Origin of the sequence: Nostoc sp. ChiQUE01b (genome assembly GCF_034531255.1) — a bacterium.
Classification (GTDB): Bacteria; Cyanobacteriota; Cyanobacteriia; order Cyanobacteriales; family Nostocaceae; genus Nostoc.
Genome location: NZ_JAVRBM010000001.1, coordinates 215484 through 273154 on the forward strand (window position 1 = coordinate 215484; position 57671 = coordinate 273154).

A 57671-nucleotide genomic window follows, 5' to 3' on the forward strand; every position below is an offset into this window, starting at 1 on the left:
GATTGTTTCGACTGACAATACGATTGTTTCGACTGACAATACGATTGTTTCGACTAACAATACGATTGTTTCGACTAACAATGCCATTGTTTCGACTGACAATACGATTGTTTCGACTAACAATGCCATTGTTTCGACTAACAATCACAGGATTTCTAAAATTGGTAGGGTCAATTACAGTTTTCCAGTAAATACTCGTTCAGCCGGGCCTGTCATGTAAACCCGTTGGTCTACTTCTGACCATTCAATTTGCAAAGGGCCACCAGGTAATTCTACAGTCGCAGTGCGATCGCAATTTCCAGTTAGCACACCAGCTACCAAGGCAGCACAAGCACCAGTACCGCAAGCTAAGGTAATCCCAGCACCCCGTTCCCATACTCGCATTTTCAAATAGTCACGACGTACCACTTGAATAAATTCAGTATTTATGCGTTGAGGAAAAGCTGAGTGATGCTCAAATTTAGGGCCTATGCTTTCTAGCTCAATTGCGGCGACATCTTCCACAAAAGTAATGCAGTGGGGATTTCCCATATTTACACAGGTGACATCCCAAGTTTGCCCCGCCACCTCTAACGGCTGATTAATTACTTTTTCTTCATTGGGTGTCAGGTTAGTCGGGATTTCGCCAGCGAGTAACCTGGGTAAACCCATATCTACTTTCACTTGACCATCAAATAAAAGCTGGGGAGTCATCACACCACCGAGAGTATGAATGCGATATAAGTCTTTATTCCGGGATTCACCCTCTAAGTCTGCCAAAAAGCCAGCTAAACAGCGAATGCCATTGCCACACATCTCTGGTTCTGAACCATCAGAATTGAAAATCCGCATAGTGTAGTCAGTGCCATCTTCTCCAGGTAAGGCAAAAATAACACCATCAGCACCGATACCAAAATGGCGATCGCACAACTTGATGGCTTGCTCTGGAGTCACTACAGTCACAGATGATGAGCGATTGTCAATCAGAATAAAGTCGTTGCCTAGACCGTGATACTTAGTAAATTCGATTGCCATTTCTTCAAGGATGAATTATCAAGGATTAGTTACTCTTTATTTTGCCTTGTAGGTTCATCTTTACTAAAAATGCTTACTGAATTTGACACCACTTTACCCAGTATTAGACAAGTCCAAAACCTGATTAAACAAACAACGCCAGTAGAGTTAAAGCTGCTGACTGGCGATGTACTCACAGGAAAGGTTTTATGGCAAGATCCACAGTGTATCTGTATTGCGGATGAAAGCACTCAGCAAATCACCGTTTGGAAACAAGCGATCGCCTACATCAAGCCAAAAGTAAGTTAGGAGTGAGGCAGAAAAATCACAACTGATCGCTTCATCACTTGCTTCACTCGAATTAAAAATTAAAAATTCAAGCTCACGGCTTAAGCCGTGGGTTTTGAATAAAGATGCCTTGCGCCTCGCATCTTGGAGCAATTCTTTATTTATTGTGGGATACAAACCCACAACTAAAGTTGTCTATTTTTAATTTTATATTTTTAACAAAGTTTGGGGGTTTAAGTCCCCTGTCTCTATAGACACTTTTGTTTTGTGTCGGGGTTAAATCCCCGTTATAAAACGTAATTGCGAATTGCTCTCTTCTCTACGAGACGCTTTGCGAACGCAGCGTTAGCGAGTCCGCGTTCGCGCAGCGTCTCGTAGAGAGCGTCATTGCGAATTGCGAATTGGTTTAATTGTTTTATCACTGGACTTAGAATTTTGCAGCACAAACCCACCTATTGCGTCCTTGTTCTTTAGCTTTATACAAAGCTTTGTCGGCTGCGTTAATTAAGTTTTGAGATGAACTTTTATCTGTTGGTCTTTGAATTGCAACACCTAAACTGACGGTCAGAAAATATTGAAAGTTATTCTTCTTCTTATGGGGAATCTTTAATTCTTGAATAGATTTTTGAATCAACTTAGTTACTTTAATTGCACCTGATTCGTTCGTATTTGGCAAAATGACAATAAATTCTTCACCACCATAACGAGCTAGTAGATCGGTAGGACGCTTTAATACAGATTGTGCTGCATGAGCAACTTGTATTAAGCATTCATCCCCAGCTAGATGTCCATAAGAATCGTTATAATCCTTGAAATAGTCAATATCAAATATAATTAAAGATAAATAATTTTCACTTAGTTTTAGTCGATTCCATTCCTCCTCTAAAAATTGATCGAAACAATGACGGTTGGCGATTTGGGTTAGAGCATCTAGCTTACTAAGTTTTTCCAACTGACAATTTGCTAGTTCTAAAGCATGGTTTGCTTGAGCAAGTTGATTAGCTTGAGAGCGGAACTGCTCTAATAATTGAGAATGTTCTAAAGCTACATTAAACTGAGCGGCTAACTGTTGGATAAATTGAATTTCTGACTTTTTCCACTCGCGTGAACAATGGCACTGATGAACACATAGTAATCCCCATAAAGTTTTTCCTTTCATTAGAGGTGCAACAATTTGTGCCTTGATTTGAAATTGCTCTAACAGTTGAATGTGGCAATCCTTTAGCCCAGCTTGATAAATATCTGATACTATCTGTATACGCCCTTGGTGATAAGCAACTGTATATTGTTCAGCAAAACAATCATCCTTTACCTTGATGGCGATCGTAGAATCGTAGTCAGGCAATACATTCTCAGAGACAAATTTCCCAGAGGTATAGTTCGATTCCGGGTCAAATTGAAAAATACTGACGCGATCGCTACGGAGAGCCTTACGAATTTCTCGTACAGTAGTTTTAAACAAGGTGTCTAGATTCAGAGATTCACGAATTTCAGCAACTAAATTAAATAGAATATCCTGCTGCTGATTCGCTTTATACAGTTCTGCTGCTTTTTGTTCTGCTTGAGCTAAAAATTCTGCTTGTTTAACTGCAAATCCTAGCTGCGTTGCAATTTGAGACAAAAACTGAATTTCTAATTTTTTCCATTCATGTGGCTGTGAGTGCTGATAAGCAGCAAGCACTCCCCACAGTTTTTTTCCAACAAAAATTGATGCAGTTGCATAAGCTCGAATATGGAACTGTTCTAAAATTTCTAAATGGCATTGAGACAAGCTTGCTGCGTAGACATCTGAAACAACTAAAGTTTCATTATTACGATACCGTCCACCTTGATGTTCTTGTAGATAAGAGTCATTCCAAACTGTATTTTTTCCTAATGTCTCTAGATCATCCCATCCGGTCTCTGCAAACTCAAAGTCGCTGACAAATTCTCCACCCCAGTTTTCATGGAAACGATAAACGGCAATCCGCTCGACGCGGAGTAACTTACAAGTTTCCTTAGTGGTTGTACGAAAAATTGTTTCTAACTCAAGAGAAGCTCGAATTTTGCTAATAACTCGGTAAAGCGCCCTTTCTTGCTTTTCTAGCTGCTGAATTTGAACTTGTTGATCGTGGAGTTGAGTTTCTAAATTACTAACACTAGGCTGTCCTAAAAGCTTACAGAGTAGATTAGCAGATAATTTCGTAATAATACGTAAACTTGTGTACAACATTATATAGCAAGGGACTGGGGACTGGGGATGGTGGGGCCCCCTTTGGGGATAAGGGGTAATGGGGACTGGGTGAAAAGTCTTTGTCTTGAAAAGTTCAGATCGGCGGAAGCCGCCGCTCCGACTTTTCGCTTTGTGTCTAGGTTTCATCATCTGTTAATGTCCTAACCACGTTGGCTGTTGCTATAAGTATAATTTCAGTAATATTTAAAGATGAAAATAAACAGTTACAATGCCTAGAAAAACGTAATTTTTTGTAGTTTATAAGTATTATCGCGTCAGGAGGTTTCGTGGTCGCTTCTCTCCATCTGACTTTTGCCGCTAAGTCTTAAAAAGCTTGCTCATATTACAAAGGATTTTCGATAAAGTACAGTATTATACTGTACAGTAATTCTCATTATCACCAAAGTATCTGATAACTTAAAATAGGAGATGAAAAAGTATTGTAAAGACAGAATAAATTTGTAAAAAGTCAAGCTCAATTCTTAGATAAATTCAATTATTAAACAAGATAATCAAATTCAGTAGACCGAAAATTTCTGCGGTTGTTAAAGCGAAAAAATTGCCAGTCCCCAATCTTGATTTGTCGCCTTATCCCACAACCACTTTTCAAACATCCTCTTAAGCTCTTACGGATGAACTGTTACCGAAACTGATCTGAAATTATTCAATCCATGATGATATCCGCATCATAGAGAACATCTTGGATCTGGGTATTATCAAAAGTGATATTTTTCCAAAGGCGCGATCGCTATATTGAGTCACTTACCTTGCAAAGTCTTAAAGTTTAACAAAGTTTGGGGATTTAAGTCCCCTGTCTCTATAGACACTTTTGTTTTGTGTCGGGGTTAAATCCCCGTTACAAAACGTAATTGCGAATTGCGAATTGCGAATTGGTTTAATCACTCACACTATCGGCAGGTAAAAACTCTTTAAGTGCTTCTGCCTCACCAGCTTTCGCCATTGGGATAGACAGGGGTACTGAACTAGGAATCGCAAATAACTGTTGTAGTTGACTCAAACCTGTCAAGCCACCACATAATAATACTTGGTCGCCGATTCGCAAGTCCATGCCGCCATCAGGATAGCGAATAAATTTACCATCGCGCCGGATCGCCTGTACCTGTACTCCATACTGTTTACCGATATTTAAATCTTTAAGGGTTTTACCTAGCGTTGGCGCATCTGCATTGACTGTAACCCACTGACAAGCACTATTTTCTCCAGGAACAACAGCTTGTCCTTTAGCTAATTCTGCTAAAGCCGCTAGTTCTTCATCTGCTCCCACTACCAGCAAGCGATCGCCTTCTGCCAATTTAGTTTGATTATTGGGATAATCAATTTCATCGCCGTTAGCGCGGCGAATCGCCATCAAACTCACTCCTGTTAAATAGCGCATATCCGCCTCTTCTATACTCATGCCAATTAAGGGCGATTTAGATGGTAAAGGATACCAGCGCTGATTTAAATCGCGAGTGGCTTGGCGCAAATCACGAGCCACTTCAGTAGCAGAACGCTCTGGCCGCAAATCTAAATAATGATCGTTGCGGATTTGCTGCATTTCTCGTTGGACAACAGTTGATGACAACAAGCCTAAGCCAGTTAATAAATAGGTTGCCATTTCTAAACTGGCTTCAAACTCTGGTTGCACAACTTCCCTTGCTCCCAATTGATACAGCACCTCAATATTTTTATCCTGGGTAGCACGGACAACCAAATCTAATTCTGGGCGCAATTCCAAAGCGCGTTTCAAGCAAAGACGAGTACTTATGGGATCTGGGAGTGCGATCGCCATTCCTTTGGCATGATTCACCCCGGCAGTTTCCAGAACGTGTAAACTGACGCAATTACCATAGACATAAGACACCCCAGCCTCACGTAACTGCTGAATTCTCCTCTCCGATTGGTCGATTACCACCACAGGTAGGTCGTGTTGCTGCAACAACTTCACCAAATTCTTGCCGACTCGCCCATAGCCACAAACTACTACATGGTCTTTGAAGGGCAAATCTTCCGACACATCCCGCGCCTGATCTTCTTCTAAATAGGGTTTTAACCAAGGCATTGATTCGGCAAAGTTAAATAAAAATGGCACTAACCGCAGTACAAAAGGAGTCAGCATGAGAGTGACTGCAGTAGTTCCCAAAATTAACAAGTATATTTGTCGAGACACCAGCCCCAAAGACTGTCCTTCACTAGCGAGAACAAAGGAAAATTCCCCAATTTGCGCCAGTCCCAAACCGGCAATTATAGCTGTTTTCAAAGGATAGTGGAACAGTTTCACTAAGGGCGTGATAATCAAAAATTTACCTACGAAAACTATTGCCACCAACCCCAAAATTAATTCCAGGTTGTTCCATAAAAACACTGGGTCAATTAACATCCCAATAGCGGCAAAAAATAAACTGGCAAAGATATCTCGCAGTGGTTCGACATAAGTCAGGGTTTGGTCGGCATACTCCACCTCAGAAATCATCAAACCCGCGACAAATGCCCCCATCTCAATCGACAGTCCCAAATGCTCTGTCAATAGGGCAATGCCTAAACACAGGGCTACAACCCCTAATAAAAATAGTTCTTTACTTTCAGTACGGGCTAGCAGTTGCAACAAAGGCGGTATCAGCCAAATCCCCGCAGCTACTGCCCCAGCGGCAAATAAACCAATCGAACCTAGCGCTGTCAGGACGGTGATGCCAATAGTTTCTGCTGGTTGGTTGAGGGCTGGTAAGACTGCTAACATCAGTCCCAGTGCCAAGTCTTGGACTACCAAAATCCCTAGCATCACTTGCCCGTGGGGCGTTTCTGTTTCGTTGCGCTCCATCAAGCACTTAAGGACAACCGCTGTAGAAGACAGGGACAGAATACACCCCAAAAACATCCCCTTAGCAGGTAAGGCTCCCCAGGCTCCGCTTAACCCACATACTAAAACCGTGACCAAAATTGTCAAAGCAATCTGGAGTCCACCTCCACCAAGAGCGATCGCTTTTACTTTCTTGAGTTCCGCAAAGGAAAATTCCACACCCAAGGCGAATAACAAAAAAGCGACCCCGAACTGTGCCAGAGTCTCTACTTGAATCAGTTCTTTAATTAATCCCAGTCCCGTTGGCCCAACGACTATCCCGCCAATGAGATACCCCAGCAGCACGGGTTGTCGCAAAAGTGCTGCTAATAGTCCGCCGCAGGCTGCAACGCCTAGAACTAAAACTAAATCAATAATTAACCGAAAATCTTCTTGCACCAGTTTTAAAAGAACTATTAAGACCTATTAATTCAGGATACAAAGTTTTATGATCTTAAACTGCTTGTTTAGTAGAAGGGGCAACAAAATTTGTATATTCAGATATAAAGAGTTTCTATATCCTGCCTCCAAACCCGTAGCTTGTACTTCATACAAAGGAAAACTGCTTTCAGGAGGCAGGAGATAGGAGGCAGCTATGCTGGAGGAACCCACGTTTTAAAACGTGGGATTGGATCTTGGACGCTTTGTATCTCGTGCTACGCATGTCGATACAATTCCTTTTTTAAACTGGGCAATAACCCAGAACTAAAGTTTTTATTAATACTTATTTCCTTCTGCCTCCTGCCCTCTGCGTCCTGCCTTCTTTGTAATTATCGCTGAAACGTATGATTACAGGTCGTTACAGCGACTGATGCACAGAGATTCCCGTTTTCTGCGAGTTAAATAGTGGCTGTTGGCAATTACCAAGCAACAAAACTTGACAGGCTGTTTTTGCTATCATTTCAGCAGTTGGGTTATCATTTGATGGTATTCCCTCTACTTGCTTTTGTAGGCTCCACAGCATCAGTCCCGCAGCGTTCCTGTTAATAACAACCTGTGCAAGGTCACGAACCTTTGCCAGGGTGTAAACATTTCCACCCCAAGCTTCTGGCGGTACTTCCAGTCCCATAACTACTTTTCCTTTAAAATAGTTTTGATAAGCTGCTAAGGCTTCTTGAGGGTTGTAAGTGATACCAGCGTCATAGGACATGATATGCAGTTGGTCAATCATTTTACTTTCAGGTGAACGCAGCAAATTAAGCGTCATACCTGTCTTCTCGCCTTGGGGTTGAGCATTTGCCCATTGCCCTTCACCGTAAGCACCAATACTCCATACCGCCGCTGTCACCAAGTAAGGCTTAGGCAGAACTTGGCGAATTTGCCTGACAACGCGACGAAATTCTGCATCAGATGTACAGGAAACCTGACCATTTGATGATGAACATTTTACATTGTTAGATTCGTAATCAACATCAACACCGTCAAATCCAAAGTCTTCAACAATATTAGCAATTATTTGAGGATTTATTTGAGCAAAATTTGTATAACTTTGTCCGCCTACTGCCACCAATACTTTAGTGTTGCCGTTACGTTTTTTTAACAAGGCAATTGCATCTTTTACTACTTTGCCATCTGCGGCGAATTGTAGCCCCGTTCCAGTGAAATTATAGCTACCCTTTATATAACTTGCATCAGGCTGTATGAAAGATACAATTACTTTATTTACATAGGGAGCGATATTTGCTAGTTGCATTTGTTGTGGACTACTTGTCCATTGTTCTGACCAACTCTGGTAATAGCCAACAAAGGTTTTTTCGCTTGTTTTAGCGGAGGCTAAACTAATTTCTCCTGAATTTGACAATATTACAAAATAGAATGTACTTAATAACAAAAGTAAAAAATATATTACTCTCATTAATAATGAGTTGTTTTTCAATTTGAAAGAGATAAGGAATTGTGAAGTATTTCGAGAATTTTTTTGTGTCATCTGAAGATTCATCACAGATAATCTAACTTTTTTAAGTTGAATTAGGAAATTAGCTATCACTCAAAAAAGGGATACCTTTGGGAGTGGTTTGACAAAGTAACACTGCAAGGTAGATCCTTGGAAGAAATGAGGAGTTAGGGAAATGGCGATCGTAAGTTTATAAACTCCACTATTACCTCATTTACTTCGCTTTTTTTACTGTGATATATCTCTACTTGCTAGAATTTTTGTAGCTGATTGCTGCTATTGTTTCTATAACACCACCAGCTAATACACAAATAATAGCATAGCTGATTGAATAGCTAATTGTGTCATTTATTTCTTGATAAACCTCCTGATGTTTTGGAAGAAAAACTTCGCGAATAGGTGGTAATACAAACAAAGTTACAACTCCCGCTAGTGCTGCTAAGAAAATTTTATGCGATTTATGACTGATATGATTACCACAAAACAAATAACAATACAAGCCAACAAAAATTGCAGAAATAAATTCTGCATATTGAGCTGATCTTGTATAGTCTTTAAAAATTGGATATAAGATGTTGGGACTGATGAACATCACGGATAAACCAATGACAACACCAACTATAGAACCCTTTAAAGCTTGTTCAGACAACAATTTGAAAAATCTAATTATATAAGTTGTCTGAGTCTGATACAAATCACGTCCAGCTTGACCAATTTGACCACTGTTATTAGTCTTGTCAGCTTTAATCTTTTGAGAATTGTTGAATGGATCTTTGTTCTTCATAATCTATCCTCGTTATATTTATGTTATGAACACATTTACTTAGAGAATGTTTTAAAAGTTATTGTCTGAAAGAATTCGCTACTACACAAGCAAGTTAATCTATTTGGGCTAATAACACATTAGAAGTGTAATAAGCTGCGGATTTCTGTTTTTATGGGTAGCTGCGTTCTCATCGAGAAAACATACAATAATCAACTTTTAAAACATCCTCTTAAGGAAGTAAAACAAGACTTTTGGCTGCAATTCCTAACCAAGGAGCTAATTGTTTAGCAATTGGTTCTAACTTCTGCCAAAGTCCTTGACCTGCTCCTAAAGTTTCGTTAACTTCTTTCAGAATTTGAGTGGCTTTTTGTAAACTTTTTGCCGCAGTACTTTTGTCTGGTTCTTCTTCTTGAACTGCGTCCTTTGCGTAGTCTATATGTTTCAGGGCTTGTTTTTTTTGCTTGTCAGGTAAATCTGAAGAACTAAATAAAGATTGAATTTTTTCTATTAGTTCCAGAATCTCTGTGATGGATAATTCTTTCTCCCTACTATCCTGAGTATTGTATTGGTTTTGATTCATGTCACCACCAGCTTGTCCGATTTGTCCTGAATTAGTACCACCATTGAAAACAATTGATTGCGGAGGCTTTTCTTGTGTCATAGTCTGAGGTAATTTAGTTTCAACTTCTGATTCTTTGCGCTTTTTGATATTATCTTCAAGATGAAAAGAAGACCGCCGTCTTGCTTTAATCTGTGGAGTTGAATATTCTGGAATACCCTGTAAGTCAATAGAAGCACGACCAATTTCAAAACATTCTTCATAAGGTCTGCCAGCAAACAGCGCATCATAAAATCCAATAGCAAACTCAACCGCTGCGACATCTCCAATCGCTTGATTCATGCCCACCAGATAATCAATATGTTGGTGAATTGCTTCTGCTTGAACTTGTGAATAACAGGCATTCAACAAAACACATTCTATTTGGTTCTGAAATAACCCAAATAACCTTGCTAAAGATTCTGTACTTATTAGTTGCATTTGCCCAGAATTATTTTCTAAGGCCAAACCTTCAGTTCCAGAACCATGTCCCGAAAAATGAACAATAGTTGGTTGATGTTCTAACAAAGCACGGCGCAAGTCTTCAACTCGTACTGCCAATAACGTAACAATTTGAAACTGTTCTCGATTTTGGGATTGTTTTAGAGCCGCCTGAATTCCCCTCACCTCTTCATCCAGGCGTAGCTGATTTGTGTTCTTTGGATTGGCTGATAGAAATACAATTTTTTTCATGTTGATACTCGTTAGTTACTGCCCTTTTCTCTATGCTGACAAAATATCCTACATCTTCAAATAACCTGATTTCGGATGCACCCATAATTTTCTGACTCTAATTGGGTAAGTTCACGTCCCAACACTGTTGGCGAAAGTGTTACAAATCTTCAGAGACATTTTTACCCTAGTTGGGGTAAAAGTAGCCAAGGCGAATTTTGTCGCTATGCGTCGTCTGAAAATTCTGCTCAGACTATGTTTCAGAAAAAAATTGACTTTAATCTAAAAATTAGGATTTGGCAGACCAGAACCAATACTTTTATTCGTACCATTTGAACCCGTCTAATTTTTAGAACCTGAAACTCTTGTGGCTACCTGACAAAACCCTGTGCCAAATAACTTAGACTTTAATTGGCACAGTAAAAATAAGGTTTTTCGGCGATTTATGGAGATCAAAGCTGGATGAACCGAGTTTTCTAACTCCGCCCAATGCCCATTAAATTTTAGGTGAACTAAGGGCATTCAATAGTAGCAGTGACCACGGTATTTTAATATCAGGTATGAGCGATGAGTACTTTCTCAGTACGGGTAATGCAGCAGGTAGTACAAAACGCAGAGAGCGTAGGGATGCAGGCCGATCGCCATTTTCATCTACAAGATTATATTTCTTAGCTAGTTCGGCAACAATCTGCACGCGTCCTGTACGATGCATAAGATTTGGCTCACCAGCAAGTGCAGCGATCGCTCGTCCAGTTAATAAGGGAGTTTCCCAGTTGTAGCGATCGCTCAAGAATGAGAAATTATTTTCAGTAGCATTGGTTTGATTCATTTGGGAAGCAAAACGAGAAAAAAGCTCAGTACCAACAATACCTGGCCAAATTGAAACAGAAGCGACGTTATGGGGTTTTAACTCAACAGCCATATTAGCAGCAAGGCGATCGCAAGCTGCTTTACCAACACCATAAACTGTATTAAAGAGATAAAACATACTACCCCACGAGGAAATCGTGCAAATTAATCCAGAGTTACGCTTAGTCATCATCCGAGCCGCAAAAACACTTGCAACATAGTGGCTGCGAAGACCAACGTTGTTGCTAGCATCCCAAAGACTTGGTTCAGAATCCCAAAAAGGCTGTCCATGAGCGTCTTTTAATGCCTGAACTCCTGAGTAAGCATTATTTACCAGCAAATCGAGTTGGCCATTTTGCTCATCTTGAATGCGATCAAAAAGCAAACGCACCTGCTGATCGTCGCTGTGGTCTACTTGGACGGGAATGCATACACCACCGATTTCTTCAATGGCTGATTTTGTTTCACTAAGACTACCTGAAACCCCATCACTAGAAGAGTTGTTGAGGCTCCGACCCGTGATGTATACAGTTGCACCTGCTTCACCAAGGCCAATGGCAATTCCCCTACCAATTCCCCGCGTAGCACCTGTTACCAAAGCCACTTTACCTTCAAGGTGTTTCATGAGCGCTCATTTCTAATCTTTTACCGTTAAATATTGATTATTACAATATTCTTTCGTAGCTGTGACAGAAACAACTTCTACTTTGATCGGTTTTTCTTTAGTTCCGTCGAGCAGAAACTCACTAGCTCCTTCACGAGGTTTTTTTGGATTTCCCCAATCATAGGTGTAACCTAAACCTGTCCAAGGATAATGTTCTTGACTCCCAACTGCATAAGAAATTGTGTATATCTCTTGCAAAATCGGATAACTAGTAGGAATCGGTATATCAAAAACATTACAACTAGAATCATTAATTTCTGGATCGACACATGGTCTACTTAAATCTTCAGCTTTCACCCACATTTCGACAAAATGCGTCTTGTTTGAATTTCTATTTAAAATTAAGCCTAAATACTGCTGTAACCTCAGAGAAAGCATGATATTACCGGGAATATTTATGCCGTTCCCCTTACAATTTTGACAAAATTCTTTGACTTGAGGAACAGCTGTTAACCAAGTCCGTGCTTCTATACTTTTTTTTGTACCTATTTTCCAATCCTCAGTTGGGTTTTTAACATATTTCCAACTCGCCATCAGATATTCAATTTTGCCATTATTTTCTCTCCACTTTATTTGAGCGTTAGTTTTTGACAATGGCCAAAGATTTTTTACTACTTTATCTTCACTTGGTCTTTTTGCATCCTCAATCGCTGCATCTAACTGCTTTTTCAGAGCTTTATAACTTTCTGGCTTATTTTTCTCCAGATACTCATTGACATTTGGGTTGCTTTCTGATTGCGCTAATAAATCCTTTCTGAGGTTTAATGTCCTCTGTATGGGAATTTCTGTAGCCAGCAAACTAGAATATCCAACTGCCAAAAATGCACTTGTCAAGCCTAAAAATACTTGAGTCTTTAATTTTTTCATTAAAATAATCCTGTGGATTTCCAACAATATGTGAATATTCCATCCCATGTAGATATGGGTTAAACTCAAAGATTGAATCTGATTTTATATTTATGTTTGGCTGAGATAATATTGTGCTTAATATTTTTAATTAACTCTAGCTGTAGAAAAACGAATATCTATGAGCTAGTAGTACTCTGTCAAAAGTAAATTGATGATGGATAAGCAAGTTGCTAGTAGGGACTAAAGTTCTTAAAGGCTATTTATAAAGTAAATCTAAAGATGGTGGCTTAAGGGAAATGGCAAAGATAGGATACTTTGAAGACAGTGTATATACTGAGTAAAAAATGGCTCGAAAAGCTTATTCTACCGACCTTAGGGTCTTTCATTCTTAACTATTCCCTAAGATAGATTTTTTCCTCGGAAAGCGTAATAAACAATTTAGGATTTGTATTAAAGTCTAAATACTGAAAACTATTACAACGAACAAGAAATTACTGTGGCTGGAAATCAGGAGTTTAATAACTGCCGAATCGATATGATTGATGGCACTTAAAATGAGTCAATAAAGGTAGATTGTATTAAAGCAGATATAGCGGTTCCCGACCTGGTGAGGTACATTTTCAAAGCTACTAACCTTGGTAAACAAGATTTGGGTGTACCTCAGTTGCTTAGGAAACGCTATAAGGATTTTAACCAAATGGGTCGTCATTAGACTCAATGTATTTCCAAGAACATCACTTCTGATAACTGGAGTAAACTTTTTATTATTCTCAGTGTTTTAAATTAAATGGAAAAATATCCAATAATTAAAAATTAACGTTATGTCTCATACACCTAATAAACCAGACCCTAATTCTTCTAATAAACCAGACCCTAATTCTTCTAATAAACCAGACCCGGATTCTTCTAATAAACCAGACCCTAATTCTTCTAATACACCAGACCCTAATTCTTCTAAGCAAAGTAATATTGTTTATAACTTATTTAATAGTATTTTTCCTAATTCTACTTATTTTAAGTTTATAAATAGTACATTTTTTGCACATTTTTTAAGTAATCACCCTTTTATTGCCAATTTATTAATTTTTTTGATTGTGTTTTTAACTAGTGGAAATTTATATCAAAATTTTATAATCAGTAGAATTTCCGATTCTACTTACCAAAATAAAATATGTCAAGAGACCATAAAACTGATAGAGGAAGAATTAGAAATCAAGAAAAAATCAGGTACTGTAACTGGTTCTTATAAAGCATTCGAGGATAGTAAGAATGTGAATTTGTTACCATTTAGTTGTGAATACTCAATAGAAGAGGAAAATAAAAATATATCTAAAAAGGAAATTTATTTGAGATATACGCCTGTTTTTGGTGAATATATTAATGAAGAGTATAATAAGAAAAGAGCTGATAAAAAAATGGAAATGAACGAAGTATGTAAGCACAGTACTATAGTAGTGCAGATGGAAAAATATGCTAAAGATAACTCTCTTTTTGACAAGAGTAAAGGAGATACTATAAAACCAGGAAGGGCTGAGATTTTAACAAATAAACCACATGCTTATCCAGTACATCGATGGGTTTGTCATTTTTCGGTTTCAAAAAAAACCAAAGAAGTTAAACCTTCTTTAGGAGGTGGTAACGATTATATGATAGACCTAAATTTAGAACCATACTGTCGAATAAAAGCTTCTGAAGATAATAATAAATTTACAGTCCCTCACTACCGTGATTATGATAATCCTTATTCTTTCTATTGTACAAATCCTTTTTCGAGTTCTGATTCTGAATGATTTTATGTAAATAAGAGAGCGACTAGACTAAAAATATTGAGAAGATTTAATTGACATTTCAATTTAAACCTCAAGAGATGGACAGTTAACAATCGATCAGAAAAAATAAAATAAGGAGTTTTCATCCAAACGAGTATTTGTTGAACACCGAATTCGTGAGGCAGCGCGTTGCGGGGGTTCCCATGCCACTTCCTTCAAGCCGGGGAACCCGTCCAACGGAGTGGCTCCCCGTTGTAGCGACTGCCGTTCGGTAAAAATATTTCGAGTTATTCAAGAAAGATTTTGGTTAAATCCTAAAAAGTATGCTGAGGTAATTTTGGCAGTTTGCAAAGTAGTAAGATTACGAATTGGGGCACTTGTATTACCAGCAAAGATATACGCGATCGCATTATGTGAAAATAAACGCACATAACTACGTTTTTTTTGTCTGATTATCAACAACAAGTACCTAAAAGCCCTATTTGATCGTATAAACTAGCCAGATTGCCAAACTGGCAAGCGCACCCTATAAGCTAGTTATAGAGGTACTTTGGGACTTTTCGGAGATGTCTAATAGAGTGGTTTCTTACCGCCTACCTGTACTAGTATTTTTTACTCAGCACTTTCTTTTTCAGGCTGACATATCTGCGACAGGAAGCGATCGCAGTGAAGCTAGAACTTATTTACGTATAATTACTTATAAAATACAGCCATTTTCAAATAAATCGACTATACTCTACGGATACAGCAATGCTCATTAGTATGCCCTTGCAAAATCTTACAACGCAACACTAACAATCAATCTCCTGCGGAAAACATTGTTTTCTCGTTTATATGAGGGGTCTAACCCTCTATTTATCATCTGTATTCAGCACTGGGAACGGGTTTTGGGTCAAGCCATGCTTGTTGGTAATCAACTTGAGCGTTTATTCACGGGATGACGCTGGCTAAACAAGCGATTAAACTATGGATAATGTCGAGCAATTGTTGCTTTTAACACCACTTACATAAATTTAATCTCATTGTTAAATCTAAAACCTCATCCTGTTATATAAAATACCAGTTATGTCAGTGTATCAAGAAAGTTGTGGGGAGACCACCGATTTGATTATTGGTGTTCACAACCAAGAAAACCTGGAATTACCAGCAAATTCTGCTCCTGTGGGTGCTCTTGCCACAAGACAAGGAACTTTTTCTACGTTTCTTGCTCCCCTGACTCAGGATACCTTTAAACAGGTCGTTAAAGATGTTGAGCAAAAATTACAGATTGTTCATCAAACCCTATCAATGCTTGATTCTCATGGGTTTGAAACTCTTCTGCAAGAAATGTTGCATTCGATTACCTTGAAAACTGGGGAATTACTGGGAGCAGATCGGACGACGATATTTTTATTGGATGAAGAAAAACAAGAACTTTGGTCAATTTTAGCTGAGGGTGAGGGCGGTCGCTCTTTAGAAATCCGTATCCCAGCTGATAAAGGCATTGCTGGGGAAGTCGCCACTTTTAAAGAAGTTATTAATATTCCCTTTGATTTTTATAGTGATCCGCGATCGCATTTTGCCCAAGAACAAGAAAAGAGAACTGGCTATCGCACCTACACTATGTTAGCTTTGCCACTCTTAAATGAACATGGGCAATTAGTTGCAGTAGTGCAATTACTGAATAAATTAAAATCTGTAAATAATCACGATGCTCCACTGGCAGAGCGCATTGATACCATAGGTTTTACCCGTGCTGACGAACAATTATTTCAAGAATTTGCCCCTTCGATTTGTCTGATTTTAGAATCCTCGCGCTCTTTTTATGTAGCTACTCAAAAACAAAGAGCAGTAGCGGCGCTGATGAAGGCAATCAAGTCCCTCTCTCAAAGCAGTCTCGACTTAGAAGACACCCTCAAACGGGTGATGGATGAAGCCAAAGAATTAATGAATGCCGATCGCAGTACACTATGGTTAATAGACCGCGATCGCCATGAATTGTGGACGAAAATTACTCAGGATAATGGTTCAACCAAAGAGTTGCGAATCCCCGTAGGTAAAGGCTTTGCTGGGATAGTAGCGGCTTCTGGCAAGAAGTTGAATATTGGCTTTGATTTGTACTACGATCCTGACTCAGAGACAGCCCAAAAATTAGACCAGCAAAATGGCTATCGCACCTGTAGTTTGCTTTGTATGCCAGTATTTAATGCCGATCAACAACTGATTGGCGTTACCCAACTTGTAAATAAAAAGAAATCCGGGGATTTTCCCCTTTATAATCCAGCTGATTGGCCCAAAGCTCCCGACTGCTTCCAAGCTAGCTTTGACCGGAACGATGAAGAGTTCATGGAAGCTTTTAATATTCAAGCGGGAGTAGCGCTGCAAAATGCCCAGTTGTTTGCCACAGTCAAGCAACAAGAACAAATGCAACGGGATATTCTGCGTAGTCTTTCCAATGGCGTGGTTTCCACTGATAAAACTGGGTTAATTATCGCCGCTAATGAAAGCGCCCAACGTTTGCTAGGACTGGGAGTAGATGACCGTTTAGAAGGTAAATTAGTTAATGATGTCATTGGCATCAAAGAAGGCGACTTTAGCAAGTGGTATCAGGATGCTTTACATGCAGTTGACTTAAAGGGCCGCCAGCAATATTACCCCGATCGCACACTTATAAGCACTGGTACAGAGCAGCATAGTATTAATTTATCGATTAACACAATTGCCGATGCTAGCGACCAAGAGCAAGTCCGGGGGGCGCTGGTAGTGATGGAAGATATCAGTGATGAAAAGCGGCTCAAGAGTACGATGTACCGTTACATGACTCAGGAATTAGCCGAAGAATTGCTGAAATTAGATGACGCTAAACTCGGAGGCGATCGCAAAGAAGTTTCGATTTTATTTTCCGATATTCGCGGCTACACCACATTAACAGAAAACTTGGAAGCAGAAGAAGTGGTGAGTATGCTCAATGAATATTTTGAATCAATGGTAGAGGCAGTCTTTAAACATAAAGGCACTCTTGACAAATATATCGGTGATGCCATCATGGCTGTATTTGGTTCTCCTCTACCATTAGAAGAACATGCTTGGATGGCAGTACAAACATCCTTAGAAATGCGCGATCGCTTGCATGAATTTAATCAACGTCGCCATACAGATGATAAGCCCAGAATTAAAATCGGCATTGGCATCAATTCTGATACCGTGATTAGTGGAAATATTGGCTCTAGTAAGCGGATGGAATTTACTGCGATTGGCGATGGTGTTAATCTTGGCTCTCGATTAGAAAGTGTTAGTAAACAGTATGGTTGTGATATTATTATTAGCCATAACACCTTTAAACCATGCCAAGATCATATTTGGGCTAGAGAACTAGATTACATTCGTGTCAAGGGCAGAAATGAGCCAGTAGCCATATATGAATTACTGGGTTTACGTTCCAATCCCATTGCAAGTGAAAAATTGCAAGTGATTGAGCACTATCATAAAGGGCGTGAGTATTACCTCAAGCGGCAGTTTTCTCTTGCCAGAGCTGAGTTTGCTAATGTTTTGGCAGCAGATAGCCAGGACAAAGCTGCTATGTTGCATCTGTTGCGTTGTCAGCATTGGTTACAATCACCCCCAACAGAATCAGATTGGGATGAAGGAGTTTGGACATTTCAGGAAAAATAAAATGACTAATTGATTTTAACTCATATCATGTCCGGTTGAACAGTTGTAATTGCGAGCGAAGCGAAGCAATCGCAAGAGTCTGGGATTGCTTCACTCCGCTATCGCTGCGTTCGCAATGACATATCACAAGTGATTTGCCAGACATGATATCATTCAGACAATCTTCTATAACTACAACTACAATGATAGTGAACCAGATAATATTCAACCTTAAATCTCTAAAATAATAGGCTGTTTAAATGGAGTGATTTTTTATATTAGGAAATTAAACAATATGTTGAAAAATGACTTTTAGTAAATCTCCTTGTTGAAAAGGCTTAGTTAAATAGCCTGATGCTCTGACCATCTTCGCTTTAGCTCTATCTAAAAACCCTACTTTTTCTGACACCATGATCACAGGTGTATTTTTAAAATGTGAGTGTTTACGCAGCAAAGAGCAGAGTTCATATCCATCTAGATTAGGCATTGATATATCCAACAAAATTATATCGGGTTTTATACGGATAATCTGCATTAAAGCTTTTAAAGAATCAGTGACTCCGATAACAGAAAAGGTTTGCTCATCTAAATAACTTTTAATAGCATTCAATACCGTAGGACTGTCATCAATACACAAGATTGTGTAGATTTTTCTGTCAGCAGACGGTTGGATGATTTGCTGACCCCTGTGTTCATTAGTATTAATAGAGTAGGCTGCTGGTTTATAGCCGTTTATTTTAGGCAACTTTGGCGTAGTTTTGACTTTAGGTTGTAGCTCTTTTATTTGGAAAAATTGTGAGGTATGCGATTGATAACTTGGTGATGTTTGACGATAAACCGCTTCTCTTTCAGAGACGCTAACGCGAACGTTTTGGGGTGTTAAACATTGTTCAACTAATAAACGGAGATTTAGATGACAAAACTTTGGCATATCATCCAGAAAGCCCTCAGGAATAAATTCATAACTTCCTTCTTCTAAATTCAGAAATGACTCTAGAACTTCTAGCGCCAATTGCTCTATCAGCATTGCTGCTTGAGAGGAACTGATATATTTCTGATTGACTAACCAACAAATAGCCAGATAATCTGGGTTCGGTATTGCCTGATTTTCAATACCAGTTTCAAATATCGCCCGCAACTGGTCTTTGATTCCATCAGGCAGAGTAGAAATTTGCTGACTCAAGCGTTGCAAATTTCTGTAAAGCGGCTCAAACATTTTCTCTGAGTAGCAGGCATAAATTAATTTCCCCTCATCTACATATATTGACCAAGAGCCTGATGTGCTAAACACCTGTAAACAACCAGTAACCGATTTACTAGTGATTTTTTTCAACAAAGGTAGGGGCTGGAGCTTTTGGAAAAATCTGTATCTACTAATCGGAAGTGTCTTCATTGGGATAGCTCTAGAATAAAATTAACATTTGCAGGTAAAATTAGTGAATTACCTTTTCGGAATTCACCATGACTTTGTTGGAAGCACTGTCAGATAAATATAGCGGTAACAATTGAGTTAGTACAGAGATTCCACACCCCCAACTCTTAATTCACCAATCTTTGTTAAGCTATAATCCACGAGTTACAACTAAACCAATTAATGCTACTGACCAATAGCAAAATTGCCCGACTAGTTGCCAGGATATAGTATTTCAAAAATTAGATTGGTTTCTGTATCTTTAGCTAATCTAGCCAATCTAACAGTAACTCAAGTGCCACACAAAGACCATTGGCTCTCGCCCATCAGTCACAAAAGTATCATTGTTATCCGTATTTTGCAGCCTAAAATTATAGATACTTTAGTTATCTTGCAAAAGTTTTTTGTTCCTAATACGAAAGTCTGGAGCGACCAAAATCTACTGTAATGTAAACGTAAATGTTTCTCTATCAAGGCTTATAGGCATTAAGTCTGTGCTGAAGAAGTATGTTTTTATATCCGTGACGAAAGTCGTCGGGTACTTTTTCAAGAAGTTTATTCTTGAGGGTAACTTCACAAGAGAAAAAGTATTATTAAAAACTAAGCATTCCAAAAGTTCAATATCTTACTTAAGTTTCTGATTGTAGAGCAACTCTTAATCTTGGGATTTGGCAAAATTATCACTTGCACAACAATAATGGTAAACCTCCGGTCAAGAATGAGTTTGCTGATAATTGCCGCCATGATGGTGTGTGGTGAGATGCACAGGCGACCAAATCAGCAGAAGGGAATCTCTTCATAAGTACTGGAAACAGGTTCTAATGTTGTGTGGGGCTAAATAGTCATCCTGCACAAATTGGAGTGACAAATTCAAGAACTTACAGGGAAATTCTTGATTAGTAGTAGATACCTGCAAAATAGCTATTTTCAGCTAGATGGTAGATAACAAGTAACATACTCACTAAAACTTAGATTACTATAATTTTCAAAAGAAGTTACCAGAAATATATAAACTTCATGATAAATCAGTAAAGTAAACATGAAAACTAATTAATATCATCTTCCAGAAAATTGTTATAAATATTTATTTGTTTAGATGTCCGGGAAAGCTGAAAATGTATAGTAAAAGATAATTATATGTGTGCTTATTGAATTACACTTAATAAAAAACTAAATCATTTTATGGTAGCAATTTACCCGAAAAATCCCAAGTTTGAAAAATCACCAATATAAATACAAAATTGTACGCATAGGCGTAGCCTGTAGTAAACATCACATTCATTAACCTATAAGATATACAGCAGTTTTCATTTGCATGAAGTACAAAGTTACGGGTTTTGAGGCAGGAGGCAGGAGGCAGGAGGCAGGAGGTAGAAACTCTTTATATTTGATAAATCAGTCTTGGTTGTATCTCACTTACTTGCAATCTGCTGTATGTAGCGAAAAGACGCAAAGAAATTCTTTGCGTCTTTGGCGTGAGATTTAGAAGTGGACATTCTCACCGTTATACTTTTCCATCTACTTAAAACTGCTCCCGCCAGCACCAGCTTAAAAGTGTACCACCAGCTACCAGCTTCACTATTTCCAGTAGCCAATAACTACCGTGTAGTAAATTCATTGTCGATGGAATAGCAGCAGTAGCTTCAAATAGGTTGAGTTGAACTCCTATAGCGCACATCTGCGGAGTTAAGAAATAGGTGTTAAGAACAGCTATAGTTAGCAGCAGCACAGATAAAACAATACTGCCAATACTCCAGTGATATCGGGTTTTGCTCAAAGCTAGTGCCCCAGTCAGCACTACAGCAGCTGATAATAATTCCATCCGATTGAAGTTCCAAAAAATCGTATAGCCTGCTGTCGTAAAACCAGCTTGGCTCATCATCCCAGAAAGATAAAGGCTAGGCATAATTACCCAGTCTAAAACTAGACTAGCACTGAGCCAAAAGCCCAAGGTCAATACGATCGCGGTTTGCCAAATTGGTCGTTTGAATTCAAGGTTAGAAATAGCAGTCATAAAATAATTGCGTGTGTTGTATTTCTTTAGTTTCTAACTTCACCAGCAGTTTGACAACTAATATCAACTAACCTTTACAAAGCGATCGCTCTTAACATTCTGAAGTCAATACCAAGATTTTTTAAACTAAGTTGAGAAATATTAAGATTATTTAAAAAGTAATTTAACTAAATTTTTGTCTGTTAGAAATACTCAATTTTTTATATCCTACACATTTGCAAATTCCCCTGTTTACCACTGCCAGAATGACAGCTATCTAGCACAACAGTAACGTTGTTTGTTTTCAACGCAGATATGATATAAGATGTCTTAGACTGCGCTACCTGCGATCGCATATCCTGCCAGTAATTTGCTAGCTATGGTAATTAGTGTACTGTTGAGTCCATCTAGTGAATTGCGATCTTCTGCCCGTAAAAGTAAAATATTATATAGGACTGATATTTGATTGCGTCAAAAAAACTCAGTATACCTTTATTCCTTCTTAAGAGTCCCCATTACCCCTTATCCCCTTCAGGGGCCCCACCTCCCCAGTAAAGAGTCCCCAGTTTCTACGAGTAATTCACGCCCATCAAATCGGATTGCTATATATAGGTGCATCTAGAAACGACAAAAGCAACAACGGATTTCGGGCAATACAACGCATAATTAAATTCACCAGATGTTTTTTAGATATAGCGCCATACGATATCTTGTTGTATAAAGTATCTATCTTTAGATATATTTTTTGCAGTTGCCTGGGTTATCTAGTACACTTCGCGTGGCGGATTGACTTAAATATATTTACAGATGTTATGATTTGTGTAGTACTTTTCAGTTATTAACTAGTAAATTATTTGCTGGTTTAAGCTGAAAAGGCTTAATTTAGGACTAGGAAGGCAATTTAAGCAAAGTTAGAAACCTTTAACACACACAACCGTTCCTTAAAAAAGTTAAATTTTTATTACTAGGATCTCAGATATTTAGATATATTTAAATCCTAATTTTCAGGAGTTGCTAAGACAGTTATGTTTATTACTGAGCAGTAAAATGACTGAATACAAAAGGGATTCTACTGATATTTTAACTAGAATACAGTGAGTCATCTTTGTTTTTAACCATTTTATGGTTTGAGACTAATGTAAAAAAACAGCAAGATAAGTATTAATTATGCCTGTAATATCAAATGTCAGCCTAGAGATAGACAATGAGAAACAATATGAGTAGTTTACTAAGGTATGAGTTTTGCAAAGTCTAACAATCGGAAAGTTGCTAGAGACAAACATATTGGTTGGAGTTAATAAAAATCAGGTAAACATCCTCTAAAAATCCACTGTTATTCTGAAGCAAATCTAATGTAGTGAGTTTAGTAATATAAGGTTTGAGACTAATGGTAAAAAACAGCGAACTAACGATTAATCAGGGTTCTAACCTCAAATTGAAGCTTGGAGATCAACGATACAATCAGTTGTCTAGGCTAGAATTTTTGCGGAATCGTACAGTTGGAAAGCCACTATATTTAAATATAGTGGAATAAATCTGAATTCAGATGAACTTCCCAAATTTAAAGTCAACAATCCACAGAAGGAGCAGGGAAGTATTATGTCAATACATTGCTAGTGGGGCTAGTTGACTTGTTTGAGGTTATGCCGAATTAAAGGTTAACCCATCTACAGAATTTACTCAAATGAATAGTGTTGTTTAAAAACATTGCCAGTCAGTAATAAACGTTAGCTTTTTATTGAAAGCTAATTTTGTCCTGTCTTTTATCTGAAAGGGTAAAAAGCATAGTTGCTTGCTGCATATATTCGGGTAAATCGCAATTCTTGCCGAAATCTCACAATTTTGTAATTGGAATCAGGTCAACACACATGAATAAAGTTCAAGCATCATTTGAAGCTACAGAAGCTGCATTTCACGTGCAAGGTTACGAAAAAATCGATTTTAGTCTTGTCTATGTGAACGGTGCATTTGATATTAAAAACAGAGAAATAGCAGATAGCTATGCAAAATTTGGTCGCTGTCTGACTGTAATTGATGCCAATGTCCATGAACTTTATGGCGATCAGATCAAGTCATATTTTAGACACTATGACATTGAACTGACGGTATTTCCGATCATTATTACGGAGACAGCTAAAACCCTGGGAACGTTTGAAAAAATTATTGACGCTTTTTCAGACTTTGGCTTAGTTCGTAAGGAACCAGTCTTAGTCGTCGGTGGTGGTCTAATTACTGATGTGGCTGGGTATGCTTGCGCTTCTTACCGTCGCAAGAGTAACTATATCCGCATTCCTACCACGTTGATTGGTTTAATCGATGCAGGTGTAGCGATTAAGGTTGCAGTTAATCATCGTAAGGAAAAAAATCGCTTGGGAGCATATCATGCACCTTTGAAAGTGATCCTCGATTTCTCATTCTTGAAAACCTTGCCAACGGCTCAAGTTCGTAATGGGATGGCAGAATTGGTGAAAATTGCGGTAGTTTCTAACTCTGAAGTCTTTGAACTGCTATACGAGTATGGCGAAGAACTGCTTTCCACTCACTTTGGACATGTGAATGCAACACCGAAAATTAAAGAGATTGCTCATAAAGTCAACTACGAGGCAATCAAAACCATGTTGGAGTTAGAAACTCCTAACTTGCATGAAATAGACCTCGATCGCGTCATTGCCTACGGTCACACTTGGAGTCCTACCTTAGAATTAGCACCTCAGATACCCCTATATCATGGTCATGCGGTCAATATAGATATGGCTTTGTCTGCAACCATTGCAGCACAACGGGGTTATATTTCCACAGGAGAGCGCGATCGCATCTTAGACTTGATGAGTCGTATTGGTTTATCACTCGATCATCCTCTACTAGATGGCGATTTGCTCTGGTATGCTACCAAATCTATAAGCTTGACACGAGATGGCAAACAACGCGCAGCCATGCCTCGTCCGATTGGTGAGTGCTTCTTTGCCAACGATCTGACTCGTGAAGAACTTGATACTGCCTTAGCTGAACACAAACGTCTTTGTGCTAAATATCCTCGTGGCGGAAAAGGTGTTGACGCATACATTGAAAGTCAAAAAGCCAAGCTAGTAGGGGTCTGAAAATATGACCAGTGTTGTAGGACGAGAAACAGCTAGACCGATAACGCCACATAGCATCTTAGTAGCCCAGCTACAGCAAACCCTCAAATTAGCCCAAGAGAACAACATTCCTGTAGAGATATTAGATTCTTTACGGCAGGGTGTTCAATTAGCGGCGGGTTTAGATCCCTACTTAGATGATTACACCACCCCCGAATCGAGCGCATTAACAGCATTAGCGCAAAAAACAAGCATTGAAGACTGGAGCAAACGCTTCAGCGATGGTGAAACAGTGCGTCAACTAGAGCAGGAGATGCTCTCAGGACATCTGGAAGGACAGACATTGAAAATGTTTGTTCATATCACCAAAGCAAAGCGCATTCTAGAAGTCGGAATGTTCACAGGGTATTCAGCCTTAGCAATGGCAGAAGCATTACCAAGTGATGGGCAACTGATCGGTTGCGAAGTAGATCCTTATGTTGCTGAATTTGCTCAAGCTTGCTTTAGTGAGTCTCCCCACGGCAACAAAATCGTTGTGGAAGTAGCACCTGCCTTAGAGACACTCTACAAGCTGGCTGCAAGAAAAGAAGTATTCGATCTAATCTTCATTGATGCGGATAAAAAAGAGTATGTAGAGTACTTCCAGACTATTTTGGATAGTAACTTACTGACTCCCGACGGGTTAATTTGTGTGGATAACACATTGTTGCAGGGACAAGTTTACCTACCACCCGAACAACGCACCGCCAACGGTGAAGCGATCGCTCAGTTCAACCGTATTGTCGCCGCCGATCCTCGTGTGGAGCAAGTTCTGTTACCCATCCGAGATGGTATAACTCTAATTAGACGCGTGGTGTAACGAAGTTTGTAGAGACGTTGCATTGCAACGTCTTTACAATAAACACAAAGGAAAAACTTATGGGACAATCAATTTCCTTATCTCTGCCTCAATCTCCAACGTCATCAACGGGTGTTAGGGTAAAGGTAATAGCTCTACTCAAGACTCTCGGTACTCTGACATTATTACTAATAGCCTTGCCGTTCAATGCTTTGATAGTGTTGGTATCTTTGTTGTGGGGCATTGTGCGATCGCCGTTTACGAAAAAAGCTGTCGTAGCTGCTCATCCTCAGACGATCTTGGTGAGTGGAGCCAAGATGACTAAAGCATTGCAACTTGCCCGCTCCTTCCATGCCGCAGGGCACAGAGTTATTTTGATTGAAGGTCACAAATACTGGTTGTCTGGGCATAGATTCTCAAAGGCTGTAAATCGTTTTTATACAGTTCCGGCTCCGCAATCAGACCCAGAAGGTTATATCCAGGCGCTAGTAGAAATCGTTAAAAACGAAAAGGTTGACGTTTTTGTACCTGTATCCAGTCCTGTATCTAGCTACTATGAATCTTTAGCAAAGGCTGCATTATCAGAATACTGCGAAGTTTTTCACTTTGATCCAGATATAACCAAGATGTTGGATGATAAATTTGCCCTTACCGATCGGGCGCGATCGCTTGGTTTATCTGTCCCCAAATCGTTTAAAATCACAGATCCTCAACAAGTTATCAATTTCGATTTTAGTCAAGAAAGCCGCAAATATATTCTTAAAAGTATTGATTACGACTCCGTTCGCCGCTTAAATTTAACCAAACTTCCCTGCGACACCCCAGAAGAAACAGCAGCCTTTGTCAACAGTTTACCCATCAGTCCTGAAAGACCTTGGATTATGCAAGAGTTTATTCCTGGTAAAGAATTATGCACACATAGTACAGTGCGGGATGGGGAATTAAGATTGCATTGCTGTTCAGACTCTTCTGCTTTTCAAATCAACTATGAAAACGTCGAAAATCCCCAAATCCGTGAATGGGTGCAACACTTCGTCAAGAGTTTGGCTCTGACTGGGCAAGTTTCTTTCGACTTTATCCAAGCTGAGTACGGTACAGTTTACGCCATTGAATGCAATCCCCGTACCCATTCGGCAATTACAATGTTTTACAATCATCCTGGTGTTGCAGACGCCTATCTTGGTAAAACTCCCCTAGCTGCACCTCTGGAACCTCTAGCAAGTAGCAAACCCACTTACTTCCTATATCACGAAATCTGGCGACTAACTGGTATCCGTTCCTGGAAACAATTGCAAACATCGGTTAATACTCTAGTGCGGGGTACTGATGCTATTTACAATCTTGATGACCCCATACCATTTTTGACTTTGCATCATTGGCAGATTCCCTTACTTTTGCTGAAAAATCTGCAACAATTCAAAGGATGGGTAAAAATAGACTTCAACATTGGCAAACTAGTGGAATTAGGTGGCGATTAAAATAATTCGTAATTCGTAATTCGTAATTCGTAATTAACCACTTTTAGATACAGAACTGCTATATGTAGCCTTTACTAATCACAGAGGTACATCATAGCCCTCTCCTCGCTTGCGGGGAGGGGGTTGGGGGTGGGGTTCTTATAGCCCACTCAACTGAGAACCGCTATATAAATACTAACAATACATAGGAAGATGAATCATGTCAGTACTTCGTATCCTTCATTTAGTTGGGTCTGCATACAATGATTTTTACTGTGATTTGTCACGCCTTTACGCCCAAGATTGTCTCGCAGCAACGGCAGATCGATCGCACTATGACTTTCAGATTGCATACATCACACCAGATCGCCACTGGCGATTTCCTGTTTCTCTCAGCCCTGAAGATATTGCTGACACCAAACCGATGACTCTGGCTGATGCCATACAGTTTATAACAGCACAAAACATTGACATCATGTTACCACAAATGTTTTGTATCCCTGGAATGACTGAATATCGCGCTTTATTCGACTTGCTGAAGATCCCTTACATCGGCAATACTCCAGATATCATGGCAATAACGGCGCACAAAGCCAGAACCAAAGCAATTGTCGAAGCAGCAGGGGTAAAAGTGCCTCGTGGAGAACTGCTTCGTCAAGGAGATACGCCGACAATTGCACCTCCAGCGATCGTTAAACCCGTAAGTTCCGATAACTCTTTAGGGATGGCCTTAGTCAAAGAAGCTGCTGACTATGACGCTGCTCTCAAGAAAGCCTTTGAATACGCTTCAGAGGTCATTGTAGAAGAATTCATCGAACTCGGTCGAGAAGTCAGATGCGGCATCATTGTCCAAGACGGTGAGCTAGTGGGTTTACCCCTTGAAGAGTATTTGTTAGACCCCCACGAAAAACCCATCCGCAGGCATGCTGATAAACTCCAACAAACAGACGATGGCAACTTGGGTTTTGCTGCTAAAGATAATAAGAAGTCTTGGATTGTAGACCCGAACGACCCGATCACCCAAAAGGTTCAACAAGTGGCTAAAAAGTGTCATCAGGCTTTGGGTTGTCGCCACTACAGTTTATTTGACTTCCGCATCGACCCAGAGGGACAACCTTGGTTTTTAGAAGCAGGGTTGTATTGTTCTTTTGCCCCCAAAAGTGTGATTTCCTCTATGGCCAAAGCAGTGGGAATCCCTTTAGATAAGTTATTAATGACGGCTATCAATGAAACGTTGGGCAGTAATCAAAAGGCGTTGCAGAATTGCTCGTGAATTTCTCGTCAGAGGTTTTTCTGTTTGTAGTAGGTAGGAGAGCGATCGCTAATTAAGAGTCGGTTGAGGTAGCGCGATCGCTTTCAAAAGTTTTTAGTTCCTAATTTTATGATTCGATTTATTTTCCACAACTTAAAGCAATTGCCTTCCCTTCTCCTATAGTCGCTGCTGCGCGAACAAAAACACTAATGCTTTCCGAGACAAATCTTTTCAAGAGCCATATAACTTAAGCAAATGTCTAATTCTCCTAGTAATCCGATAGGTTTTATTTTACTAACTCATACGAAACCTCAACAAATTTACAGGCTAATAAATAAGTTAAATAGGATGTTTAATTATCCTGTAATTGTGTGCCATCATGATTTTTCAAAATGTGATTTATCTGTAGATAGTCTCTCAAAAAATGTTTTACTAGTACACCCTCACTTACAGACTGAGTGGGCAGACTTTTCTGTTGAAGAGGCTACATTACAAGCACTTAAACTAATGTTCGAGGTATCAGATGCACCAGATTGGTTTGTATTACTCAGTGGAGCAGACTATCCCATTAAAACCGCAAGGCAAATATTGGATGATCTAGCCTCAAGTTCGTACGATGCTTATATTCAGTATGAACAAATCACATACGAGACTTATAAAAGTGATTTAAAACCAAATATGTTATGGCTGAAAAATTCCTATCAACGATACTGTACAAAATCGTTTTCTTTTCATTCCTCAAAAAAATACTTTGCTCAACTAAATATAGAAATACGTTTAGAACATCCTTTATTGACGAAAGCTTTTCTTCCTTTTTCAAAGAAGCTTGCTTGTTTCAGTGGAAGTCAATGGTTTTGTGCTAATCGCAAAGCTGCTGAGTACATTATCGATTTCCACGGACAGAGAAATGCCATAACTTTACATTACAGTAAGGTCAAACACGCAGACGAGGCGTATTTTCAAACTATACTTGCTAATGCACCTCACCTTAGACTAAAAAATGACCGTCGGCGATATATTGATTGGTCAACTGGAGGCCCTCATCCAAAAGTATTGCTAATGCAAGATTTGCCTAATCTGCTTGCATCATCTGCTCATTTTGCTCGGAAATTTGACATTGCTATAGATAGCAATATTCTTGATGAACTTGATAGGATTACATCCTAATGATCACCTAATATTTTGATAAACTCAGCTAAATAAATCCGGTTCTTCGGTTGCTACTAAGAGTTGAGGACAATAGACCTCTTGCAAAAGTCCCCTAAACCCCACCCCCAGCCCCTCCCCGCCTGCGGGGAACTCGGGGCCCCCTCTGGGGATTAGGGGCAGCAGGGTGGTTTCATACTAAAAAAGAAAAATACATAAGTCTTGATTTCTCGTTTTGTGTCCGGGCTTTTTCCCTCACTTCCATTCCTCTCCCCCACGGGGGGAGAGGCTTTGAAACCCAGTTTTAGTTTTTCTCTGCTTGTATGAAACCACCCTGCTCTGGGGATTAGGGGCAGGGAGACTTTGACGTAAGTCAAAGGCGGGGTGGGGTTCTTATTTTGGATTTCTGCAAGAAGTCTAATCTTTATAAGCGCATCCTTATCTCGTTCCCCAGTCTCCGACTGGGAATGCCCCTCATTGAGGCTCCGCCTCCCGAGCTCGCGGCAGAACCGCCAGGAGTAGCATTTCCAGCCTCTTGCTGAAAACGAGATTTTAAAAGGGTTTTGGCTTAAGTTGACACGAATGAGTAGTAGCAATTCCCAACTAGCGATGCAGTTCTACTCTAGGAAATATATCGCACTCTATCGGCTCACCAGGTTTTTTGGCTTTGAATGAATTAAATTCTGGTAAATCAATTTCCTCAAGAGGTCTGAAAGGCCATGCTTTCGGGCGGTGATAGTAAGTAACATCATCGCCAGTCCAATTAGTAACTACTGCACGTCGTTGTGTGGAAGATATGTTGGTTACTGAATGATGAATTGTTAGAAAATGATGAACCAAGCAATCTCCAGGCTCCATATCCCAAGACAAAATTTCGTGAGGTTCTGGCTCTGTAAACCAGGAGGGGTTTGATCCTTCACGTAACTCTTTGCCCCATCGATGAGAAGCTTTGATATACTCTAATCGACCATTTTCTTGGTTGACACTATCTAAAGCCAGCCAAATTTTACAACACTGCCAGCCTTGTATGGGCCAGTAAGGTAGGTCGTTATGCCAGCCGACACGGCTGTTTGCTTTCGGCTTTTTAACAAAGAAGCCGTCAGCCAAAAAGTTCAGTTTTTCTGATTTCAAGACTTGAGCAGCAAGCGTTGCTAGCGGAGATTCAAAAGCTAAAGCACGGAAATCGGCATCAGTAAGCCATAAGCTACTGGCATGTTCCACATGACCTTCTGATTTAGGGATGCCCTTAACTTCTAAAGGGCCAGGCATTAATACATTCTTGTCAACGGCTGTTCGCATCCGTTTTACCCAGATGTTATCCAAAACATTTTTGACGCAGATAACACCGTCTCGCTCGAAAGCTTCAACTTGTTGGGTGGTGATTTTTGATCTGTCTACCTTAAGCATTACGAAAAAACGAATAAAGTCAGATTTATGTAATAACAGATTTCTATAATCTGCTTTACTGACATTAACTTGGTCACTATGTTATAAATCTTTCTTACTGTATAGTAAAGATGTAAGTTAGCAGTTCTTCCTGTAGATAGATAAATCTACAGATTGAGTTCAATATTCTTTGTTCATATCCGTAACAAAGAATTTTCATTTTAGCTACCTAAATCTTCTTTAACAATGAGTGGCACAAGTGAAGCTAATCGTAATACACCAGATACAATAAATACTTCTGCTATGCCAAAAGAACCAGCAAATTGAGCGATGAAGCCACCGATAGTTGCTCCTAAAGCACCACTTGCTCCAGCAACAGCTGCTGCTGTTGCAAAATAGATAGACTGATTTTTTACTGGTGCAATCTCTATCTGGAGATTGTTGTTACACAAGTCAACTCCTCCCCAATTACCCCCAATGAAAATGTGTAATAGCGGCAACCACAGCCAGAGGTCGAGAGGACTAGAACCCATCTTCAGCCACAGCCAGGGTATGACGGCAATTAAAATTCCATTAAAAATTAGAATCGGACGATTGCCTATTTTATCTGCTAATCTACCCCACACGATCAGCATCAGCATGTGTGCCCCTGCTCGCAGGCTATTGTAGAAAGTTACCCAACTTACATCCAAGTTCAGGGTATCTAGCAAGTAGAGATTAAAAAAGGGGGCACTCAGGTTAACAGCAAACGTCCATGAGCCGAAATAAAGTAGAAACACCAAAAAATTAGAGTTTTTCCAAATGCTGCTATCTATCTGGTTTTGGGGAGTTGGCATTTGCGGCAGAGAGATTGTTTCAGATACCTCACTAGGTTCATTTGATGCCGAATCTGACTGAATCTCACTGGTTTGGGATGAGTTAGCATAATAAATATTTTGTAATTGAGGATTTATATCTACCTGGAAATACTGACACCCCAAGCTGACAATTCCAAAGATAATGCCTAAGAGCAAAATCACTCCGTAACCTTGGATAGGCCCCCCGTACCAATGTGATACAGCTAGACCGACTATTGGCAAACCGACCAACTCGGTTAAGTTAGCAAGGCTATTGCGTAGCCCGAAATATCTACCTCGTAATTGCCGTGGGACTAACATTGCCATCCAACTCAACCAAGAAGCAGCTCCTAGTCCTCCTAAAAAATGGCTGCATACGAGAATCACAAGCGACAATATCACTAATTGGTTGGAATTCAGCCCTCCCCAACTAAAGCTAACAATGCCAATTACTAGAATCAGCCATAGTAGCCGACCAATCCCATGAGTGCGAAGGGAATAGTGAAAACGGCTAGTGCTGCGTTCAGACAAATAAGCACCCATCGGCTGAAAGAGATTCACTAACATGGGGATAGAACTCACCATACCAAATACCACTGGACTGGCATCTAACCCCACTAAGAAATTACCTAGTAAAATTCCGCCAGTACCAATAGAGAAAACTGCTGCAAAAACACCATCGGCAGTAGAAGCCCTCAAACTTGTGCGAATAGCATCTTTAGAAATACGAGGGCTGAATGTTGAGTTAGGAGAAAGTGTTGTTGATGGTGAGGCAATCTGAGCAATTTCTATAGAAAGAGGTGCACCTGTTTCAATTTGAGAAGAATCCATAAATCTGTATTTAAGAAAATAATTAGGATTTACGCATCATATATATGTACTATACTAACTTTAGGCTTTTAAGATGTGTCTAGTATCATGTCTGGTTAAAGGCTTATCGTTAAAAACTCACAAATAGACCTCTTGCAAAAGTCCCCTAACACCCCACCCCCAACCCCTCCCCGCACGCGGGGAGGGGAGAATTTGAGGTGAGTCAAAGGCGGGGTGGGGTTCTTTTTTTGATTTATGCAAGAAGTCTAATGATTTAGGACTGCTACATAACACCCAAAAGAGTAAATATACAACTAAATAAGAGTTACAGTCAGCATTTGAATTGTTCCTAAAATTAGGGTTTGTTGTTTCAAGATATGAGAATAAGCTGATGTGTAGATACTTTGACGCACAGACACGGAGATGCTATTTGAATGACGATTAGCTAACTACAAAATTTTATTAATTAATCCCCTATTAGACATTTCTAGAAATTAATTATTATCCATAAACCTTGTAGAGACGTAGCAGTGATATATCTTTATATTCTCTTTGCATTCCTTGGCGTTTAAAAAAGCTACGAATTTATGCAAAACTGTACTTAGTGTTCAGAAAAAGATGAAACTTTTGCCTCAAAGTGACTCAGCACTCCTGAACTGATCGCTCTTTGACAAATGGTTCACCCGATTGGGTGAATGCGATCGCAGCATCCAGAACTACTCTGAAAGTAGAGCCACTTTTTTTGTTGTTAGCGATGTCTACGGCGGGCTACGCCTACGCGCTGACAGCTAAAAACTTTTACAATGGCTATGATTGCCTTGAATATTATGCCAATTGCTTATATATCAAAGGGTCTAAGAGTGGATGAAATTGTAAAATCACCGCATAAACCAGATTTTCCACCAGAGAAAATCACTCTGTTGGAAACAATTGCTGCCAATTTACCAGGAATGATTTTCCAAATTCTGCAACGGCAGGATGGTTCTGTATTTATCCCTTATATTAGTTCTGGTTGTAAATACTTGTATGAATTAGAACCAGAGGCTGTACAGGCAGACTTTCAGGTGTTATACAAACTGATTCATCCACAAGATATAAAAGCTTTTACAGAATCTATTGCTGTTTGTCGCACGACTCTTGCACCTTGGCATTGGGAAGGTCGGATTGTTACGCCTAGTGGCAAACTTAAATGGATTCAAGGTACTTTACAACCCGAATTACAAGCAGCAGGTGATTTTCTTTGGCATGGCTTGGTTATAGATATTACAAACCGAAAACAAGCCGAAGAAAAATTGCAAGAAAGTGAGGCACGGTATAAAGCAATTTTGGATGCTATCCCCGATTTGATGTTTCGCATCAGCCGCGATGGCGAATATCTAGATTTGAAAAGTGAGGGCGCAAATATCACTCTTTCGAGAGAAGAAATAGTTGGAAAAAATTTGCAAGAGTTATTGCCGAGTGATGTTGCGGCGATTAGCCAAGTAGCGATCGCTAAAACTTTAGATTCTGGAATTTTGCAAAGTTGTGAATATCAACTACCAACATATTTGGGAATCAGAGATTATGAGGCGCGGTTGGTAGTGAGTGGCGCAGATGAGGTACTAGCAATTGTCCGAGATATCACAGATCGTAAACAAGGGGAAGTCGCCTTACAAAATCTTGCTCAAAAATTTGCGAAAGCTTTTAGTTGTAGCCCCGATTCAATTACGATTAGCACGCTGCAAGATGGACGCTTTATCGAAGTTAACGACAGTTTTGTGAATCTTTCAGGTTATGGGCGAGATGAGGCAATTGGTAAAACTTCTTTTGAATTAAATCTTTGGGTAGACGATCGCGATCGCTTAAACTTAGTGCAAGAGTTGCAAAGCACGGGAGTCGCTCGTAACTTGGAAATTGAATTTCGGCAAAAATCTGGTGAGCTAATTACAACCCTGCTGTCAGCCGAAGTCATTGATTTGGATGGTGTTCCTGCCATTTTAGCAGTGCATCACGACATTACAGAACGCAAACAAGTAGAAGCACAATTACGCCTTTGTGCCCAACGCGATCGCTTGTTGGCAGAAACCTTGGTGCGAATTCGGTCTTCGCTTAACTTAGAGGAAATTCTTCAAACCACCGTGACAGAAGTTAGGCAATTTCTCCAAGCAGATCGAGTTTTTATTGGTTTAAATAATGCTAATTTAGGAGTCAGAACTCTTGCTGAATCAGTAGATCCCAAATATCCATCAGTCTCAGGTTGGTCTACTAATGATGAAGCTTATTTACAAGAATTACGAAATTTACTAAAAGATAATCTTGTGCGTGTCGTTGAAGACGTAACGCAAATGACAGTATCTCCTAAAGTCAAAACGCATTTTCAAAAATTCCAAACCAGGGCGACTTTAACTGTACCAATTATGCTAGGTAATGAATTATTTGGTGCATTAATTGCCAATCAATGCTCAGGGCCGCGTGATTGGCAGTCAATAGAAATTGATTTGTTACAGCAGATGTCACAACAGGTAGCGATCGCGATTCAACAAAGCCAGATATGCCAAAAGCTAGCAGAACTCAACACTAATTTAGAACACCAAGTTCAAGAACGGACAGCACAGTTGCAGCAGAAAATGCAAGAAGTTGAAAATTTGCATCGTGTCAAAGATGTAGTTTTGCATACAGTTGCCCACGATTTACGAACTTCCGTGATGGGTAACTTGATGGTATTAAAGAATTTGTTAAATCAGGGAGTGGGGAGTGGAGACTGGGGGCTAGGGACTGGGAATCAAGGACAAGGGAGAATTATTGAAAAAGTCTCTTCCCAATTCCCAATGCCCAATCCCCAATGCCCAATCCCCAATGCCCATTACCCCTTATCCCCTTCAGGGGCCCCACCTTCCCCAATTCCAATATCTCGCTCAATCATCGAGCGAATGATTCAGGGCAACGATCGCCAACTGACAATGATTAACTCATTGCTAGAAATTAATTCTTGTGAAAAACAGGGTATTGAGATCAAACTCGAACCTGTGCAACTGAGTAGCCTACTGGGCGAATGTTCCTCCCAGTTGGAACCCATGCTGACACAAAATCAAGCGACTTTGAAGAACTTGGTTCGGGCAGACTTACCGTTAGTAATGGCAGATGGGACTCGATTGCAGAAAGTTTTGGTAAATTTGATCGCACATAGCTTGCACAATAATCCGCCAGGGTTAAATTTTACTCTGAGTGCCATCGTTGAGGGGGGAATGATTCGCATTCAGATTCAAGATGACGGTGTGGGAATGAGTAAAGTAGAGTGCGATCGCCTCTTCGATCTCCATGTCCGCGATCCTCAAGATTGTTGTTCTACAAGCATTGGCTTAAAAATGTATCTTTGTCGGAAAGTTCTTAAAGCGCATGGCGGCGAAATCGGGGTTATGAGTAACCGCAAGCGTGGGTTAACTTTCTGGTTTACACTACCTCTGTTCACTTCATCCGCAACAAATCGCCCTTGAAGAAGAATTCAGAAGTCAGAACAAGAAAGTGGGGGATTCAGACCCGCCACTTTCTTGTTGACCGTGCCAATTTTAGATTTTAGATTTGGGATTTTGGATTGGGGTTTTTCGGTTCAAGCCCCGCCCCTTGTGGGCGGAACAAATCTAAAATCGTTAATCTAAAATCCCCAAGCCCCGACCCTTGTGGGCGGGGTTAATCCACGCATACGCTCTCTACGAGACGCTCTTGCTAGCTTGCAACTCTTACAGAGTAAGCGGACTCGCTAACGCTTCGCTATCGTAAATCTAAAATCCAAAATCGTTTGACCACTAAATCAAAGATTTAGTGGGGGTCTTAAACCCATTCAGGACTTACGCAAGATATGCCTGAAAACCTGATTATTGCGTAGCGGTAATTCATGAATTACCGCTACTTTCGTTATGTTTTGCGTAAGTCCTACCATTTATATTATGTCCGCTTGATTACTTATTAAACCCGAAGAATCCCACCCCGCCAAAGCGACGCTTTGTCTCCCCTCCCCGCTTGCGGGGAGGGGATTAAGGGGAGCCAGTGCGGTCTTCTCCCAAGGGGAGACGCCAAGGGCGATAGCGCCGGCGGCAAGCGAGTCATCGAGCGTCTGGGGTCTCCCCAAGTGGAGCATCTGGCGTGTGGGGTGCAATGACTGTGGAAATCATAACTAATTATGCGGACATAATATTATTCATCCGCCAGTCGCACAGAATTCAATTCTGAATTCTGGCTCCTGACTCCTGAATTCTGTTTTGATAAATTACCAAAAAATGAGAGGGTGTTATTTATGGCAATGTTGAGTAAAGGAAACACCCTCAAGGTATGGGCAAAGTTGCTCGGATGCTAATGGCTACTCCATTTACAACAGTGCAAAGCTGGTGGAGAAAAACCTTTTCTGCACCAACAACAGATGAAATCACCACTCTTTACAGAGCTTGGCGTAATCGTTTCTTGTGGCAGAGATTACGTTTATGGTTATGGCTGGCGCTGATTTGTCTATTGTCTTTTACTTTGCGAGACATTTACAGCCTGTTTTTTCCTTTTGCAGAGTTGCAGCAACTGCCAGAAGTACTGAGAACTCAGCGCTTGGTAATTAATGTTGCAATGCTTGCGAGTATAATTATTTGCTTTGCCTTACATAAAACTAAATTAGGTCGTCATCGTCCAGATTTATTATTTTTGGGGTCTTCTTGGTCAATTAGTTTAGCATCACAGTTGTTTGCAACTCTTAGTGGTTTTGCGCTACCCGATACCATTGGTTGGTCGCTGTTGTTTTTGAGCCAAGCTGTGTTGATGCCTGTTTGCTGGATTCTTCACTTGCTGACTCAACTGAGTGTGCTGATTTACTATTTTGGTGTGAATACAGCACTTGGGCTAAATACACCAGTCCCCAATCACCCAGGAATATATGATGTAACGTTCATTTTATACATTTTCTGGTTTTGTACTATATGTGACATTGGTGTTTATCTGTACGATCGCCTGCAACGTTCTGAATTTTTCGCTCGTCAAGAACTGGAATCTGCCTACCAAAAACTCAAGGTTGCCGAAGTTAAATATCGCAGCATTTTTGAAAACGCCGTTGAAGGGATTTTTCAAAGCAGTCCTGATGGACATTACATTACAGCAAATCCTGCTTTAGCGAGGATTTATGGCTACTCCTTACCGCAGGAAGTGACAGCAAACTTCACTGATATTGAACAATTGTACGTCGATCCGAACCGTCGGGCAGAATTTGTGCGCCTGATGGAAAAGTATGGCAGTGTTTCCGAGTTCGAGTCCCAAATTTATCGCCAAGATGGGAGTATTGTCTGGATTTCAGAAAAAGCCTACGCAGTCCGTGACGAACATGGACAACTGCTTTACTACGAAGGTTTAATTGAAGACATTACCCAGCGCAAGCAAACTGAAGAAGAACTACGAGTATTTTTCCATGCAGTTTCCCACGACTTACGCAACCCAGTACTAGGTACTTTAATGGTACTGAAGAATTTGCTTGCCCGTTCAAAGGAAAATATTGCGATTTCCCGCTCAATTTTAGAGCGGATGATTCAAAGTAGCGATCGCCAACTGAACTTAATTAATTCATTGATGGAAGCTCATCTCAGCGAGGTGCAAGGTGTTGTTTTACAACGTCAAACCGTACAATTACTGACAGTTGTCGAAGCTGCGATCGCTGATTTAGAGCCATTACTAGTACAAAATCAAGCCAAGCTGACAAATTTGGTATCCGCAGATTTGCCATTAGTGAATGCCGATCCCACGCAACTATGGCGAGTTTTTTCTAACTTAATCGTCAACGCTCTCAAACATAATCCCCCGGAATTGCTTTTAACAATCAATGCTACCCGTAAGGATGAGATGATTTATTGTACTGTTAGTGATGATGGTGTAGGAATTAGTCAACAACAAAGCGATCGGCTTTTTGACCTTTACTTTCGGGGTAGAAGTATCGGCAATTCTGTAAGTTTAGGATTAGGATTGTATCTGTGTAAGCAAATTATCCATGCTCACGGCGGCGAAATCGGTGTAAACAGTGAATTGGGTGCAGGGGCAACATTTTGGTTTACATTGCCTATTAGCTGACTAGGAGGTATTTGTTTGTCAAAACAGAATACATGCGTCAGTCGCCAGAATGGGCTAAACGCCTCGCTACCGCTAACAGAATGAATTTTGAACGAAAAAGCGGATAGCGCAGCGTTAGCGAGTAATCGAGCGTCTGAATCAGGGGGCAATTTTCACGTCCACAAACATTGCACTGGATAAGCCGCAAACGTGCTATCACGACTGACGATTATCAGGGCATGGTGCATTGCTTGGGCAATCAGAATGCGATCAAACGGATTACGGTGATGGAGTGGCAACGCCAGATAATATTCTAAATCTGCAACACTAATGGGCAGAATATCAATGTCAAGCTCGTGCAAAAGTGTGGTTAGAGCTTGCAAGGAATAATCAAGTTCCAGCTTTCCTAATCCAATTTTGATGGATATCTCCCAAAGGCTAGCGATGCTGAAGCACAACTTGGTATCAGGGGATTCAATTATACTTCGAGCGCGATCGCTCAAGTTTGTGTCTCCTTTAATTAGCCACAGGACTGTATGTGTATCTACTAGAAAACCCATCACATATAGTCTTCGAGGTCATCAAGGGGCGCATCAAAGTCATCAGACATCCGAACTTTGCCTTGCCAAATCCCAAAAGCTTGCTGGCGGTTGGGGGGAGTTGCTGACAGCAGATTGCTCTGTGCCTGCTGTTGCAGCAGAGATTCGATGTAATCAAGAACATCCTGTTGGAGCGATTCAGGCAGTTGTTGGAGGTGTTCGAGGATAGTGGTTTCAAGCATCAGATCGCCTCCTATCTGGATCAAATCGCCTCTATAGGCATCTCAAATTTTAGCAATATTTTCGCAGCGTAGGCGTAGCCCGTCGCAGGCGTCGCATACTAGTTTCTCTTGAGAGCATCGCGTTTGTTGAGTGAATAATGGTTGTGCGATCGCCGTAAGGCAGATCCTTAAGAGACTGGACGTAAAAATTAGCAACTTTTTACTAATCATATCATGTCCGGGTAATTAGTTACGATTAAACTCCAAGCTGCATGATTTTTGTATGGTGCGATCGCATGATGGTGCATCCCATTTTGCAGATAACTGTGTATGCGATTTTTCCGATATGTGCAATATTTTGTTTTAACAACTTCGACTCAAAATTAATTGTCCATTGGGTAATCGATACAATCCTTGCGGTTCAATAATCGGGTCGCCTTTTTTCCAAGGACGTGGTGTTGGCTCTACACTACGTACATCACCAGTTGTGTAGGCTGAAGTTAACACATCTCCTGGAGTATAGCGTAAAGCACCAGAACCTGTAATGGTAAAAGAGTTTTCTTGTCGCTTGGTGGCGCGTGAAATGCAGCTATTGGCAATGAGTGCATTAGTATCGATAACGTTTGGTGATAATCCGGTGAAGCTATTTTGAATAGAACTGTTATCGGGTGTATTGATATTTGTTACACCAGAAACGCCTAATTCCGAACTGGCGGTAATATCACTTTTTTCGGTTAGTTTTGGACGTGACTCGATACCGAAGATACCTTGCGAGTTGATTTGAATGTTTCCACCACTTCCCGTAAAGGCGTTGGCTGTGATGTCGCTATTTTCACCAGGGACGGCGACGATAAATCTTGAGTTGAGATTGATGTTACCGCCATCGCCACCTAGTTTTTCTGTACCTGCGCTGGTGGAAATTTGAGCACCATGACGGAGTAAGAGGAAGTCGCTGTTGGCGTTGATATTACCACCGTTACCGGATGCAGATTCGGCGTTGAGTTTACCTTGATTGTCTAAGGTAATTTTGGGTGAGTTGATTTCGATGTCGCCTGTGATTCCTGAACCTGTGGAACTGACAAATAAGCCACTGTTAGCGCCGATATTTGCTACGTTGTCAGGAAAATTAGCAATGCGATCGCTATAATTAGAGTCACTACCGCTAATTATTAGCTTCTCATCAGCGTTGACAGTAATTTTACCTGCACGTCCATTGCTTGAGCTAATGGTGGTGAGTTGTCCGCCGTTGAGTGCTTCAAAAACATTTGCATTTACCGTAATATCGCCACCCTTTTGATTATTTCTAGTGCGTGCATCCAGTAAAGCGCCATCTGACACGCGAAAGATATTGGTGTTTACGTTAATATCGCCACCTTTGCCTTGAGAATTAGAATAAGTAAATGTGAATAAAGCACTAGATAATCCTGTCTCTTGATTGGTTCCAGAAACAGTTACTGTATCTTTTGCATTGATGCGAATATTCCCCGCATTTCCCTGTCCAAAAGTTGAGGCAACAAGTTGAGCGCCATCACTTAGAGACAAGTCACTAGAATCGATAAAAATGTTACCCCCATTCCCAACTGTTCCTGTGTCCACCAAGCTGAAAATCGCACTGAGAAAATCGTTTTTCTCCCCAGCAATATCAACAGCACCTGTTACTTTAACATTGACATTCCCCGCGTCTCCTCTTCCTGCTGGCTGGGTAGCAGATGCAGCACGAGTAATAGTTATCAGTTGAGCGCCATCAGTCAGTGATAAGGTTGCAGCATTGATGTCGATATTGCCTCCTTTACCTACGCCTCCTGCTTCGACTGCACTGAGGATGTAAGCGTTACCTGCAAGAAAAACAGCATTTTTTGCATCCACTGTCACATTGCCTGCATTTCCTTGTCCATAAGTTGAGGCATTAAGTAGAGCGCCATCACTTAGAGACAAGTCACTAGAATCGATAAAAATGTTACCCCCATTCCCAACTGTTCCTGTGTCCACTGAGCTGAAAATTGCACTGGAAAAACCGTTTTTCTTCCCAGCAATATCAATAGTACCTGTTACCAAAACATTGACATTCCCCGCATCCCCTCTTCCTGCTGGTTGAGTAGCAGATGCACCACGAGTAATGGTTAGCAGTTGAGCGCCATCAGTGAGTGACAGTGTTGCTGCATTGATGTCGATATTGCCTCCTTTACCTACGCCTCCTGCTTCGACTGCACTGAAGATGTCACCACCTGCAAGAAAAACAGCATTTTTTGCACCCACTGTCACATTCCCTGCATTCCCCTGTCCATAAGTTGAGGCTTCAATTTGAGCGCCATCACTTAGAGAGAATGAGCCAGAATCGATGGTAATGTTACCCCCATTGCCAACAGTCCCCGTTCCCACAATGCTGCGAATCCCACTGTGAAAATTGTTTTTCTCCCCAGCAATATCAACAGCACCTGTTACCAAAACACTGACATTCCCCGCATTTCCCTGTCCATAAGTTGAGGCAACAAGTTCAGCGCCGTCACTTAGAGAGAATGAGCCAGAATCGATAAAAATGTTACCCCCATTTCCAACAGTCCCCGTCTCCACATTGCTGCGAATCCCACTGGGAAAATCGTTTTTCTCCCCAGCAATATCAACAGCGCCTGTTACTAAAACATTGACATTACCCGCATCTCCTTTTCCTGCTGGTTGGGTAGCAGATGCTTCACGAGTAGCAGTTAGCAGTTGAGCGCCATCAGTGAGTGACAGGGTTGTAGCATTGATGTCGATATTGCCTCCTTTACCTACGCCTCCTGCTTCTACCGTGCTGAAAATGTCGCCACTCACAAGGTCAACAGCATTTTTTGCATCCACTGTCACATTCCCCGCATTCCCCTGTCCATAAGTTGAAGCTTCAAGTTGAGCGCCATTGGTCAGAGAAACTTTCTCAGATGTGATAGTAATATCTCCTCCAGAGCGTTTCTTTGTAAATTCCAGTGAAGGTATTGCAAAGGGTCTGACAGCGCTATATGCTCCACTAGAGACATTATTACTTCCTATTCCATCGAAGGAAATTGTATTTCCGGCTTCAATGGTGATATTTCCTGCATTACCTTGCCCAAAGGTTACAGCGTGTATTATAGAACCATTGCTGACAAAAACAGAGTCATCAGCATTAATTTGAATATTTCCGGCGCTACCTTTTCCAAGAGTGCTTGTAGCTATTTGAGCACCATTAGCAAGGGAAAGCGATCGCGCTCTAATATTTATATTAGCCCCATTTCCTATACCTAAAGGACCAACAGCACTAAGTACTCCACTGTTAGTTCCTGAAAATGAAACTTTGTCTTTTGCCAAGATAATGACATTTCCTGCATCCCCTTGTGCGTTTGAAGCAGAACCTATCTGGGCATTGCCGATAACGTTAAGAGAGCCTGTGTTGATGATTACATCTCCTAAAGTTCCAGAACCTTGCGACAATATATTTGATATTTGGCTAGAAGTATCTGTAGAGCTTGTACCATCAATTGTCACTGTGTCTGTAGCATTAATTGCAATATTTCCTGCCTTACTGTCAACCTCACCGGATACTACCCCAGCAGTGAGTCTACTAACTTCCGAAATATTTAGGTTTCGAGCATTTACAGCAATACTACCGCCACCTCCAGCAGCTACATTTACGTAAGCACCGTTGGTAAGTGAAATATCCCCCCGTCCAACTCCACTGGGAAAACTCAAACTCAAACTATTGCCACTTCCCTGAATACCAATACTTCCCGCTTCCACTAACCCCCCTAATTCAACTCTCCCGCCATAAGCATTTAACTGGCCACCATCCATGCTGACATTACCGCCCACTAGCAGCAAACTTTTACCATCAGGTACTCGTAAACCAGATGCATTAAAACCTGCTGGGTCTGTTCCGGCTCGTGCAATTGAGTTATTTTGAATCACTGCACCTTGATTAATCTGATTAAAGAACAACGCCGAAGGATTTACCGTCAACAATGGTGGTGCTTGAGGATTGGTGGCACTGAAAATACCTTGATTCCCAAATTGCACTCCATTGGCTGTTGTCCCAACAAAACTCCCCTGCACATCTAACCGCGCATTCTGCCCAAATAAAATTCCATTGGGATTAATCAAAAACAAATTTGCTGCACCATCAACTCCCAATGTCCCGAAAATATTTGATGCATTTCTACCTGTTACCCGCGTCAATATATTTTCTATTCCAGTGGGGTTAGCAAAATAGACTCGTTGCCCATTTTCGATATTAAACTCGCTGAAACTATGAAAAAGATTGCTGCCGCGTATTGCACCACCATCAATTTTGTCGCCCAGTATGCCATTAATTATCAAATTTTGATTGAGTCGAGAAGCTTCTGCACCCAGAGTATTATCGGGTGTGATTTGTGCCTGGGCTGGCGAAGCTTGGCTGAATGCAGTGGATATTAGGCATAAACAAAGAAGACTTTTAATACTGGCTTTTTGAGGATGATGTGCTTGATTCATAAATAATTTACCTTGGATAAATTCAAATAAAATCCACAATCAGGTAAACGACTAGGTAATGCATTCACCTATAGTTGCATGATTTTTGTATCGGATAATTGCATGATTGTGTGTCCCATTTTGCAGAAAACTGTGTATGCGATTTTTCCGATATGTGCAATATTTCGTTTTAACAACTTCGACTCAAGATTAATTGCCCGTTGGGTAATTGATACAATCCTTGTGGTTCAATTATTGGGTCGCCTTTTTTCCAAGGACGTGGTGTTGGCTCTACACTACGTACATCACCAGTTGTGTAGGCTGAAGTTAACACACCTCCTGGAGTATAGCGTAAAGCACCAGAACCTGTAATCGTAAAAGAGTTTTCTTGTCGCTTGGTGCCGCGTGAAATGCAGCTATTGGCAATGAGTGCGTTGGTATCAATCGCGTTTTGTGGTAATTCGGTGAGGCTATTTTGGATAGAACTGGTATCTGGTACATTAATTTTAATTACACCGGAAACGCCTAATTCCGAACTTGCGGTAATATCACTTTTTTGGGTTAGTTTTGGACGTGATTCGATACCGAAAATACCTTGCGAGTTGATTTGGATATTTCCACCAGTTCCAGTGAAGGCGTTAGCGCTGATATCGCTATTTTCTTTGGGAACTGCAAGGATAAATTTTGAGTTGATATTGATGTTACCGCCATTGCCACCTTTTTCGGCTGTACCTGCGTTAGTGGAGATTTGGCTATCATTGCGTAAGAGTAAGTATCGGGCAAGGTTTACGTTGATGTTACCGCCATCGGTTGAGGCTGCTTGAGCCGTTATTTGACTTTTATTGAGACCTAAAGTGTCAGCTTTGATGTTAATATCGCCTGCAATCCCTTCACCTAAACTACTAGAACTGATTGTTACACCATCTGTTACAAAAACATTTCCCGCTTGAATGTTAATATCCCCACCACGTCCAATTGCACCAGCACCAAGTCTGGTATTTATAAAACTATCCTTAGATATTGTCAATGCATCACTCGCATTAATATTTACAGTACCACCAATACCTTTACCAAGGTTGCTGGCAATTACTCCAGCGCCATTGTTGAGAAAGAATGACCCAGCCATAATATTGATTTTTCCACTATTCCCCTGTCCCCTATTGCTGGTAGTTACTCCAGCGCCATTGGTGAAAGAAACCAATGGCGCAAAGATTTGAATATCGCTACCATTGCCCCCAGCCCCTGATTCTACATCGGTGAATATCCCACTGTTTTTACCTGTAAAAGAAATGCTTTCCTGAGCTTTGACAGACACGAGTCCCGCATTTCCCTGACCCCCAGAATAGAAACCTGCTTGCAGTTGCGCCCTATCAGTTAAGGAAACTGTTCTCGCTGAAAGATCAATATTACCAACATTGCCTAAGGCTTGCTGTCCTTCAAGACTGCCAATATTGCTGGCAATCAAACTATTATTATTGGCGGAGATATTGTCTTGAGCTTGTACCAGTATATTACCTGCATTCCCCTGTCCAGTATTGCTGGTAGTTACTACAGCATTGTTGAGAAAGAATGACCCAGCTGTAATAGTGATTTTTCCACTACTCCCCTGTCCTGCATTGCTGGTAGTTACTCCAACGCCATTAGTAAAAGAAACCAATGGTGCAGAGATTTGGATATTGCTACCATTGCCCACAGCCCCTGATTCTACATCGGCAAATATCCCACTGTTTTTACCTGTAAAAGAAATGCTTTCCTGAGCTTTTACAGACACGAGTCCCGCATTTCCCTGACCCCCGGAATAGAAACCTGCTTGCAGTTGCGCCCCATCAGTTAAGGAAACTGTTCTCGCTGAAAGATCAATATTACCAACATTACCCAAGGCTTGCTGTCTTTGAGGACTGCCAATATTGCTGAGAATAAAACTATTATTGGCAGAGATATTATCTTGAGCCTGTAGCAGTATGTTACCTGCATTCCCCTGTCCAGAATTTGAGGCTTCAAGTTTAGCGCCATGAGTGAGTGAGAGTGAAGCTGCACTGATATCGATATTGCCACCATTACCCACACTTTCCCCTTCCACTGTGCTGAAGATAGCAGTATTTGCAAGGGAAACAGCATTTTTTGCACGTACTGTCACATTCCCTGCATTTCCCTGTCCAAAAGTTGAGGCAGAAAGTGCAGCACCATCTTGTAATGAGAATGAACCAGAACCTATAGTAATGTTACCCCCATTCCCTTTTGCTCCTGAGAGTACAAAATTTTCAATCCCGCTTCCAAAACCTGCAACTTTGATGTCTCCCGTAGCATTGAGGGAAATATCTCCTGCAACAGTTTCAGGTGTCCCTAAACCCGCCCCAATACCAGCAGAAAGGAAACTTCCGCCTAATATATCTAAATTTCGAGCATTAATTGCAATATTACCGCCTCCACCACCTCGCACATACACAAACGCTTGATTGGTAAGGGATACATCCGCTCGTGTCACATTCTCAGGGAACTTCAAGTTAAGATTATTGCTATCTACACCCAACGCTACAGTTCCTGCTTCTGCTAACCCTCCTAAGTCAATCTTCCCACCAGGAGCAAACAATACTCCACGATCTAGATTGATATTACCGCCAACCAAAGCCAAACTTCTACCAAGAGGAACTAGTAAAACACCGTTATTTTGAATTACTGCATTTTTATTAATCTGATTAAATAACAATGCCGAAGGATTCACCGTTAGCAATGGCGGTGCTTGTGCATTTGTCGCGCTAAAAACCCCCTGATTGCCAAACTGAATTGCATTCGCTGTTGTCGCTACAAACGAACCCTGCACATCCAAGGTGGCATATTTACCAAATACAATACCATTGGGATTAATTAAAAATAAATTAGGATTGGATGTGACACCAGTATGATTGAAAATACCTAAAATTCCAAAAATCTCCGAGCGATTCTGACCTGTAACGCGAGCTAGAATATTTTGAATGTCATTGCTAGGGTTTTGGAAATAAACGCCTCGAAGTTCGCCAACATTAAACTCTTGAAAGCTATGAAATAAGTTTACTTTGCGAATCGCCCCACCGTTAATTACATCAATCGGAAAACCAACATTATCAAAAGGTACAACAACAGAACTTTCAGCGCCAAGACTATTATCGGGGATGATTTTACTCTCAGCCAAAACAGGTTTTTCAGAAAGTGCAATACCTACAGTAAGCTCCGCTAACACACTTACACAGCCGCTCAATGCCACTATATTTAAGCAGCAAACTAAGGTATCTTTCCACGATACTTGAAAGTCCTTGAATAATTTCATTTTCCAGATTCAGAGGGTATTAATACTTGTATAGTCATCTGATCGTATCAGTAGAAGACTTTATACTATACATGAGTGAGATTAAGTTTGCTTAAGAAACTGTCAATTTCAAATATGTGGCTATAATGCATCTAAAATGCATCAAACACCCGTATAACTTGTTAGTTTGAGGTTAAAATAACTAAGTCTAATCCAAGATTAAGTATTTTAAGTTTTATCTATGTAGCTTGCACTTTCAGTCACTAAAGGCAAGATAAATTGCATAAAACTGCACACTTTCCAAAAGCTCAGTTTTCGATGCCTATTTCTGGTAAGTTAAAAATAAAAGTCATATAAGTATTTCCTTTATCAATTGATTCGGAATAACTGGCGATCGCAAAAACCATTTGTATAAAAAATAACTTATTTAAACCGAATACTGTATCCAGATGTTGCTGAATTAAAATATGAAATCCCCAAAGAAATATCTCAAACTCTTACTCTCTGCACCTTTACGACCACCAAAATTTAGAACAGCAGATTTTGTCGCTGGAATTTCTCTTTATGCAAGGCTAATTCATCTCTTTACTCAGCAATCCCAAAAACTAAATCGCCATCGATTAATTAAAGTATTATTTTTGGCAAGTCTCGGAATTTGTTTATTGTTTGGACAAGTTGTATCTGCACAAACTCCAAATGTCACTGCACTAGTTGAACAAGGAATTAAAGACTATCATGCAGGAGATTTTGTTAATGCCATAAAAAATTGGCGAGAGGCATTAAATCAAGATAAAAATAATCCGTCAGTTACAGCAGTTGTGAATGAAAATTTGGCGCGTGCTTACCAAAAAATAGGAGAAAACAAAGCAGCGATCGCATCGTTATCGGCAGCAATTAATGACTATAATACGGTGAATAATATCCAGCAAGTCGGACGTATGAAGTCAGAACTTGCCCAAGTTTATAGCAATTTGGGACAACCTCGTAAAGCGATCGCGCTTTTATGTGGCAAACTAATAGATAAGTCGGAAAGTTCCGAAAATCAACCAAGTCAAGAAAAATGCACTCCAGAAAGTGCTGAACAAATCGCTACCAAATACAACGACAAACGCGGTCATGTTGCGGCTTTGGGTATTCTTGGTGAAGCATATCGCTTAATCGGAAGTTACGACCAAGCAATTAAGCATTTAGACATAGCGCAACAACTTGCTCCCGAATCTAAATTTTTGGTGTTTAATAGTTTGGGTAATGCTTATAAAAGTCGCGGTCAATTGCGAGAGTTACAAGCGGATTCGGCAAAGAAGGCTAGTATTTTTAGTAAAGAAAAAGAATTTACTCAAAGTTCACAAGAAGACTATGACAGAGCTTATCAATATTTTCAAGATAGTATAAAATTAGCCCGTAACGAAAAACAACCTTTAGCAGAGATGCGGGGATTATTAAATTTCATTCAGTTGGCTTCCCAGACAAATAAGAGCAAATTTATTAATGATGAAGAGTTTAACAAAGCCCTTAAGGATGCTTTAAAAGTTCTCGAAGGTTTGCCCGATTCTGCCACAAAAGTCTATGGCGCAATTGATTTAGCATACTTGCAACGCGATGCTCAAGGAACTTCACCCTTTACCTACTGTCCGACTCAGCTGATTTTATCTGGGGATAATGAAGCATTGAATTTGCTCGAAAGTTCAGTATTAACGAGTCAAAAATTACAAGATAATCGCCTAATTTCTTATTCTAATGGTGCTTTGGGCCATTTCTGGGAATGTAGCCCAGATAATGAAAAAGCATTAAAAAATCAGAAGGCATTAAAATATACCCAAGCTGCTATCATCGCAGCAGACAGCAAGTTGAGTGCAAAAGATAGCTTGTATTTGTGGGAGTGGCAAGCTGGAAGGATTTTAGATGAGCAGAAGCGAAAAGAAGAAGCGATCGCATCTTATCAACGAGCATTTGATACCTTAGAAGATATCCGCCAGGATATTTTGACTGCCGAACGAGATGTACAGTTTGACTTCCGCGATGTCGTTCGACCATTATACCGGACATTGGCACAGTCGCGGCTCGATTTGCTAGGAGTTGGGGCAATTGCAGACGAAGGACGTGCGAAGGAACTATCAAAAGTAGTTAACACCATCGATGCTCTGAAACTCGCAGAATTACAGAATTATTTTGGCAATGATTGCATTTTGAGTGGGTTGAATCCCAAACAGGTGGGCGAACTCCTTGAAGATAATAGTGTAGCTTTTAAGAAGACTGGGTTTTTGAGTTCAATAATTTTAAATGGCAAAACCGGGATATTATTGCAATTACCCAATCAAGCAACTAAATTTAAGTGGATTGAAGACCCCAATCAACAAGGTGACAAAGTAGTTAGCAGTGAAACCCTACAGAAAAAAATTGCCGAGTTTCGCACGGGACTAGTTAAAAGAGAAGAAATTAACTACGATACAACAATTGCATCACAGCTTTATGATTGGATGATTCGCCCTTTTGCTGAAGATATCAAACCAGAGAAAGTCAAAACTCTGGTATTTATTCAGGATGGCTTCTTGCGTAGCGTTCCAATGGCGGCACTTTATGACAGCAAACAACAAAAGTATTTAGTCGAAACTTATGCAGTTGCGACAACTCCCAGTTTACGACTTACTACACCTAAACTACGCGATCGCAGTACGCAAAGAGCGTTAATTTTGGGTTTGACAAAAGAAGCCACCATCGACGGCAAGACTTTTGAACAGCTTTTTGCAGTTCCCGATGAAGTCAGGGCAGTTGAAAGTATATTCCCCAATCATACCCCCCTGATTGACGATAATTTTCTTCCCGAAAGTTTTCAAGACAAACTTGATAAAACCACATATCCCATTGTTCACATAGCTAGTCACGCTCAATTTGGGATTATTCCTGAAGACACCTTCATTGTCACAGGGAAAAACCAAAAACTTACCATTAGCCAATTAGAAAACTCACTGCGAAACCTCAACAGCAAATCAGATGGCGTCGAACTACTCATGCTAACTGCCTGTGAAACCGCAGTTGGCGATGACCGTGCCACACTAGGATTAGCTGGAGTTGCATTGCAAGTTGGGGTTAAAAGTGCGATCGCATCTTTGTGGAGTGTCACCGATCAATCGACATCCGAACTAGTGAAAACATTTTACGCCAACTATCGCAACACTGGCATGAGTATTGCAGAGGCTTTACAAACGGCTCAAATCAGAATGATTCATGCTAAGAAATTACCGCCATCTGAAGGTGTCAATATTATGTACGATCATCCTGCATATTGGGCACCAATGGTTGCGATCGGTAATTGGCTTTGAAAAAGATCCGCAGTGCCGCAAGGCGGAAGTCAAAAGTCAAAATGAATACAGCATAAGCGTTTTATTGATTTGGAATGGGTGGTTTATTTACGCCGCAGTGTACTAGTAGTTTGCCAAAGGAACTTGACTCGGTAAAGGGGAAAGGTGTTTATATCCCAATACTTCTCGGATAAGGGTTGAGTCGTCCTAAATTCAGATCCCCCCGCCTACGGCGACCCCCTTAAAAAGGGGGTAAAAGAGGGTTAGAAGCCCCCCTTTTTAAGGGGGGTTGGGGGGATCTGCAACGACTAATTGCGCTAACCGAGAAGTATTGGTTTATATCCCTTAGTTGCACAAAATTCATTCTGTTAGCGGTAGCGGGGCGTTTAGCCCATTCTGGCGACTGACGCCTTTATTCTATTTCGATAAATTACCATAGGGACGCATAACTATGCGTCCCTAAAGCAAATTGCTGTAACCTGTTTAGAAAGTGAAAGTTGTTCTCAGCGTACCGATAATTGCATCATCGTTATTGCTGTTTTGACCAGGAGAGGTCAACCAGATTACACCAGGGGTAATTGAGATGTTATCTGACACGCGATACTTGTAAAAGCCTTCAAAGTGATAAGGTATATCATTACCAGTACCAGCAAAAGCTCCTCCTCGGTTACGGGCATAAGGTTCTGCACCAGCAAAAATCCCTAAAACGTTACCCTTTTTACCAAAGTCAGGTAAGGCTACCCCAAGACCGTAGCTCCAAGCTTCATAATCATCATCAGCACCAAAGCCTGTGACATCGTGGTAAGAAATGAAGCCACTGACTGACAGTTTGTCGCTGGGCCTTAAAGCTGCCGATATCCCATAAGAATTACTGGAAGATCCGTTTAAGGTAGTTAGGGTGTTAGCTTGACCAGTACCTACGACGCGGTTAGCACTACCCAAACCACCACCTAGATCAAATAAATTACCACCTCCAGCACCATGATAACCGTGAACGTAGGTAGCACCTATAGATAAGCGATCGCCAATACTAAAGTTCAACTGTCCAAGAGCCGCATAGTTCCCCTCTAACAAACCTTGATTTGCCCCAGGATTATTAGCATTTGATGCCAAGTAGCCTATAGTCAGTGAACTTGGTTTGAAAAAACTACCACCCTTACCAAAGGGTAAAGTCAGTGCCGCACCTGCACCACCACCAATACGATAAATCGGACTTTCAGAAGCAAAGCTAGACAAAGCACCGTTACCACCATCAAAGTCCTCAAAATAAGGGTTGTTAGTGGCAACATAATCGCTATGAATACCTCCGGTGCCAGCAAAGTAAACTTGGGCTGGACCTATGGGTACGTAATACGCCAGCCAGTCGATAATCACACTGTTGTTAGTAGTGCTGCCGATTTGAAATGTTTGTGTGCCTTCAGCAGTATCGATCCCAACACCATTATTCCCTACTTGTGTAAAGGCTAGTGCATTCCCGGCTGCAAGACGGGTGTGTAAAACGTCTTTACCTGTGAAACTGGTTTGCAAGTCTAAACGTACCCTATCTTGGAAGACAGTATTATTCGCATCGCCAGTATTATTGCCAAAAATATCAGTAACGGCAAAAATAGCTTCACCCACCAATTTTGTGGTAGTGGAAAACTGATTAGCTTCTAGTTCAGCAGTTCGTGCTTCTACAGAATCTACTCGACCGCGTAGAGTTGCCAGTTCTGCCGAGAATTCCTCTTGCAAACGCTGGAGAGTTGCCAAATCCTGTTTTGTCACCAAGTCAGCAGTTGCTGTCGCAATCAGTTCATTAACTCGATCTAAACAAGCATTCAAACCGGCGGCAAACTCATAACGAGTCAGTGCCCGATTGCCACGGTAAGTGCTATTGGGGTATCCTGCAATACAACCGTAGCGTTCAACCAAGGATTGCAAAGCTTGGAATGCCCAATCAGTCGGTTGTACATCAGAAAATTGAGAAACTGATGTAACTTGAGACAGTGAATTCTGATTTTTGCCTTCGTTGCTGTAGCGATTAACCTCTTCTAAAACCTTATTTTCATCAGTCTTTTGGGCAACCAATAGTTGATTAACTTTTGGTTGCTCTGCTTGAATGAATATTGAAGCATTAGCAGCTATTGGCTTTGTATCTTCAGAAGAACTTGCTACTTCAGCAGCAGCCATAGCCTTAGCGGAAACCAACACCGTCACTCCCAAAACTACTGGGCTTAGTACCAGAGTTTTCCACAATAGATGAGACATTTTTATTTTCCTTTCCCAAAAAATAACCAAAATCAGTTGGTTCAAGAAAAAGAGAACAAGTAATTATTCTACTTGTTGAAAAATCTTATCAGATTGCTGTTAACTAAGCTATATATCTAAGAAAATTTTTACATATAAAGAATTGTCAAGTTTTGCAGATGGCTTATTTGCCAAAGGTTGAGTTTATAAGGTAATTTTGGTCGATTTTGTGCTATCTATCGACTTTAGCTGCTTGTTTTTAACCCGGATTTGCGGTAGTTGCTTTTTATCTTTAAATTTATTCCTGAATCAAGAAAGTGTATTTATATATGAGGTTTTGATGATAAATTAGTAATTATTGATTATTAATTATTTTGAACCTCCAACCTGCCGAATGTCAGATAAATCAATACCGTTCAGTTAAGCCTAAAATCCTTAGTAAAGACACAAAATTTTACTTCTTATAGCAGTCGAAGCATAGGTTAGGACTATGTTGGTTGCTGAAACCTTTGATAATACTGAGTTTCTACTCAGCACTCAGCACTCAGCACTCAGCACTTTGCTATACTGCTGCGCTAACGCGTCTCTACAGGTTGAAAATCAGTACCAAATATCTTTACCCAAGGGGATTTGGATATAAATGTTAGTGTAAATAATCTTTAATAGTAGCCAGTTTTGTGTTGGGATAGCGACACCAAATACATCTCAATGCTTTATTAAGCCCCTGATTTAGGCAGGTAATTTTTCAAAACTATCGGCAGTTGTTGCTTCTAATCCCAGAATAGAATATACATCTGGTTCAGATGTTCCGTGTATCGTCAGAAGCAGAGCGTCGATTAAGGCTTTGGCTTTAAGCAGCGTTTCCTGAAACTCCATCTCCGGCTCAGAAAGGGCTATAATTCCGCCACCAATACCAATGGAGGTTCGATTGGGAGTCAAAACAGCAGTCCGAATCACAATATTGAAATCGGCTGAACCATTCAAACCCAAAAAGCCGATCGCACCTGAATAGATTCCCCGCGCCTGTTGTTCCAAGCGATCAATAATTTGCATGGTGCGGATTTTGGGCGCACCAGTCATCGAGCCTCCAGGAAATGCAGCCCGCACGCAATCCACCGCTTGCAAGTCTGAACGTAACCGCCCGCGTATCGTTGTCACCAACTGATGTACTGTTGAGTATGTTTCCACATCCATTAATTTTGGTACATGAATGCTACCAACTTCACAGACTCGTCCCAAATCATTGCGTAACAGATCGACAATCATCAGATTTTCAGCTCGGTCTTTTTCGCTGTTGCGTAGCTTCTCACGGAGGACGAAATCGGCTTCAGCGGTTTCCCCTCGTGGTAGGGTTCCCTTAATCGGCTTAGTTTCTACCCAACCTTGGCGATCGATCCGTAGAAACCTTTCTGGAGATGAGCAAGCGATCGCAATTTCACCAAAGCGTAAAAATGCAGAATAAGGAGCCGGATTGATTTTACGTAATGTGCGGTAGAAGGTCAATGGATCGGGGGTGGCATCGGTGTAAAGTTGATTTGTCAGGCAAACTTGATAAGTTTCCCCTTCGTGAATTTCGTCCAAGCATTCCTGAATATCTTGAATATAATTTTGGTAAGTACGACTCAAACAGAACTTAACAGGCTGACAATTTTCTTGAGGTACAAGAGAAAAAACAGGATCTAGAGTTTCGAGTTGTTGTTGGATAGTATCAAACCAAGTTTCTACCTGTTCTGTTTGTCCTTTTTTGATTAATTGCAGCAAATAAAGACACTGTTCTTGATGATCGATCGCAATCATGCGATCGGCAAGTAAGAAAATTGCATCAGGTAATGATGAAGAATGCACCAATGACGATCCACACTCTGCCTTAAGTTCATAGCCAAAATAGCCAACAAATCCGCAGTTAAAATCAAAAGGTAACTCATCAGATTGACAAAATCGGCAGTCTATTTCCCGCTTCAAATACTCAAAAATACTTTCGGTGCGATGAATCACGGTATCTGACTGTGCGATAATCAGTTCTTGCGTTTGGGTATGATATCGCACCAATAAACTGTTTGCTCCGCTGCCATCACCCATAAACGAGAAGCGAGATAGACCAAGTTCTACACGACTGCTATCTAGCCAAAAAGCGTTTGCTGCATCCCCAAACAACTGTACAAATATTTGTTCTGTATTTGGGCAGATATCTAACTTGCGTGTATATAATTCAAACTTCTCTTCCTGTTCTTGGTGGGGTTGATCCATAACAGGAGTAACAGATCCATATCCAATCCAATATTGCTTTTGTGGATTTCTTGACTCTGCCAAGAGGCTTTCAAGCCCCACCCCTTGTGGGTGTCTCCCCCTTCTGCCTCCTGCCTCCTGCCTCCTGCCTCCTGCCTTCTGCCTCTTTGACGATTTCTCTGTAAATTTCAGCGTAATATCTCGAAAGTTTGCTAGTAATTTTTGCCCATATTCTGTACAAATAGACTCTGGATGAAACTGCACGCCCCAAAAAGGTAGATAGCGATGACGCAATCCCATCACCAGTCCTTCTTCAGTCCAAGCAATTTTTTCTAGACACTCAGGTAGTTCATTAGCAACTAACAACGAGTGATAGCGCACCACAGAAAAATTACTAGGAATATCTTGAAATAATTCTGAATTATTATGATAAATTTTACTGAGTCTACCGTGTCGAACTTCCGGTGCATGAATCACTCTTGCACCATGTAGATAGCCAAGTCCTTGATGCCCCAAACAGACTCCCAGCAGGGGCACATCCGTATTCTCAATTATCTGTCGGCAGACTCCAAAATCTTCTGACCTTTCTGGACGACCGGGGCCAGGTGAAATCACAATGTTGTCAAATGCAATTTCTTTCAATTCATCCCAGTTCAGGCGATCGTTATAAATTACTAGAGGTAGTTTACCATTTACCTCGGCAATCATCTGGTAAAGATTAAAGGTATAAGAGTCATAGTTATCAATAATTAATGTTTGCATACATACTTAATTAACGATTGTATAGAACATTTTGGCAATTAGAATAGCACCTAGATAATTTATCTGCTACTTTAAATTTTCGGTTCTATCTTTGTTAATAAGTTATGTTGTCATACACTTTGCAGTTCTTGATTTTGGTTAAACTTGTCCTTACTACCTGTAAAGTATCCTAGCATAAGGTATTTCCAACAAATAAATTATCTAATCTTGTAGGGTGGGCAGTATTGACTCAGCGCTCAGGTCGAAGTCCTCCTCACCCTGAGTATGAGGTGGGTAGACACCCATATCACAAGAGAATTGGGGATATTTTTTTATTTGGAAGTCCCTAAATCTTGAAAGAATATATCTAAGTACAGCTAACCCTGAAGTTCGTAGCGAATTGACTCAAACAAACTTTGCGCTCCTCTGCGCTATACTCTGCGCGACGGCAGTTGCTACAACGGAGGGAACCCACGCAACGCGCTGTCTCCCCTCTGCGTTTAAACTCAAACCCTCAATTGCTCGCGAATTTACGAAACTGTGTACTAAGAGAATCTACCTGGATGAAGAATCATAAAGTTTTGCAGATGGCTTGTTAGCCAAAGGTCTAATTTATATAATAACTTCGCTCAATTTTGTCCCATTTCTAGACTTTATTTTCTTATTTTTAACCCTGATTTGTGGTAAATCCTTTTTATCTTTGTAAAAGTAACAGATTTCTACTAGAGTTGGCCATATTTCTAGAGAACCGTGAAATTGGCTAATAACATCATCGATAATTCTGGAAACATTTTGCTGAAAAAAGTCTGGTTCAAATCCATAAAAGACTCTCGATAAATTCTCAGCAAATAATTGAAGTGATTGCTTGCGTTCTTCATTATCAGTAGAAATTGAAGCTTTGACTACCTGCCTGTGGATAGCAGAGATTTTTTCCAGAATTTCCTCAGAATCTTGTAAAGTGACTTCGCCAGAGTAATCAAACTTGATTCCCAAATCGTCGAGATGATAAACACTGTTTTTAATCTTATTTTTCAGCAAGCTACATATTTCTTCATTAAATAGTTCGCTAGCTAGAGGATTACGCATATAGTTATTTCTAATATGATTTTGAACAGCATCAACGTGTGCAGCTGCAATCTCTTCTTGCTGTATCCAAATCCTGTAGATATAATCCTCAAATCTGAGCCGAGTTGGAAAAAATGGTGGTAAACCTAGTTGATTATCATATCCAGCAACTCCACAATCCATTCTCCAGTTTTTGTTAGTAATAACGGGTCGAAAATTGGTAAGAATATAAAAATTATTTAGGTCATTGGGACTAATTTGATTCTCATCATTAAGATACATGTGAATAAAATCAAGTGTATCGATATCATTAGTTCCCGTGCGAAAAGTTTGGGCAATCTTAACGATCGCATTATTCAAGACTCTCCCTTGTTGTAATAAAAGGCTGTTTTCTCGAAAGTAACCTTTAGTTGTATTGGTTTCTAAATCCATTGCTGTATCAAGAACTAATTCTCCAGCCTCGAAGTTTTCTGGTACATGGCTGGCTTTTTGACCTAAAACATCACCAAAAGCTGTGAGTAAGTCAAAAGATTTATGGACGTAACCACCTTGTTGGCTAGATTTGATTAATTTTCCTCGACATATTTCATCACCTGATAAAGATTCTGGACTAGTTTCAATTAAGGCATCTGGACGCATATCGTCATCTGCACTAACCATTAAATGTCCAAGGGTATACATGAGTGTGAAGTTGCGATTTCCTCCATAACTAGGTCGGAATAAGTTTTTGACTAGTGATTCTAGCTTGCGATCGCGCAGTCTTTCGTTTAAAAATGTAATAAATTGCTCTTTCTCCTGGGGGCCAACATAAAACACGTCATTGACTGTCTTAGTCTGCTCTAAAAGTGGATAATATTTCTCGTGGTTAGCAATACTAGAATCGTCAAAAACGATAATTTTTAAAGCATGACCATTTGCCCAGAAATTCTCATCATACTTTTCGATGGTCTGTGCTACATCTCTCAGTCGATGAGTCGGAATAACAAATACTGTTTCTTTCTGTCTCATAAAATTTGTTCTGGTTTATCAAATGAAGTTTCCAAAGTTAAAAATTTGTTTGAAGGTTCTCAATCTAACAATCACTGTATCACTTTGATTACAGCTATATCAAAATTATTCAACTAAATTAAACCGATAGATCGCTGCTAGTAATTTCTAGCTTATTCTTACTATCCTCTAACTGTTTCCAAAGTGCTTCTATTTGGCCAAAAGCAATTTCTGGAGATAGTTTTCCAGCAGTTTCTAAATTAACAATGTAGCTAACTCTTTGAGTAAATTCTTGGAGGTTGGCATTAAATACTAGGTTTTTTGCCTGAAATTTACCGTGGTAGCGATCGCA

The 57671-nt window shown here is 40.4% G+C and carries 34 protein-coding genes (1 of these 34 only partly in view); 13 read left to right on the top strand and 21 right to left on the bottom strand.

Going from position 1 to position 57671, the window contains the following annotated elements:
• Positions 1-174: 174 nt before the first annotated feature.
• Positions 175-1014, bottom strand: a complete 840-nt coding sequence (gene dapF, locus RMY63_RS00940; RefSeq protein WP_322726887.1) for a diaminopimelate epimerase — start codon at positions 1012-1014, stop codon at positions 175-177.
• Between the two features lie 69 nt (positions 1015-1083).
• Here dapF and RMY63_RS00945 point away from each other — a divergent pair, with 69 nt between their 5' ends.
• On the top strand, positions 1084-1302 hold the full coding sequence (locus RMY63_RS00945; RefSeq protein WP_322726888.1) for an Hfq-related RNA-binding protein: 219 nt from the start codon (positions 1084-1086) through the stop codon (positions 1300-1302).
• A 406-nt stretch (positions 1303-1708) separates the two neighbouring features.
• Here RMY63_RS00945 and RMY63_RS00950 read toward each other — a convergent pair whose 3' ends face one another.
• The 7 genes from RMY63_RS00950 to RMY63_RS00980 all read right to left on the bottom strand — a co-directional run bounded on the left by RMY63_RS00950 (position 1709) and on the right by RMY63_RS00980 (position 12639).
• Positions 1709-3493: a diguanylate cyclase domain-containing protein gene (locus tag RMY63_RS00950; protein WP_322726889.1), complete on the bottom strand. Its 1785-nt coding sequence runs from the start codon at positions 3491-3493 to the stop codon at positions 1709-1711.
• Between the two features lie 895 nt (positions 3494-4388).
• A complete protein-coding gene (locus tag RMY63_RS00955; protein ID WP_322726890.1) occupies positions 4389-6728 on the bottom strand; it encodes a cation:proton antiporter in 2340 nt (779 codons plus the stop codon).
• A 400-nt stretch (positions 6729-7128) separates the two neighbouring features.
• Positions 7129-8130 (bottom strand): glycosyl hydrolase family 18 protein, encoded by a 1002-nt coding sequence (locus RMY63_RS00960; protein ID WP_322726891.1) that lies wholly within the window; start codon positions 8128-8130, stop codon positions 7129-7131.
• A 337-nt stretch (positions 8131-8467) separates the two neighbouring features.
• The gene (locus RMY63_RS00965; RefSeq protein WP_322726892.1) at positions 8468-9007 is read right to left on the bottom strand and encodes a hypothetical protein; all 540 of its coding nucleotides are present in this window, start codon (positions 9005-9007) and stop codon (positions 8468-8470) included.
• Between the two features lie 211 nt (positions 9008-9218).
• Positions 9219-10280 carry a CHAT domain-containing protein gene (locus RMY63_RS00970; protein ID WP_322726893.1) on the bottom strand — a complete coding sequence of 354 codons (1062 nt, stop codon included), beginning with the start codon at positions 10278-10280 and terminating at the stop codon, positions 9219-9221.
• Positions 10281-10755: 475 nt separating this feature from the next.
• Positions 10756-11733: an SDR family NAD(P)-dependent oxidoreductase gene (locus RMY63_RS00975; RefSeq protein WP_322726894.1), complete on the bottom strand. Its 978-nt coding sequence runs from the start codon at positions 11731-11733 to the stop codon at positions 10756-10758.
• Between the two features lie 12 nt (positions 11734-11745).
• Positions 11746-12639: a hypothetical protein gene (locus tag RMY63_RS00980; protein WP_322726895.1), complete on the bottom strand. Its 894-nt coding sequence runs from the start codon at positions 12637-12639 to the stop codon at positions 11746-11748.
• An 803-nt stretch (positions 12640-13442) separates the two neighbouring features.
• On the opposite strand from RMY63_RS00980, the gene RMY63_RS00985 reads away from it, so the two are divergent.
• Entirely contained in the window at positions 13443-14411 is a 969-nt protein-coding gene (locus tag RMY63_RS00985) for a hypothetical protein (RefSeq protein ID WP_322726896.1), read from the top strand.
• A 270-nt stretch (positions 14412-14681) separates the two neighbouring features.
• Here the strand turns inward: RMY63_RS00985 and RMY63_RS00990 are convergent, their stop codons facing one another.
• Positions 14682-14819, bottom strand: a complete 138-nt coding sequence (locus RMY63_RS00990) for a hypothetical protein (protein ID WP_322726897.1) — start codon at positions 14817-14819, stop codon at positions 14682-14684.
• Between the two features lie 137 nt (positions 14820-14956).
• On the opposite strand from RMY63_RS00990, the gene RMY63_RS00995 reads away from it, so the two are divergent.
• Both RMY63_RS00995 and RMY63_RS01000 read left to right on the top strand, forming a co-directional pair.
• Positions 14957-15151: a hypothetical protein gene (locus RMY63_RS00995; protein ID WP_322726898.1), complete on the top strand. Its 195-nt coding sequence runs from the start codon at positions 14957-14959 to the stop codon at positions 15149-15151.
• A gap of 304 nt (positions 15152-15455) precedes the next feature.
• Positions 15456-18041, top strand: a complete 2586-nt coding sequence (locus tag RMY63_RS01000; RefSeq protein ID WP_322726899.1) for a GAF domain-containing protein — start codon at positions 15456-15458, stop codon at positions 18039-18041.
• A 265-nt stretch (positions 18042-18306) separates the two neighbouring features.
• Here the strand turns inward: RMY63_RS01000 and RMY63_RS01005 are convergent, their stop codons facing one another.
• Together RMY63_RS01005 and RMY63_RS01010 are read right to left on the bottom strand one after the other, a co-directional pair.
• Positions 18307-19413: a response regulator gene (locus RMY63_RS01005; RefSeq protein ID WP_322726900.1), complete on the bottom strand. Its 1107-nt coding sequence runs from the start codon at positions 19411-19413 to the stop codon at positions 18307-18309.
• 1540 nt (positions 19414-20953) lie between these two features.
• Positions 20954-21445 carry a hypothetical protein gene (locus RMY63_RS01010; protein WP_322726901.1) on the bottom strand — a complete coding sequence of 164 codons (492 nt, stop codon included), beginning with the start codon at positions 21443-21445 and terminating at the stop codon, positions 20954-20956.
• A gap of 1847 nt (positions 21446-23292) precedes the next feature.
• Between RMY63_RS01010 and RMY63_RS01015 the strand changes: the two genes are divergently transcribed.
• The 5 genes from RMY63_RS01015 (at position 23293) to RMY63_RS01035 (ending at position 29215) form a co-directional block, all read left to right on the top strand.
• On the top strand, positions 23293-24522 hold the full coding sequence (locus RMY63_RS01015; protein ID WP_322726902.1) for a sedoheptulose 7-phosphate cyclase: 1230 nt from the start codon (positions 23293-23295) through the stop codon (positions 24520-24522).
• 4 nt (positions 24523-24526) lie between these two features.
• Positions 24527-25360: an O-methyltransferase gene (locus RMY63_RS01020; RefSeq protein WP_322726903.1), complete on the top strand. Its 834-nt coding sequence runs from the start codon at positions 24527-24529 to the stop codon at positions 25358-25360.
• Between the two features lie 59 nt (positions 25361-25419).
• Positions 25420-26817, top strand: a complete 1398-nt coding sequence (locus tag RMY63_RS01025) for an ATP-grasp domain-containing protein (RefSeq protein WP_322726904.1) — start codon at positions 25420-25422, stop codon at positions 26815-26817.
• 199 nt (positions 26818-27016) lie between these two features.
• The gene (locus tag RMY63_RS01030) at positions 27017-28069 is read left to right on the top strand and encodes a D-alanine--D-alanine ligase (protein WP_322726905.1); all 1053 of its coding nucleotides are present in this window, start codon (positions 27017-27019) and stop codon (positions 28067-28069) included.
• Positions 28070-28303: 234 nt separating this feature from the next.
• Positions 28304-29215, top strand: a complete 912-nt coding sequence (locus RMY63_RS01035) for a beta-1,6-N-acetylglucosaminyltransferase (RefSeq protein ID WP_322726906.1) — start codon at positions 28304-28306, stop codon at positions 29213-29215.
• A gap of 582 nt (positions 29216-29797) precedes the next feature.
• Here RMY63_RS01035 and RMY63_RS01040 read toward each other — a convergent pair.
• Together RMY63_RS01040 and RMY63_RS01045 are read right to left on the bottom strand one after the other, a co-directional pair.
• Positions 29798-30601, bottom strand: coding sequence for a phytanoyl-CoA dioxygenase family protein (locus RMY63_RS01040; RefSeq protein ID WP_322726907.1), 804 nt, complete (start codon positions 30599-30601; stop codon positions 29798-29800).
• Between the two features lie 200 nt (positions 30602-30801).
• Positions 30802-32247 carry an MFS transporter gene (locus RMY63_RS01045; protein ID WP_322726908.1) on the bottom strand — a complete coding sequence of 482 codons (1446 nt, stop codon included), beginning with the start codon at positions 32245-32247 and terminating at the stop codon, positions 30802-30804.
• Between the two features lie 646 nt (positions 32248-32893).
• On the opposite strand from RMY63_RS01045, the gene RMY63_RS01050 reads away from it, so the two are divergent.
• The 3 genes from RMY63_RS01050 (at position 32894) to RMY63_RS01060 (ending at position 38295) form a co-directional block, all read left to right on the top strand.
• Positions 32894-33094 carry a hypothetical protein gene (locus RMY63_RS01050; RefSeq protein ID WP_322726909.1) on the top strand — a complete coding sequence of 67 codons (201 nt, stop codon included), beginning with the start codon at positions 32894-32896 and terminating at the stop codon, positions 33092-33094.
• Positions 33087-35699 (top strand): PAS domain S-box protein, encoded by a 2613-nt coding sequence (locus RMY63_RS01055; protein WP_322726910.1) that lies wholly within the window; start codon positions 33087-33089, stop codon positions 35697-35699. Before RMY63_RS01050 ends, RMY63_RS01055 begins: the two co-directional genes overlap by 8 nt.
• Before the next feature lie 856 nt (positions 35700-36555).
• A complete protein-coding gene (locus tag RMY63_RS01060; protein ID WP_322726911.1) occupies positions 36556-38295 on the top strand; it encodes an ATP-binding protein in 1740 nt (579 codons plus the stop codon).
• A gap of 152 nt (positions 38296-38447) precedes the next feature.
• Here the strand turns inward: RMY63_RS01060 and RMY63_RS01065 are convergent, their stop codons facing one another.
• The 4 genes from RMY63_RS01065 to RMY63_RS01080 form a co-directional block, all read right to left on the bottom strand.
• On the bottom strand, positions 38448-38834 hold the full coding sequence (locus RMY63_RS01065) for a type II toxin-antitoxin system VapC family toxin (protein ID WP_322727037.1): 387 nt from the start codon (positions 38832-38834) through the stop codon (positions 38448-38450).
• Positions 38834-39055 carry a DUF2281 domain-containing protein gene (locus tag RMY63_RS01070; RefSeq protein WP_322726912.1) on the bottom strand — a complete coding sequence of 74 codons (222 nt, stop codon included), beginning with the start codon at positions 39053-39055 and terminating at the stop codon, positions 38834-38836. Before RMY63_RS01070 ends, RMY63_RS01065 begins: the two co-directional genes overlap by 1 nt.
• 342 nt (positions 39056-39397) lie before the next feature.
• Positions 39398-43513, bottom strand: coding sequence for a filamentous hemagglutinin N-terminal domain-containing protein (locus tag RMY63_RS01075; protein WP_322726913.1), 4116 nt, complete (start codon positions 43511-43513; stop codon positions 39398-39400).
• A 169-nt stretch (positions 43514-43682) separates the two neighbouring features.
• On the bottom strand, positions 43683-46796 hold the full coding sequence (locus tag RMY63_RS01080) for a filamentous hemagglutinin N-terminal domain-containing protein (RefSeq protein WP_322726914.1): 3114 nt from the start codon (positions 46794-46796) through the stop codon (positions 43683-43685).
• 446 nt (positions 46797-47242) lie between these two features.
• Between RMY63_RS01080 and RMY63_RS01085 the strand changes: the two genes are divergently transcribed.
• Complete coding sequence (locus RMY63_RS01085; RefSeq protein ID WP_322726915.1) at positions 47243-50095, top strand: CHAT domain-containing protein; 2853 nt, start codon at positions 47243-47245, stop codon at positions 50093-50095.
• Positions 50096-50557: 462 nt separating this feature from the next.
• Here RMY63_RS01085 and RMY63_RS01090 read toward each other — a convergent pair whose 3' ends face one another.
• The 4 genes from RMY63_RS01090 to RMY63_RS01105 form a co-directional block, all read right to left on the bottom strand.
• On the bottom strand, positions 50558-52321 hold the full coding sequence (locus RMY63_RS01090) for an iron uptake porin (protein ID WP_322726916.1): 1764 nt from the start codon (positions 52319-52321) through the stop codon (positions 50558-50560).
• Between the two features lie 708 nt (positions 52322-53029).
• Positions 53030-55288 (bottom strand): aminodeoxychorismate synthase component I, encoded by a 2259-nt coding sequence (pabB, locus tag RMY63_RS01095; RefSeq protein ID WP_322726917.1) that lies wholly within the window; start codon positions 55286-55288, stop codon positions 53030-53032.
• A gap of 591 nt (positions 55289-55879) precedes the next feature.
• Positions 55880-57340 carry a hypothetical protein gene (locus RMY63_RS01100; protein WP_322726918.1) on the bottom strand — a complete coding sequence of 487 codons (1461 nt, stop codon included), beginning with the start codon at positions 57338-57340 and terminating at the stop codon, positions 55880-55882.
• Positions 57341-57458: 118 nt separating this feature from the next.
• Positions 57459-57671: the 3' portion of a hypothetical protein gene (locus RMY63_RS01105; RefSeq protein ID WP_322726919.1), read on the bottom strand. The gene runs 45 nt beyond the window's last position; only the last 213 of its 258 coding nucleotides appear in the window; the start codon falls outside the window, past its right edge; its stop codon occupies positions 57459-57461.

Excerpts from the sequence above, each read along its gene's own strand:
- dapF (WP_322726887.1), bottom strand. The coding sequence starts at position 1,014 with ATGGCAATCGAATTTACTAAGTATCACGGTCTAGGCAACGACTTTATT.
- RMY63_RS00945 (WP_322726888.1), top strand. The coding sequence starts at position 1,084 with ATGCTTACTGAATTTGACACCACTTTACCCAGTATTAGACAAGTCCAA.
- RMY63_RS00950 (WP_322726889.1), bottom strand. The coding sequence starts at position 3,493 with ATGTTGTACACAAGTTTACGTATTATTACGAAATTATCTGCTAATCTA.
- RMY63_RS00965 (WP_322726892.1), bottom strand. The coding sequence starts at position 9,007 with ATGAAGAACAAAGATCCATTCAACAATTCTCAAAAGATTAAAGCTGAC.
- RMY63_RS00970 (WP_322726893.1), bottom strand. The coding sequence starts at position 10,280 with ATGAAAAAAATTGTATTTCTATCAGCCAATCCAAAGAACACAAATCAG.
- RMY63_RS00975 (WP_322726894.1), bottom strand. The coding sequence starts at position 11,733 with ATGAAACACCTTGAAGGTAAAGTGGCTTTGGTAACAGGTGCTACGCGG.
- RMY63_RS00980 (WP_322726895.1), bottom strand. The coding sequence starts at position 12,639 with ATGAAAAAATTAAAGACTCAAGTATTTTTAGGCTTGACAAGTGCATTT.
- RMY63_RS00985 (WP_322726896.1), top strand. The coding sequence starts at position 13,443 with ATGTCTCATACACCTAATAAACCAGACCCTAATTCTTCTAATAAACCA.
- RMY63_RS00995 (WP_322726898.1), top strand. The coding sequence starts at position 14,957 with ATGTCTAATAGAGTGGTTTCTTACCGCCTACCTGTACTAGTATTTTTT.
- RMY63_RS01000 (WP_322726899.1), top strand. The coding sequence starts at position 15,456 with ATGTCAGTGTATCAAGAAAGTTGTGGGGAGACCACCGATTTGATTATT.
- RMY63_RS01005 (WP_322726900.1), bottom strand. The coding sequence starts at position 19,413 with ATGAAGACACTTCCGATTAGTAGATACAGATTTTTCCAAAAGCTCCAG.
- RMY63_RS01010 (WP_322726901.1), bottom strand. The coding sequence starts at position 21,445 with ATGACTGCTATTTCTAACCTTGAATTCAAACGACCAATTTGGCAAACC.
- RMY63_RS01015 (WP_322726902.1), top strand. The coding sequence starts at position 23,293 with ATGAATAAAGTTCAAGCATCATTTGAAGCTACAGAAGCTGCATTTCAC.
- RMY63_RS01020 (WP_322726903.1), top strand. The coding sequence starts at position 24,527 with ATGACCAGTGTTGTAGGACGAGAAACAGCTAGACCGATAACGCCACAT.
- RMY63_RS01025 (WP_322726904.1), top strand. The coding sequence starts at position 25,420 with ATGGGACAATCAATTTCCTTATCTCTGCCTCAATCTCCAACGTCATCA.
- RMY63_RS01030 (WP_322726905.1), top strand. The coding sequence starts at position 27,017 with ATGTCAGTACTTCGTATCCTTCATTTAGTTGGGTCTGCATACAATGAT.
- RMY63_RS01035 (WP_322726906.1), top strand. The coding sequence starts at position 28,304 with ATGTCTAATTCTCCTAGTAATCCGATAGGTTTTATTTTACTAACTCAT.
- RMY63_RS01040 (WP_322726907.1), bottom strand. The coding sequence starts at position 30,601 with ATGCTTAAGGTAGACAGATCAAAAATCACCACCCAACAAGTTGAAGCT.
- RMY63_RS01045 (WP_322726908.1), bottom strand. The coding sequence starts at position 32,247 with ATGGATTCTTCTCAAATTGAAACAGGTGCACCTCTTTCTATAGAAATT.
- RMY63_RS01060 (WP_322726911.1), top strand. The coding sequence starts at position 36,556 with ATGGCTACTCCATTTACAACAGTGCAAAGCTGGTGGAGAAAAACCTTT.
- RMY63_RS01065 (WP_322727037.1), bottom strand. The coding sequence starts at position 38,834 with ATGGGTTTTCTAGTAGATACACATACAGTCCTGTGGCTAATTAAAGGA.
- RMY63_RS01070 (WP_322726912.1), bottom strand. The coding sequence starts at position 39,055 with ATGCTTGAAACCACTATCCTCGAACACCTCCAACAACTGCCTGAATCG.
- RMY63_RS01075 (WP_322726913.1), bottom strand. The coding sequence starts at position 43,513 with ATGAATCAAGCACATCATCCTCAAAAAGCCAGTATTAAAAGTCTTCTT.
- RMY63_RS01080 (WP_322726914.1), bottom strand. The coding sequence starts at position 46,796 with ATGAAATTATTCAAGGACTTTCAAGTATCGTGGAAAGATACCTTAGTT.
- RMY63_RS01085 (WP_322726915.1), top strand. The coding sequence starts at position 47,243 with ATGAAATCCCCAAAGAAATATCTCAAACTCTTACTCTCTGCACCTTTA.
- RMY63_RS01090 (WP_322726916.1), bottom strand. The coding sequence starts at position 52,321 with ATGTCTCATCTATTGTGGAAAACTCTGGTACTAAGCCCAGTAGTTTTG.
- pabB (WP_322726917.1), bottom strand. The coding sequence starts at position 55,288 with ATGCAAACATTAATTATTGATAACTATGACTCTTATACCTTTAATCTT.
- RMY63_RS01100 (WP_322726918.1), bottom strand. The coding sequence starts at position 57,340 with ATGAGACAGAAAGAAACAGTATTTGTTATTCCGACTCATCGACTGAGA.